53 protein-coding genes, 2 tRNA genes and 1 pseudogene (1 of these 56 running past the window's edge) are annotated in these 56,534 nt (G+C 63.5%); 34 read left to right on the top strand and 22 right to left on the bottom strand.

What is annotated here, in order from left to right; all coding sequences use genetic code 11:
* The 8 genes and pseudogenes from glyA to thiL all read left to right on the top strand — a co-directional run.
* Positions 1-1,285, top strand: partial view of a serine hydroxymethyltransferase gene (glyA, locus tag ACN0X7_RS15475; RefSeq protein ID WP_417518861.1) — the 3' portion only. 14 nt of this gene lie to the left of the window's left edge; 1,285 of the gene's 1,299 nt are visible here — the last part of the coding sequence; its start codon lies beyond the left edge, outside the window; its stop codon occupies positions 1,283-1,285.
* Between the two features lie 32 nt (positions 1,286-1,317).
* A complete protein-coding gene (gene nrdR / locus ACN0X7_RS15470) occupies positions 1,318-1,785 on the top strand; it encodes a transcriptional regulator NrdR (protein WP_417518859.1) in 468 nt (155 codons plus the stop codon).
* Positions 1,786-1,801: 16 nt separating this feature from the next.
* Positions 1,802-2,831: pseudogene (ribD, locus tag ACN0X7_RS15465) on the top strand (bifunctional diaminohydroxyphosphoribosylaminopyrimidine deaminase/5-amino-6-(5-phosphoribosylamino)uracil reductase RibD).
* Positions 2,832-2,840: 9 nt separating this feature from the next.
* On the top strand, positions 2,841-3,437 hold the full coding sequence (locus tag ACN0X7_RS15460) for a riboflavin synthase (RefSeq protein ID WP_417518857.1): 597 nt from the start codon (positions 2,841-2,843) through the stop codon (positions 3,435-3,437).
* Position 3,438: 1 nt separating this feature from the next.
* Positions 3,439-4,554: a 3,4-dihydroxy-2-butanone-4-phosphate synthase gene (gene ribB / locus ACN0X7_RS15455; protein ID WP_417518855.1), complete on the top strand. Its 1,116-nt coding sequence runs from the start codon at positions 3,439-3,441 to the stop codon at positions 4,552-4,554.
* A gap of 3 nt (positions 4,555-4,557) precedes the next feature.
* A complete protein-coding gene (locus ACN0X7_RS15450; protein WP_417518853.1) occupies positions 4,558-5,010 on the top strand; it encodes a 6,7-dimethyl-8-ribityllumazine synthase in 453 nt (150 codons plus the stop codon).
* A complete protein-coding gene (gene nusB, locus ACN0X7_RS15445) occupies positions 5,007-5,504 on the top strand; it encodes a transcription antitermination factor NusB (RefSeq protein WP_417518851.1) in 498 nt (165 codons plus the stop codon). Before ACN0X7_RS15450 ends, nusB begins: the two co-directional genes overlap by 4 nt.
* A complete protein-coding gene (gene thiL, locus ACN0X7_RS15440) occupies positions 5,501-6,454 on the top strand; it encodes a thiamine-phosphate kinase (RefSeq protein WP_417518849.1) in 954 nt (317 codons plus the stop codon). The genes nusB and thiL overlap by 4 nt, the downstream gene beginning before the upstream one ends.
* On the opposite strand, the gene ACN0X7_RS15435 is transcribed toward thiL, so the two are convergent.
* The 6 genes from ACN0X7_RS15435 to ACN0X7_RS15410 form a co-directional block, all read right to left on the bottom strand.
* The gene (locus ACN0X7_RS15435) at positions 6,445-7,356 is read right to left on the bottom strand and encodes an HpcH/HpaI aldolase/citrate lyase family protein (RefSeq protein ID WP_417518848.1); all 912 of its coding nucleotides are present in this window, start codon (positions 7,354-7,356) and stop codon (positions 6,445-6,447) included. The two genes, thiL and ACN0X7_RS15435, sit on opposite strands and share 10 nt — an antisense overlap.
* A complete protein-coding gene (locus tag ACN0X7_RS15430) occupies positions 7,353-7,811 on the bottom strand; it encodes a MaoC family dehydratase (protein ID WP_417518846.1) in 459 nt (152 codons plus the stop codon). Before ACN0X7_RS15430 ends, ACN0X7_RS15435 begins: the two co-directional genes overlap by 4 nt.
* A 22-nt stretch (positions 7,812-7,833) precedes the next feature.
* Positions 7,834-9,039, bottom strand: a complete 1,206-nt coding sequence (locus ACN0X7_RS15425) for a CaiB/BaiF CoA transferase family protein (RefSeq protein WP_417518844.1) — start codon at positions 9,037-9,039, stop codon at positions 7,834-7,836.
* 9 nt (positions 9,040-9,048) lie between these two features.
* Positions 9,049-10,215, bottom strand: coding sequence for an acyl-CoA dehydrogenase family protein (locus ACN0X7_RS15420; RefSeq protein WP_417518842.1), 1,167 nt, complete (start codon positions 10,213-10,215; stop codon positions 9,049-9,051).
* Between the two features lie 171 nt (positions 10,216-10,386).
* Entirely contained in the window at positions 10,387-11,175 is a 789-nt protein-coding gene (locus tag ACN0X7_RS15415) for an enoyl-CoA hydratase-related protein (protein ID WP_417518840.1), read from the bottom strand.
* A 26-nt stretch (positions 11,176-11,201) separates the two neighbouring features.
* On the bottom strand, positions 11,202-11,948 hold the full coding sequence (locus ACN0X7_RS15410; RefSeq protein ID WP_417518838.1) for an SDR family oxidoreductase: 747 nt from the start codon (positions 11,946-11,948) through the stop codon (positions 11,202-11,204).
* A gap of 92 nt (positions 11,949-12,040) precedes the next feature.
* Between ACN0X7_RS15410 and ACN0X7_RS15405 the strand changes: the two genes are divergently transcribed.
* The 9 genes from ACN0X7_RS15405 (at position 12,041) to ACN0X7_RS15365 (ending at position 17,527) form a co-directional block, all read left to right on the top strand.
* A complete protein-coding gene (locus tag ACN0X7_RS15405) occupies positions 12,041-12,808 on the top strand; it encodes a glucose 1-dehydrogenase (RefSeq protein ID WP_417518836.1) in 768 nt (255 codons plus the stop codon).
* A 52-nt stretch (positions 12,809-12,860) separates the two neighbouring features.
* On the top strand, positions 12,861-13,463 hold the full coding sequence (locus ACN0X7_RS15400; protein ID WP_417518834.1) for an HD domain-containing protein: 603 nt from the start codon (positions 12,861-12,863) through the stop codon (positions 13,461-13,463).
* Positions 13,464-13,568: 105 nt separating this feature from the next.
* A tRNA-Gly gene (locus ACN0X7_RS15395) sits at positions 13,569-13,643 on the top strand.
* Positions 13,644-13,796: 153 nt separating this feature from the next.
* On the top strand, positions 13,797-14,525 hold the full coding sequence (locus ACN0X7_RS15390) for a type IV pilin protein (protein WP_417518833.1): 729 nt from the start codon (positions 13,797-13,799) through the stop codon (positions 14,523-14,525).
* Positions 14,509-15,186 carry a type IV pilus modification PilV family protein gene (locus ACN0X7_RS15385; protein WP_417518831.1) on the top strand — a complete coding sequence of 226 codons (678 nt, stop codon included), beginning with the start codon at positions 14,509-14,511 and terminating at the stop codon, positions 15,184-15,186. Before ACN0X7_RS15390 ends, ACN0X7_RS15385 begins: the two co-directional genes overlap by 17 nt.
* Positions 15,183-15,779 carry a PilW family protein gene (locus ACN0X7_RS15380; protein WP_417518829.1) on the top strand — a complete coding sequence of 199 codons (597 nt, stop codon included), beginning with the start codon at positions 15,183-15,185 and terminating at the stop codon, positions 15,777-15,779. Before ACN0X7_RS15385 ends, ACN0X7_RS15380 begins: the two co-directional genes overlap by 4 nt.
* Position 15,780: 1 nt before the next feature.
* The gene (locus ACN0X7_RS15375; RefSeq protein WP_417518827.1) at positions 15,781-16,386 is read left to right on the top strand and encodes a hypothetical protein; all 606 of its coding nucleotides are present in this window, start codon (positions 15,781-15,783) and stop codon (positions 16,384-16,386) included.
* A gap of 8 nt (positions 16,387-16,394) precedes the next feature.
* On the top strand, positions 16,395-16,724 hold the full coding sequence (locus ACN0X7_RS15370; RefSeq protein WP_417518825.1) for a PilZ domain-containing protein: 330 nt from the start codon (positions 16,395-16,397) through the stop codon (positions 16,722-16,724).
* Positions 16,721-17,527 (top strand): prepilin peptidase, encoded by an 807-nt coding sequence (locus ACN0X7_RS15365; protein ID WP_417518823.1) that lies wholly within the window; start codon positions 16,721-16,723, stop codon positions 17,525-17,527. Before ACN0X7_RS15370 ends, ACN0X7_RS15365 begins: the two co-directional genes overlap by 4 nt.
* Here ACN0X7_RS15365 and ACN0X7_RS15360 read toward each other — a convergent pair.
* The 11 genes from ACN0X7_RS15360 to ACN0X7_RS15310 all read right to left on the bottom strand — a co-directional run bounded on the left by ACN0X7_RS15360 (position 17,521) and on the right by ACN0X7_RS15310 (position 31,185).
* On the bottom strand, positions 17,521-18,267 hold the full coding sequence (locus ACN0X7_RS15360) for a hypothetical protein (RefSeq protein WP_417518821.1): 747 nt from the start codon (positions 18,265-18,267) through the stop codon (positions 17,521-17,523). The two genes, ACN0X7_RS15365 and ACN0X7_RS15360, sit on opposite strands and share 7 nt — an antisense overlap.
* 2 nt (positions 18,268-18,269) lie before the next feature.
* Positions 18,270-18,710 (bottom strand): hypothetical protein, encoded by a 441-nt coding sequence (locus ACN0X7_RS15355; RefSeq protein ID WP_417518819.1) that lies wholly within the window; start codon positions 18,708-18,710, stop codon positions 18,270-18,272.
* Positions 18,707-20,377 (bottom strand): secretin N-terminal domain-containing protein, encoded by a 1,671-nt coding sequence (locus tag ACN0X7_RS15350; RefSeq protein WP_417518817.1) that lies wholly within the window; start codon positions 20,375-20,377, stop codon positions 18,707-18,709. Before ACN0X7_RS15350 ends, ACN0X7_RS15355 begins: the two co-directional genes overlap by 4 nt.
* Before the next feature lie 346 nt (positions 20,378-20,723).
* Positions 20,724-21,470, bottom strand: coding sequence for a PP2C family protein-serine/threonine phosphatase (locus ACN0X7_RS15345; protein WP_417518815.1), 747 nt, complete (start codon positions 21,468-21,470; stop codon positions 20,724-20,726).
* 10 nt (positions 21,471-21,480) lie between these two features.
* Complete coding sequence (locus ACN0X7_RS15340; RefSeq protein WP_417518813.1) at positions 21,481-22,749, bottom strand: ATP-binding protein; 1,269 nt, start codon at positions 22,747-22,749, stop codon at positions 21,481-21,483.
* A gap of 112 nt (positions 22,750-22,861) precedes the next feature.
* A complete protein-coding gene (locus ACN0X7_RS15335) occupies positions 22,862-23,713 on the bottom strand; it encodes a hypothetical protein (RefSeq protein WP_417518811.1) in 852 nt (283 codons plus the stop codon).
* Complete coding sequence (locus ACN0X7_RS15330; protein ID WP_417518809.1) at positions 23,710-25,653, bottom strand: hypothetical protein; 1,944 nt, start codon at positions 25,651-25,653, stop codon at positions 23,710-23,712. The genes ACN0X7_RS15335 and ACN0X7_RS15330 overlap by 4 nt, the downstream gene beginning before the upstream one ends.
* Before the next feature lie 34 nt (positions 25,654-25,687).
* Positions 25,688-26,728, bottom strand: a complete 1,041-nt coding sequence (locus ACN0X7_RS15325) for a type II secretion system F family protein (RefSeq protein WP_417518807.1) — start codon at positions 26,726-26,728, stop codon at positions 25,688-25,690.
* On the bottom strand, positions 26,728-28,938 hold the full coding sequence (locus ACN0X7_RS15320; protein WP_417518805.1) for a GspE/PulE family protein: 2,211 nt from the start codon (positions 28,936-28,938) through the stop codon (positions 26,728-26,730). The genes ACN0X7_RS15325 and ACN0X7_RS15320 overlap by 1 nt, the downstream gene beginning before the upstream one ends.
* The gene (locus ACN0X7_RS15315) at positions 28,931-30,577 is read right to left on the bottom strand and encodes a bifunctional serine/threonine-protein kinase/formylglycine-generating enzyme family protein (protein ID WP_417518803.1); all 1,647 of its coding nucleotides are present in this window, start codon (positions 30,575-30,577) and stop codon (positions 28,931-28,933) included. The genes ACN0X7_RS15320 and ACN0X7_RS15315 overlap by 8 nt, the downstream gene beginning before the upstream one ends.
* Positions 30,578-30,591: 14 nt before the next feature.
* Positions 30,592-31,185, bottom strand: coding sequence for a type II secretion system protein (locus ACN0X7_RS15310; RefSeq protein WP_417518801.1), 594 nt, complete (start codon positions 31,183-31,185; stop codon positions 30,592-30,594).
* 328 nt (positions 31,186-31,513) lie between these two features.
* Here ACN0X7_RS15310 and ACN0X7_RS15305 point away from each other — a divergent pair, with 328 nt between their 5' ends.
* The 8 genes from ACN0X7_RS15305 (at position 31,514) to ACN0X7_RS15270 (ending at position 44,853) form a co-directional block, all read left to right on the top strand.
* The gene (locus tag ACN0X7_RS15305; protein ID WP_417518799.1) at positions 31,514-31,651 is read left to right on the top strand and encodes a hypothetical protein; all 138 of its coding nucleotides are present in this window, start codon (positions 31,514-31,516) and stop codon (positions 31,649-31,651) included.
* Positions 31,652-32,419: 768 nt separating this feature from the next.
* The gene (locus ACN0X7_RS15300) at positions 32,420-33,826 is read left to right on the top strand and encodes a 3' terminal RNA ribose 2'-O-methyltransferase Hen1 (protein WP_417518797.1); all 1,407 of its coding nucleotides are present in this window, start codon (positions 32,420-32,422) and stop codon (positions 33,824-33,826) included.
* Complete coding sequence (locus ACN0X7_RS15295; protein ID WP_417518795.1) at positions 33,823-36,381, top strand: polynucleotide kinase-phosphatase; 2,559 nt, start codon at positions 33,823-33,825, stop codon at positions 36,379-36,381. Before ACN0X7_RS15300 ends, ACN0X7_RS15295 begins: the two co-directional genes overlap by 4 nt.
* 235 nt (positions 36,382-36,616) lie before the next feature.
* Entirely contained in the window at positions 36,617-38,422 is a 1,806-nt protein-coding gene (gene recQ / locus ACN0X7_RS15290; protein WP_417518793.1) for a DNA helicase RecQ, read from the top strand.
* Positions 38,423-38,693: 271 nt separating this feature from the next.
* A complete protein-coding gene (locus tag ACN0X7_RS15285; RefSeq protein WP_417518791.1) occupies positions 38,694-39,338 on the top strand; it encodes an ImuA family protein in 645 nt (214 codons plus the stop codon).
* Positions 39,301-40,785 carry a Y-family DNA polymerase gene (locus ACN0X7_RS15280; protein ID WP_417518998.1) on the top strand — a complete coding sequence of 495 codons (1,485 nt, stop codon included), beginning with the start codon at positions 39,301-39,303 and terminating at the stop codon, positions 40,783-40,785. The genes ACN0X7_RS15285 and ACN0X7_RS15280 overlap by 38 nt, the downstream gene beginning before the upstream one ends.
* 6 nt (positions 40,786-40,791) lie before the next feature.
* Positions 40,792-44,118, top strand: coding sequence for an error-prone DNA polymerase (locus ACN0X7_RS15275; RefSeq protein ID WP_417518789.1), 3,327 nt, complete (start codon positions 40,792-40,794; stop codon positions 44,116-44,118).
* A 45-nt stretch (positions 44,119-44,163) separates the two neighbouring features.
* Positions 44,164-44,853 (top strand): DUF2161 domain-containing phosphodiesterase, encoded by a 690-nt coding sequence (locus ACN0X7_RS15270; protein ID WP_417518787.1) that lies wholly within the window; start codon positions 44,164-44,166, stop codon positions 44,851-44,853.
* 27 nt (positions 44,854-44,880) lie between these two features.
* On the opposite strand, the gene ACN0X7_RS15265 is transcribed toward ACN0X7_RS15270, so the two are convergent.
* Together ACN0X7_RS15265 and ACN0X7_RS15260 are read right to left on the bottom strand one after the other, a co-directional pair.
* On the bottom strand, positions 44,881-45,450 hold the full coding sequence (locus ACN0X7_RS15265; protein ID WP_417518785.1) for a helix-turn-helix domain-containing protein: 570 nt from the start codon (positions 45,448-45,450) through the stop codon (positions 44,881-44,883).
* A gap of 8 nt (positions 45,451-45,458) precedes the next feature.
* Entirely contained in the window at positions 45,459-46,097 is a 639-nt protein-coding gene (locus ACN0X7_RS15260) for a DJ-1/PfpI family protein (RefSeq protein WP_417518783.1), read from the bottom strand.
* 122 nt (positions 46,098-46,219) lie between these two features.
* Here ACN0X7_RS15260 and ACN0X7_RS15255 point away from each other — a divergent pair, with 122 nt between their 5' ends.
* Together ACN0X7_RS15255 and ACN0X7_RS15250 are read left to right on the top strand one after the other, a co-directional pair.
* Entirely contained in the window at positions 46,220-46,651 is a 432-nt protein-coding gene (locus ACN0X7_RS15255; protein WP_417518781.1) for a cupin domain-containing protein, read from the top strand.
* Between the two features lie 75 nt (positions 46,652-46,726).
* Positions 46,727-47,524, top strand: a complete 798-nt coding sequence (locus ACN0X7_RS15250; RefSeq protein ID WP_417518779.1) for a cupin domain-containing protein — start codon at positions 46,727-46,729, stop codon at positions 47,522-47,524.
* A gap of 8 nt (positions 47,525-47,532) precedes the next feature.
* Here ACN0X7_RS15250 and ACN0X7_RS15245 read toward each other — a convergent pair whose 3' ends face one another.
* Positions 47,533-48,003: a hypothetical protein gene (locus tag ACN0X7_RS15245; RefSeq protein WP_417518777.1), complete on the bottom strand. Its 471-nt coding sequence runs from the start codon at positions 48,001-48,003 to the stop codon at positions 47,533-47,535.
* A gap of 85 nt (positions 48,004-48,088) precedes the next feature.
* Between ACN0X7_RS15245 and ACN0X7_RS15240 the strand changes: the two genes are divergently transcribed.
* Complete coding sequence (locus ACN0X7_RS15240) at positions 48,089-49,306, top strand: PLP-dependent aminotransferase family protein (protein ID WP_417518775.1); 1,218 nt, start codon at positions 48,089-48,091, stop codon at positions 49,304-49,306.
* 400 nt (positions 49,307-49,706) lie between these two features.
* Here ACN0X7_RS15240 and ACN0X7_RS15235 read toward each other — a convergent pair whose 3' ends face one another.
* Entirely contained in the window at positions 49,707-51,164 is a 1,458-nt protein-coding gene (locus ACN0X7_RS15235) for a hydroxymethylglutaryl-CoA synthase family protein (protein ID WP_417518773.1), read from the bottom strand.
* A 200-nt stretch (positions 51,165-51,364) separates the two neighbouring features.
* On the opposite strand from ACN0X7_RS15235, the gene ACN0X7_RS15230 reads away from it, so the two are divergent.
* Positions 51,365-51,440, top strand: a tRNA-Glu gene (locus ACN0X7_RS15230).
* An 87-nt stretch (positions 51,441-51,527) separates the two neighbouring features.
* On the top strand, positions 51,528-52,445 hold the full coding sequence (locus tag ACN0X7_RS15225) for a DMT family transporter (RefSeq protein WP_417518771.1): 918 nt from the start codon (positions 51,528-51,530) through the stop codon (positions 52,443-52,445).
* Between the two features lie 31 nt (positions 52,446-52,476).
* Here ACN0X7_RS15225 and ACN0X7_RS15220 read toward each other — a convergent pair whose 3' ends face one another.
* Positions 52,477-53,136, bottom strand: a complete 660-nt coding sequence (locus ACN0X7_RS15220; protein ID WP_417518769.1) for an alternative oxidase — start codon at positions 53,134-53,136, stop codon at positions 52,477-52,479.
* 225 nt (positions 53,137-53,361) lie between these two features.
* Between ACN0X7_RS15220 and ACN0X7_RS15215 the strand changes: the two genes are divergently transcribed.
* The 4 genes from ACN0X7_RS15215 (at position 53,362) to ACN0X7_RS15200 (ending at position 56,424) form a co-directional block, all read left to right on the top strand.
* Positions 53,362-53,604 carry a hypothetical protein gene (locus ACN0X7_RS15215; protein WP_417518767.1) on the top strand — a complete coding sequence of 81 codons (243 nt, stop codon included), beginning with the start codon at positions 53,362-53,364 and terminating at the stop codon, positions 53,602-53,604.
* 196 nt (positions 53,605-53,800) lie between these two features.
* Positions 53,801-54,550 carry an electron transfer flavoprotein subunit beta/FixA family protein gene (locus tag ACN0X7_RS15210; protein WP_417518765.1) on the top strand — a complete coding sequence of 250 codons (750 nt, stop codon included), beginning with the start codon at positions 53,801-53,803 and terminating at the stop codon, positions 54,548-54,550.
* On the top strand, positions 54,550-55,479 hold the full coding sequence (locus ACN0X7_RS15205; protein WP_417518763.1) for an electron transfer flavoprotein subunit alpha/FixB family protein: 930 nt from the start codon (positions 54,550-54,552) through the stop codon (positions 55,477-55,479). Before ACN0X7_RS15210 ends, ACN0X7_RS15205 begins: the two co-directional genes overlap by 1 nt.
* 57 nt (positions 55,480-55,536) lie before the next feature.
* Positions 55,537-56,424, top strand: coding sequence for a 3-hydroxybutyryl-CoA dehydrogenase (locus ACN0X7_RS15200; protein ID WP_417518761.1), 888 nt, complete (start codon positions 55,537-55,539; stop codon positions 56,422-56,424).
* The last annotated feature ends 110 nt before the right edge of the window (positions 56,425-56,534 follow it).

Below are 56,534 nucleotides of genomic sequence, written 5' to 3'. Positions count from 1 at the left end.
CTACGCAGCCGCTGATTTCTGGAACAAGGATCTGCAGCGCGACGATCCCGAACTGTTCGAGTCGTTCGGGCTGGAGATGGACCGTCAGCAGAACCAGATCGAACTCATCGCATCCGAGAATATCGCCAGTCCCGCGGTCATCCGGGCGATGGCCACCGTCTTCAACAACAAGTATGCCGAGGGCTATCCGGGCCGCCGCTATTACGGTGGTTGCGAGTTTGTCGACATCGCCGAGAAGCTGGCGATCGAGCGGGCCTGCAAGCTGTTCGACTGCAGCTTTGCCAACGTGCAGCCGCATTCGGGCGCGCAGGCCAACCAGGCGGTCTTCATGGCGCTGCTGAAACCGGGCGACACCATCATGGGCATGTCGCTGGACGCGGGCGGGCACCTGACCCACGGCGCGCCGCCCAACCAGTCCGGCAAATGGTTCAATGCCATCCAGTACGGCGTCCGGCGCGACGATGCGCTGATCGACTTCGATCAGGTCGAATCGCTGGCGCGTGAACACAGGCCGAAGCTGATCGTGGCAGGCGGGTCCGCCTATCCGCGCGTCATCGACTTCCAGAAGTTCCGCGATATCGCCGACGAGGTCGGTGCGATCCTGATGGTCGATATGGCCCACTTCGCCGGTCTGGTGGCAGCCGGCATTCACCCGAATCCGCTGGAATGGGCCGACGTGGTGACCTCGACCACGCACAAGACGCTGCGTTGCTCGCGCGGCGGCCTGATCCTCAGCCGCGATGACGCGTTGGGCAAGAAGATCAATTCCGCCGTCTTCCCCGGGCTGCAGGGCGGTCCGCTGATGCACGCCATCGCTGGCAAGGCCGCCGGTTTCGGCGAGGCGCTGAAGCCTGAGTTCAAGGCCTACAGCAAACAGGTTGTCGCCAATGCCGCGGCGCTTGCCGGGTCGCTGATGGAGCGGGGCTTCGACATCGTCTCCGGCGGCACGGACACGCACCTGATGCTGGTCGACCTGCGTTCGAAGGGCGTGACGGGCAAGGATGCCGAACACACGCTGGAAAACGCCCACATGACCTGCAACAAGAACGGCGTGCCGTTCGATCCCGAGAAGCCGACGATCACGTCCGGCGTCCGGCTGGGCACGCCTGCGGGTACGACGCGCGGTTTCAGGGAAGCCGAGTTCCGGCAGGTCGGCAACCTGATCGCCGACGTCCTGGAGGCCTATGCCAAATCGAACGGCGACAATTCGCATGCCGAAGCCGTCGCGCGGGAAAAGGTCGTCGAACTATGCGGGCGTTTCCCGATCTACACTCAGGGCATATGATCGACGACTGCTGAGTCGCGAGGGGGAACCAGATGCGCTGTCCGTACTGCCATAACGCCGATACCCAGGTGAAGGATTCGCGGCCGACCGAAGACAATACCGCGATCCGGCGACGGCGCTTCTGTCCCAACTGCGGTGGCCGCTTCACCACGTTCGAGCGCATTCAGCTGCGCGAACTGACCGTGGTGAAGAAGAACGGCCAGCGCGTGCCCTTCGACCGGGACAAGATCGCCCGCTCCATCGATATCGCCATCCGCAAGCGCCCCGTCGACCCGGAGCGGGTGGACCGCATGATCAACGCGATTGTCCGCCAACTCGAAAGCTCGGGCGAATCCGAGATTCCGTCGCAGACGGTCGGCGAACTGATCATGCGCGCGCTCGCGAATATCGATCAGGTCGCCTACGTCCGCTTCGCCTCGGTCTACCGGAATTTCCGCGAGGCGGCGGATTTCGAGGATTTCATCGGACGCGAACTGGGCCGGACCGACGACGACGACTGACACAGACCGGCGCCACATGCGCCACGCGCTGGCCCTTGCACGGCGGGGCCTTGGCCGGGTCGCGCCGAATCCGGCGGTCGGCTGCGTGATCGTCCGCAATGGACTGATTGTCGGACGCGGCTGGACATGGCCGGGCGGACGTCCCCACGCGGAAACGGTCGCGCTGGCGCAGGCCGGCGCCCAGGCGCGCGGTGCCACCGCCTACGTGACCCTGGAACCCTGCAGCCATCACGGTGAAACCGGACCCTGTGCCGACGCGCTGATCCAGGCCGGTGTGGCTCGGGTCGTCGTCGCGCTCACCGACCCCGATCCGCGTGTCAGCGGACGAGGGCTGGCGATGCTGCGGGAGGCCGGTATCGAGGTTCGCGAGGACATCTGTACCGGTGAAGCGCGCGAGCTGAATCAGGGATTTCTGTTGAACCGCACCATCGGACGCCCGCTGGTGACGCTGAAGCTCGCGACCACGCTGGATGGCCGGATCGCGACGCGGACACGTGAATCGCAATGGATCACCGGACCGGCGGCACGGCGCGCAGGGCACATGCTGCGGGCCACGCACGATGCGATTCTGATCGGATCCGGCACGGCGCGCGCCGGTCCGGGTGGGGCTGGACAGCCGCCTGTCCCTGCCTCTGACCGGGAATCTGGTACGGACGGCATCCGATGTACCGCTGCTGGTCTTCTGTGCTCCGCAGCATGATCAGACGCGGGTCCAGGCGCTGACCGATGCGGGCGCGGGCGTTTTCGAAACCGAACCTGACGGCAGCGGTCTGCCTTCGGTGACGCGGGTGCTCGAAGCGCTCGCGGCCTCCGGAATCACCCGTCTGCTGGTGGAAGGAGGCGCGTTGGTGGCCGCCGCGCTGATCCGGGCGAATCTGGTCGATCGCATCTCTCTTTACCGCTCGGGCAGGGTGATCGGCGGTGACGGGCTGCCCGCCATCGGCGGTTTCGGGCTGGAGGTCCTATCGGATGCCCCTGCCTTCACGCATACCGGCAGCCGCATTTTGGGCGACGATGTGCTGGAAACATATCGCCGCGCGGATTAAAAGAACCGCATGTTCACTGGCATCATCACTGACATCGGTCGTATCCGCTCCATCGAGCCGCGCGGCGACCTGCGGCTGGTCATCGAAACCGCCTACGAAACCGCCTCCATCGACATGGGCGCGTCGATTGCCTGTCATGGCGTGTGTCTGACCGTGGTCGACAAGGGACCGGGGTGGTTCGCGGTCGATGTCAGCCAGGAAACCCTCGACCGGACGGCCATCGGCAGCCTGGGTGAGGGGGCGGCCATCAATCTGGAACGATCGCTGCGCGTCGGTGACGAACTGGGCGGTCACATCGTGACCGGTCACGTCGATGGCCTGTCGAGAATCCTGAAGATCGAACCCGTGGGCGACAGCCGGCGCTTTGTCTTCGCCTTGCCCGAAGATCTGGCGCAGTTCGTGGCCGAGAAGGGATCCGTGACCCTGAACGGTGCGTCGCTGACCGTGAACGGCGTGAGCGATGACAGCTTCGAGATCAACATCATTCCGCATACGCAGGAACGCACGACATTCGGTCGTCTGGCCGAAGGCGATCCCGTGAACATGGAAATCGACATTCTGGCGCGCTATGTCGCGCGTCTAGCTGACACCAAAGCCAAGGCCTGAAATGAGCTCTGAATTCACGCAGTACCTGTCCTCCATCGAGGACGTGGTCGAGGACGCCCGCAACGGCCGCATGGTCATTCTGGTCGATGACGAGGATCGCGAGAACGAGGGCGATCTGGTCATTCCCGCCCAGTTCGCAACGCCCGAAGCCGTCAACTTCATGGCCAAGTACGGGCGCGGACTGATCTGCCTGTCGATGAGCGAACAGCGCGTCGCACATCTGGGGCTGGATCTGATGTCCAAGGACAACCGGACCCGCCATCACACGGCATTCACGGTCTCGATCGAGGCACGCGAAGGCGTCTCGACCGGCATCTCGGCGCATGATCGCGCGCTGACCATCCAGACCGCCATCGACCCCGACAAGGGGCCGGCCGACATCGTCACGCCGGGCCATGTCTTCCCGCTGGTCGCCAAGAGCGGGGGTGTTCTGCAGCGGGCCGGACATACCGAGGCCGCGGTCGATATCGCGCGGATGGCCGGCCTGCGCGAGGCGGGCGTGATCTGCGAGATCATGAACGACGACGGCACCATGGCGCGGATGCCCGACCTGATCCGGTTCGCGCAGTACCATAATCTCAAGATCGCGACGATTGCCGACCTGATCGCCTATCGCCGGCGCTCCGACAAGCTGGTGTCGCGCAGCCACGAGACCGTGCTGGACAGCGAGTTCGGCGGGGCCTTCCAGATGATCGTCTTCGATTCACAGGTGTCGTATGCGGAATCGATCGCCCTGGTGAAGGGCGACATTTCCGGCGATGATCCCGTGCTGGTCCGCATGCATGGCTATGATCCGAACCCGGACCTGTTCGGCGAGACCGGCGGCAAGGCCGGCCGTCTCGAACTGGCCATGCGCGAGATCGCGGACGAGGGCAGGGGCGTTCTGGTCTTCCTGCGGGAATCCCGGCACATGCGCATTTCCGAGTTCCTGCAGGCGCAGGAGAGCCAGGACAAGGCCAAGCTGGCGGATCTGCGCGACTATGGCATCGGTGCGCAGATCCTGAGCGATCTGGGCGTCAGCAAGATGGTCCTGCTGACCAACTCGCCGAAGCATGTGATCGGGCTGGAAGGCTACAATCTCGAAATCGTCGGTACACGCGAACTGAAGGGGAGATAGGCTATGGCCGGACCGCATGTGCTGATTGTCGAGGCACCCTATTACGAGACGATTTCCGACGGGCTGGCGCGTGGCGCGCTGCAGGCGCTGACGGTTGCCGAAGCGACCTACGAACGGATCAGCGTGCCGGGCGCGCTGGAAATTCCGGGGGCGATCGCGATGGCCGAGAACGCCGTGATCGAAGGCAAGAGAAACTACGACGGCTATGTGGCGCTGGGCTGTGTCATCCGCGGCGAGACCACGCACTACGATCTGGTTTCCGAGGAGTCCGCCCGCGCGCTGATGGACCTGACCGTCTATGACGGTGTCGCCATCGGCAATGGCATCATCACCGTCGAGAACGAGGAGCAGGCCTGGTCCCGGGCCGATCCGAACGACAAGAACAAGGGTGGCGGTGCGGCCGAGGCGGCCTTGCGCATGATCGAGCTGCGCCGGCAGTTTGCGGGCAACGCATGAGCCGACGCCGGTCATCGTCCGGTGCGGGGCAGGCCCGCAGGCAGCGCAGCACCGCGCGGATGCACGCCGTGCAGGCCGTCTATCAGCTGGAGATCAACGAGGGTCGCGTCGATGACCTGATCGCCGAGTTCCAGGCGCATCGGCTGGGACATGATCTGGACGGGGAGCCGGTGATCAGCGCCGACCGGGAGTTCTTCAGCGATCTGGTCGCCGGTTGCCACCAGCGGCGCCAGGAGCTGGATCAGCTGGTCGAAAGCAGCCTGAGCCTGGATTATGCCATCGACCGGCTGGAGATGCTGTTGCGCGCGTTGCTGCGGGTTGCCGCCTACGAACTGCTGGCCCGGATCGATGTGCCCGCCCGCGTGGTGATCGACGAATATGTCGACCTGTCCCATGCGTTCTTCAACGGTGCCGAACCTTCGCTGGCCAATGCGGTGCTGGACCGGATCGCCCGCAAGGTGCGTGCGGACGAACTGTCGAAAAAGGTGCGATGAGCGGCTTCGGCGAGTTCGAGTTCATCGCCGATCTGCTTGCGCCGCTCGCCGGAGATACGGCCTTCAACCTGACCGATGACGCCGCCTTGCTGCCGCGTCTCGGCCACGGCGAGGCCTGGACCGTCACCAAGGATGCGATGGTCGAGGGCGTGCATTTCCTGCCCGACGATCCCGCCGACCTGATCGCCCGCAAGCTGTTGCGCGTGAACCTGTCGGACCTTGCGGCGATGGGCGCGCGGCCTGCCGGTTACATGCTGTCGCTGTCGCTGGACCGGACGAAGGGAAGGGACTGGCTCGCGTCCTTCTGCGCCGGTCTGGCCGAGGACCAGCGGACCTTCGTCATCAGCCTCTTCGGCGGCGACACGACATCGACGCCCGGTCCGGCGAGCTTCTCGCTCACGGCCTTCGGTGCTGTCAGAAGGGGCGCAGAGTTGCGCCGGAACGGGGCGCAGCCGGGGGACCGCGTGTTTGTCTCGGGGACGCTTGGCGATGCGGCGCTCGGACTGCGCGTCCTCCAGCAGCAAGCCGTCGTTTCCGATCAGGACGCGGACTATCTGGGCGGACGCTATCGGTTGCCGCAGCCCCGTGTCGCATTGGGGCAGGCGCTGGTCGGGCGGGCATCGGCCTGTCTCGACGTTTCCGACGGGCTGCTGGCCGACCTGGGCCATATCGCGAAGCATTCGGCTGTCGGGATCGAGATCGATCTGGCTGCCGTACCCGTCTCCGATGCCACGCGCCGTCTGATCGGTGCCGACCCGGACCTGGCGCACATCGCGCTGAACGGCGGCGACGACTATGAACTCGCCTTCACGCTGCCGGCAGGTGCCGGTCTGCCGGAGGCGGCGGTTCAGGTCACGCAGATCGGGCGCGTCATCGACGGTGCGGGCGTCAAGGTCATGCGGGACGGCCAACCGGTCACGGTCAACCGCCCCGGCTGGCGTCACTTCTGAGCCGCGAGTTCGGCCATGGCGAGCACGTTGCGCGCCTGTTTCAGATGCGGCATGTCCAGCATCATGCCGTCCATGCCCACCGTTCCCAGTCCCGGATTCTGCTCGAACACGTCGACCACACGCTGTGCGTGGGCGATGTCTTCCGCCGTCGGCGTGAACGCATCGTTGATCACCTCCGACTGGGCGGGATGAATCGCGATCTTGCCGATGAAACCCGACCGCAGATCGTAGAGGCATTCGTCGCGCAATCCGTCCAGATCGCGGAAGTCCGGATAGACGACGCCGACCGGCTGGGCACCGATGGCCCGCGCGGTGGACAGGCACAGGGTGCGGGCCAACTGGAACGGCGCGTCATACTCGCCGGTCTTCGGATGCCGGTTGGTGCTTGCCCCCAGCGCAGCTGAAAGGTCCTCGCCGCCCCAGGTCAGCGCTGAGAGGCGCGGGCTGACATTGTCCAGATAGGTGTGGAAGGTGGTCAGCGAGGCGGCCGTCTCGGTTGCCACGCAGCAGATCCTGGTCGATCCGGCCTCGATCCCTTCACGCACCTCCAGAATATCCAGCATGGTCGACAGCGTGTTCACATCCACCGCCGAATAGACCTTGGGCAATACGATTCCGTCCGGCGCGCCGGGCATCACCGCAGCCAGATCGGGCAGCGAAAGGGGCGTGTCCAGCGGGTTGATCCGGACGTACAGCCGTTGCCGTTCACGGTCGGTGTGAGACTTCAGGAATTCCTGCGTCATCTCGCGGGCGATATCCTGACGGTCGTCGGAGACCGAATCCTCAAGGTCCAGAATCAGCGCGTCAGCCGGGTTCTGCGGCCCCTTGACCTGCTTGCGCTCGCTGTCGCCGGGCACGAACATCCATGACCGGATGATCTCCGGCTTCTTGTCCGCGCTCATGCTTCTGCGGGCCGCTTGCGCATGAAGCCGGTGCGGACGCAGTAGGCGACTTCCTTGCCATGCTGGTTGTAGCCATAGTGCTCGAACTCGACCATGCCCGCATCGGGCCGCGACTTGCTTTCGCGCTTCGCGCGGATCTTGGTGACGCAGGTGATGGTGTCGCCGTGGAAGACCGGGTTCGCGAAGCGGCAGTCGGTCATGCCCAGATTGGCGATGGTGGTGCCCAGCGTCGTGTCGCCGACCGAGACACCGATCACCAGGCCCAGCGTGAACAGGCTGTTGACCAGCCGCCCGCCGAATTCGGTGTTCTTGGCGAACTCCTCGTCCAGATGCAGCGGCTGCGGATTGTGGGTCATCGCACAGAACATCAGGTTGTCCGTTTCGGTGACCGTGCGGGTCAGCGCGTGCTTGAACTCCATCCCCACTTCGAATTCTTCGTAATACAGTCCGGCCATTTCTCTCTCCCCAGATTGGCTGTCATGCGGGGCGGGCGGTCGCGCCGCTCGCCAGCATTCGGTTGATCGTCTCTTCGTCGTACCCGATTTCGTTCAGGATTTCGACGCTGTGTTCGCCCAGGCGCGGCGCATGGCGGGTCGGTGCGGGCTGGGTCGCGGACCATGTGCTGGGTACGGCCATGTCGCGGATCGTGCCTTCGCTCGGGTGCTCGCTCACCTGGAAGAAGCCGGTCGCCGCCAGGTGCGGGTCGGCCAGCAGGTCGTCCAGGCTGTTCATCGGCATGACAGGAATGTCCGCGTCGTCCAGCACTTTCTGCCACGCCGCCGTCGTGCGTGTCTTCAGAAGGGCAGCGAGGTCAGCGTAGATGCTCGCGATGTTCTCGTTGCGCGCCGTCATTCCGGCGAAGCGCGGGTCGGCGTCATGTTCGGCCTCGCGCCCGATGGCCCGGAAGAAGGAACGCCACTGCCTGTCGGTATAGATCAGCACACAGATATGGCCGTCGCTGGTCGCATACGGACGCCGGTCGGGCGCGAACAGCCGCTTGTAACCCGGCGGGCCGAGCGGTGGCTCGAACGCCATGCCGCCCAGATGTTCGCCCAGCATGAAGCTCGTCATCATCTCGAACATGGGTATGTCGATGCGCTGACCCTCGCCCGTTCGAGACTGATGGAACAGCGCGGCGTTGATCTGTCCCACCGCCCACAGCGCGACGCCGCGATCCACGATGGCTGCCGGGACGTAGGTCGGCTCCTGCCCGTAGACCTCCATCGTGACGCGCGGAATGCCGATGGCGCCCTGGATCAGATCATCGAACGCCGGTCTGTCCGCGTAGGGGCCGTCCTGCCCGTATCCGAACAGGCCCGCATAGATGATGCGCGGATTGATGTCGGCCACGGTCCGATACCCCAGGCCGAGACGTTCCATCACGACAGGCCGGCGGTTGTAGAGCAGCACATCGGCATCTTTCAGCAACGCCTTCATGGCGGCCAGCCCGTCCGGCTGTTTCAGGTCCAGCACGATGCTCCGCTTCGACCGGTTCACCGACAGGAAGATGTGACCCATGCCGGGATTGCGCAACGGGCCGATCCCGCGCACCGGGTCGCCGTCCGGGGCTTCGACCTTGACGATGTCCGCGCCCAGATCGCCCAGAATCTGTGTCGCGTACGGGGCCATCAGCAGGTTCGACAGATCGACGATGCGCACACCGTCGAGCGGTTTGGCTGTCATCGTGCGGCCTCAGTAACTCTTGGGCAGGCCGAGGACCCGCTCGGCGATGTAACACAGGATCAGGTGGGGCGTGATCGGGGCGATGCGGTGGATCAGGCATTCCCTCAAGTAGCGCTCGACGTGGTATTCCTTTGCATATCCCATCCCGCCGTGGGTCATCACGGCGTTGGTGCAGGCCTTGAACGCGGCTTCGCCCGCCAGGTATTTCGCGGCGTTCGCCATCGCGCCCGCATCCTCTCCGCGGTCATAGAGCTGCGCCGCACGGAACGCCATCAGGTTCGCGGCCTCCAGTTCGGCCCAGCTCTCGGCCAGCGGGTGCTGGATCGCCTGGTTCATGCCGATCGGTCGCCCGAAGACGACGCGTTCGTTCGCGTAGTCGGTGGCCCGCTTGATCGCCGCACGGCCCAGGCCCACCAGCCCGGCCGCGATCAGGATTCGCTCGGGGTTGATGCCGTCCAGCAGATAGCGGAAGCCCTTGCCTTCTTCGCCGATGCGGTTCTCCACCGGAATTTCCAGATTGTCGAAGAAGACCGAGTTCGAATCCACGCACTTGCGGCCCATCTTCGGAATGCGCTGGATCTCGACATGATCCCGATCCAGATCGGCGAAGAACAGGCTCAGCCCGTCCATCGGCCTTTCGGTCTCGCTTTCGTCGGCGGTGCGGGCGATCAGCAGGATCTTGTTGGCGACCTGCGCGGTCGAGGTCCAGATCTTCTGGCCGTTGACGATGTAGCGGTCGCCCTTGCGCACGGCGCGGGTCTTCAGGCGCGTGGTGTCCAGGCCGGTGTTCGGTTCGGTCACGCCGAAGCAGGCGATGTCCTCGCGCCGCATGACGGGCGGCAGCATCCGGCGTTTCTGCTCCTCGGTGCCGTAGCGCACGACCGGGTTCAGGCCGAAGACCGTGATGCTGACCGATGACACGCCCCCGTTGCCCGCGCCGGACTGGCTGATGGCCTGCATCATCATGGCCGCTTCGGTGATGCCCAGACCGGCGCCGCCGTATTCCTCGGGCATGGCGATGCCCATGAAGCCCTGGTTGGCAATGGCGCGACAGAAGTCTTCGGGGAACACCCCGTCGTCGTCCCGTGCCAGCCAGTACTCATCGCCGAAATCGGCGCACACGCGTTCAACCGTGTCGCGGATCTGAAGCTGTTCCTCGGTGAAATCGATGGACATGGAAGACCCCTCTTCGCTTTCTCAGCCGGTCACCCCGGCTGTATGCCGGGGTCCGGAGCGGTTTCGCCGCCAGTTTTCTAGTTTGACCGGATGCCGGGACGGGCCCGGCATGACCTTCCGCCCGGATCCCAGAGTGCCGCGTCGCGTCATCGGGGATGACCACGATGGAGGTCACTTGTAGTGCTTGCGGAAATCCGGCTTGCGCTTTTCGTTCAGGGCGGAGACGCCTTCCTTGGATTCGTCGGTGTCGTAGTAGAGGCGCAGTGCCTGGAAGGCGAGGCCGCCGATGCCCTTGATGTTCTCGGAGTCGGCGTTGAACGAGGTCTTGGCGAGCGCGATGGCGGTCGGGCTCTTCTCGTTGATCTCGTCACACCATTGCCGAACCTCGGCGTCCAGATCGGCTTCGGGCACGACCTTGTTGACCAGACCCATGTCGCAGGCTTCCTGCGCGGAGTAGCGGCGGCACAGGTACCAGATTTCGCGCGCCTTCTTCTCGCCGACGCAGCGCGCCAGCAGCGCGGTGCCATAGCCCGGATCGACCGAGCCCATCTTCGGTCCGACCTGGCCGAAGATCGCCGTGTCGGCCGCCAGTGTAAGATCGCACAATGTCGCCAGCACGTTGCCGCCGCCGATGGCATAGCCGCGCACCTTGGCGATGACCGGTTTCGGCATGTCGCGGATCGCGGCGTGAAGCTGTTCGACCGGCATGCCGACCGTGCCGCGCACACCGCCCTGATACTGGCCGTCGTGGTTCTTCTGGTCGCCACCGGTGCAGAACGCCTTGTCGCCCGCGCCCGTCAGCACGATGGAGCCGATGCTCTTGTCGTAGCCGGCGTCGTACAGCGCCTCGATCAGTTCGACGACGGTATTGTAGCGGAAGGCGTTGTAGACATCGGGCCGGTTGATGGTGATCGTCGCGGTGTTATCCGTGACGTCATAGATGATATCCTTGAATTCCATGGGTTTTTCCTTGTGTGTGATGGCTGTCAGCCGTTCATGGTGAGTCCGCCGGAGACGCTGATCACCTGTCCGGTGATAAAGGCGGCGTCGTCCGACAGCAGGAAGGCGATCATGCCCGGATAATCTTCCGGTTGGCCGAGACGGCGCAGCGGGATCGAGCGTTCCAGCGCGGTCTTGATCTTGCCGTCGGGGTCGAAACCGTCGAACAGCGGCGTCTGGGTCGGACCGGGGCAGACGGTGTTGCAGGTGATCTGCTGCCGGGCGTGCTCGCGGGCCAGGGTCTTCATGAAGGCGATCACCCCGCCCTTGCAATAGGAATAGACGCCTTCGCCGGTCGAGCCGACACGGCCCGCATCCGAGGCGACCGAGACGATCCGGCCGGCACCCCGTTCGGCCATCTTCGACAGAACGGCGTGGGTCACGTTCACCGGCCCGAACAGGTTGATGTCGACGATCTTCTTCCAGAGTTCCGGATCGGATTTCAGGAAGGGCACCATCTTGTCCCAGCCGGCGTTGTTCACCAGTCCGCCGACCGGTCCGAGGTCGTTCTCGACCTGATCGACCGCCGCAACGACCGCACCGTGATTCACGATATCGAGCGCATAGCCCCTGGCGCCATTACCGATCTCGCCGGCAGCAGCCCTGGCCCCGTCGCCGTTCAGGTCGAGGATCGCCACCTTCGCGCCTTCCTCGGCCAGCCGTCCGGAGACGGCCCGGCCAATGCCGCTGGCGCCTCCCGTCACGATGACAACCTTGTCCTTCAGACCACGCATGGCTCACCCTCCCCCGATAACATCTGTTTCTGTCTCACAGATTTGATACGCTAGCTTACCAATCGGGGATGGAAAGCAAAGGGGAGGAAATCATGAGTGGTATGCTGGAGGGACGTTCGATCCTTGTCACCGGTGCGGCGGGCGGCATCGGGCAGGCGGCGGCAGTGCTGTTCGCAAAGGAAGGCGCGCGCGTGATCGCGGCCGATCTGAATCCCGACGGGCTGGCGGAAACCGCCCGGATCGCGTCAGACGCCGGACAGGCCATCGAAACCATCGAAGCCAATGTCGGCAGCGAGGATGACGCCAACCGGCTGGTCAGCGAAACCATCAAGCGCCACGGCATGATCGACGGCGCGTTCAACAATGCGGGCATCGAAGGCGACTGGGCGCGGACCGACGAATCCACGCTGGAGAATTTCAATCGTGTGGTCGGCGTGAACCAGACCGGTGTCTACCTGTGCATGCGTGCCGAAATCCAGGCGATGCTGAAGGCGGGCGCGAAGGGGTCCATCGTCAACACCGCTTCCATCGCCGGCATCGCGGGTGCCATGTACATGCCCGCCTACATCGCGTCCAAGCACGCCGTCGTCGGTCTGACCAAGGCCGCCGCCATGGAATTCGCGCGCAAGGACATTCGCGTCAACGCCGTCTGTCCGGGGCCGATCAAGACACGCATGCTGGATACGCTGATGGGGCATCACCCGAAGGCGATGGACGCCACCAGCGATTCAACGGCCATGAAGCGTCTCGGCGAACCGCAGGAGATCGCCGAGGCGGCCTGCTGGCTGCTGTCGGACCGCTCGTCCTACGTGACCGGCGTTGCGCTGCCGGTCGATGGCGGCATGGTCGCGGGACCGTAGGGGTTCGCGCGCGCGAAGACAGCACAACAGGGAAATCGGGAAGGGACGGGACATGGCAGACAATCATCATGCGGCGGGCGATCAGGCGCAGTTTCATCACATGCGGGACGGCACGCTGGACGACTGGCAGATCATCGCCCGGCACAACAAGCCGTTCTCACAGGGGTTGGCGGACCGGCTGCTGACGCATCTGCAGCTGCTGAAGGGGGATTTCGGCGGCTTTGCCGTGGACCGGCTGGAACACAGCCTGCAGACCGCGACGAAGGCGCACCAGGCGGGGGAGGACGAGGAATATGTCGTCTGCGCCCTGCTGCACGACATCGGCGACATGCTGGCCAGCTACAATCACGCGGACCTGGCGGCGACGATCCTGCATCCCTTCGTGTCGGAGGAAAACCACTGGATGGTCGAGAAGCACGGCATCTTCCAGGGCTATTACTTCTTTCACCACCTGGGCCTGGACCGCGACATGCGCGAACAGTTCCGCGGTCACCCGGCGTTCCAGCGTACGGCAGACTTCTGCGAGAAGTACGATGCCGCCGCGTTCGACCCGAACTTCGAGTCCATGCCGCTGGAGGCTTTCCGCCCGATGGTTGCGCGTGTCGTGGCCAAACCGAAGCGGTCGATCTACAAGGCTGCCGTCGAGGCCATGTAGCCGGATCGGGGCGAGGGCCGGCGGGGATTGAAATTTTTTCCGTCTCCAGTGGCGACAAGCCCCTTGCCAGCCCGGGGGATTTGTCCTAAATCCACGGCCTCACGAGCGGGCGTAGCTCAGGGGTAGAGCATAACCTTGCCAAGGTTAGGGTCGGGCGTTCGAATCGCCTCGCCCGCTCCAGTGAATTCAGTGGCTTAGGCCGCGTGCGGTTTCAGGTCCAGGTTACAATCGTAACCGGACCTGGTCGCCGCAAGCGATGTTATCTTGCCGAGCTGACGCTTTCTTTTTTCGACACCTGTCCCTGCCGTCTGGAAGTAGGTCGCTTTTTTTTGCATGGACCGCGTCGGCGGCACATGCAGATCCGCGCGGGTTAACGCTTCCGCAAGCCCGTTGTGTTCCCATCATTCGATGTATCTTTCGCGCTCTGAAATCCGGACCCGTTCTCGGCAATCTGGTTTCACTCTGGTGGAACTGATGGTCAGCCTGTCCATCGTTGCGATCCTGATGGCGATCGGCATCCCGCATTTCCGCGCGCATATTCTGGAAAGCCGCCTGGACAGCGCGCTGCCGCAACTGGCGCAGATTCAGGCCCGCCAGCGCATCCATTTCATCGAGAACGGCGAATATTGCTGCGGGGCCGGCACGACCAGCGAGGACGATCTGGACGCGGGCCTGGGGCTGCGCGTGGAGGAGAACGGCGATTTCTGCTTCGTGTTCGTCTGCACGGACACAAATCTCTGCGCCTCGACCGTGGCCGGCGGGTTCATCTCGCCGACAGAAGCCGGAGACCCCACTCCCGAATTCGAGGTCTGGGCCATCCTGCGCGAAACCACGGGCGTGATTACCGGCCCGAACAGCGTTACCTGCACGCCGCATACATCGAAGCGCCCACCCGAAGGATGGGTCGAGGCCGCCGCGTCGGGCGAACCGGGACGGCAGGGGCTGGCCGTGGTGCTGCGATATCCCTCGCCGGTCAACGGCGTCGACACGGCCACCAGCGCGCGTGGCATCAGACATGTCTGGAATGGGGGGATCAGTCTGACCGATGCGATGCTGCCCTGACCAGATTCGCGGTTTCACCCTGATCGAGGTGATGGCGGCGGGCGTGATCCTTTCGGTGCTCGTGCTCGGCCTGACGCAGGTGTGGGCCGCTGTTGCCGAACGCTCCATCGATACGACCGTCCGACAGAAGGCCGTGTTCGTTCTGAATGGCGAGATGGAAAGACTGTCCGCGCTCTACAATCTGACGGCCTTCGGCGACAGCGTGGCACTGGATACCAATGGCTATGGCGCGCCTGCCGGGTTTGCCGATGACCGTGCGGTCTACAGAACCGCGGCCAATGCCTTCATGCCGACCGGCGCCGATGCCTTTGTGACCGACAGTGTCGCCACGTTCGAGGCCGGGCCCGACGCGCTGGTGCTGCTGGACGACAACAGCCCCGACAGCACTGACCGCGCCTATGTCTGGATCGATCGCCAGCGTGGCATTCTGGGGCGTGTGAGCTGGAGCGAACTCGATATTCCAGCCGGAAAACCCAAAGGCGCAACTGCCGGTGGTAGCGGTCTGTGTTTCGACTTCGCGGGCGGCGTGGACGGAGCCAACTGCCGGGAGATCACGCTTTATCTGGACTACCCGTTCCGGCTGGTCGGTGGAACACCGACCTCCAGCGATGACGTGGTGCGAATCCTGCCGCTCAAGACCATCGTGGGACGCTGGCGATGAGCCCTCGAAGGCAACATGGCGGGTTCACCCTGCCGGAGCTTATGATCGCGGGCGCGATCGCGTCGTTCCTGATGCTGGTGACCTGGGAACTGCTGCTGCAGGGCGCTGAGATTCATGCAGAAACGGAAGCCCGCGCGCGGATGAACGATCAGGCGCGCCAGAGTTTCGAGATCCTGACCCATGGCGGCACGGCGTCGGGCGGTGCGACCGGCACCGATGGTACCGGTCAGGTGCGCGGCGTGCGGACAGGTGAGGCGGTGCCTGCGGGACTGCGGACGAATGGGCGCCTGACCCTTTCGGGCAACGGCCTGCAGATCGACGGTGACCGCAGCGCAGATCAGACAATTACATGCATCGCGGCGAACGATCCCCTGCCGGACTGCACGGGAGAAGGAAATGTCCTGACCGTGCGCGGCTGGATCGCCGAAGACCCGACGCTGCAGGCCACGACACGCAGTGTGGCAGGGCGGACCGTCGAAACGGGTCTCGGCCTCGCGGACCCGTTGCATGTCCAGCGCCGCCAGCGCCGACCCGGTGCGGAATCCGAAGACTATCGCACCATCATCACCCGCATGACCGAAGGGGCGAACTGAGATGGAACCGCATGTACGACAGTCGGGTTACGCCATTGCTGCCATCAGCATCATGGGTCTCGCGGCGATGACCAGTGCTGCCATACTTGTGCAGGAGTCCGGCGTTACGGAAGCCGATGCGGTGGAAGAAAACCTGGTCCGCGTGCGTGCCAACTGGGCAGCGCAAGGACACCTGAATTATATTCTCAGCCGGCTTCGCGAGGATGGATCATGCAACAACGATTGCAAGTCATCAGACAACACCCGTGTCTCCAGGACCGATGGTTTTGGCAATGAATTGACCAATGCCAACCAGAACGGTCCGTCGGCAAATGGAAACAGACGCCGCTGGCAATATGCCGAAATCGACGAGAACTATGCGATTGATGTTGCCTTGGAAGCCTTTGATGCTGGTGGAACCAGTGACGGAAAGATCCAGGTTGATACAGTGTTTCTTGGTTCTTCCGTAAGGCTCCAGAATGTTGATCAGGTCCTCACAAGAATGACTGGATTGACCGCCACGATTTGTACTGCATTGACATCTTCAGGTGATACTTGCCCGGTGGCGGTTGCTGACACTGACGTCGGCGGCATTGCCCGCATCGAAGATTTCAGGGTGCTGCGATGAACCATCAGATGCCAGCCGTTCGGCCGAAACCCGATACGCGCGGCGGCGACCGCCGCGCACATACCCGCTATGAGACGTCCGAACCGGTTCTGACCATCATCGGCGATGTCGCGGTGCCGTGCCGGCTCTCCGACATTTCGATGGGCGGCGCGCTTCTGGAGGGCAAGCTGCCGCTGCAGCCCGGCGCCATCTTCGCGCTGTGCGTGCTGGACCTGCCGGAAATCGAGGTGAAGGCCGTTCACTGCGGAGACGGATTCTACGGGGTTCAGTTCACGGACCCCGGCCGGCACCGCCATGCGGTCGGGGTCTGGATCCGCCGCCGGATGAACGGCAAATGACAGACCTGCCGCACCTGGCTGCTCAATGGCCCGCCTTCGGCGTCGGGCTGGGTGGCGTGCTCGGCCTGATGGGCGGCAGTTTCCTGAACGTCGTGATCGGTCGGCTGCCGCCCATCGCGCTTGACGAAACGCGTTCCGATGAATGGCCGCGCGTCCTGATAACGCCTGGTTCCCGCTGTCCGGCCTGCGGTCATGCGATCCGCGCCCGGCACAATATCCCGCTGGCCGGATACCTGATGCTGCGCGGGCGTTGCCGCGACTGCGGCGCGCGCATCTCCCTGCGGTATCCGCTGATCGAACTGGCCGGCGGCATCCTGGGTGCCGCGGCCGTGCTGGCGATGGGGTTTACCTGGGCCGCGCTGGGTGTCGGTATTCTGCTGCTGGCGCTTCTGGCCCTGAGCGCCATCGATCTGGATCACCAGATACTGCCGGACCAGATCGTGCTGCCGATGCTGTGGACTGGCCTGCTGTTCAACGCCTTCTCGGTTCTGACGTCACCGGCCGACGCCATTGTCGGCGCCGCCGTGGGTTTCGGTGCGCTGACCGCAATCCGTTCGGGCTATCGCGCGCTGCGCGGGGTTGAGGGCATGGGACGCGGCGATGCGAAGCTGGCCGCCATGATTGGCGCGTGGCTGGGCCTGGACGCCGTGCTGACCACGCTGTTACTGGCATTTCTGGCGGGGACCATGGTTGCCCTGGCGGCGATTGCGCTGAAACGGATGCGCACGGATCAGCGCATGCCGTTCGGACCGGCGCTGGCCGCCGGTGCCTTCGTGGCGGCGATGGGGATCAGCTTCTACTGATCCGCTGCTGCCGCATCGCCGGTCGCAGTGTCCGGATCCAGTTCCGAAACCTGTGTTCCCGCCGGCTGGAAATCGATCAGAACCCGTGAGCCGAGCCCCTGGTCGCCATAGCGGTATTCCATGCGCACATAGTTGCGCGCGGCAGGCGCATACCACCATCGCTCGAACCCGGTCCAGCCGGTCACCGCGTTACGGGTGCGCATTACGACGATATAGGTGTCGAACGCGCCCGCAGGCACGGAGATCCGTTCCTGGCCCTCCAGCATCCATGAGGTGACATGCACGCGCGTGACGTTGTTGGCCGTGTATTCCCGCGTGAATACCAGAGGTTCATTCGCGCTGAGACTCATGCCCGCGTCCGCGGGGATCGAGCGGTAGACGATCTCGCGATAGGCGGTCGCAGACTGGGCCGCTTCGCGCAGAAACCCGCGACGGCTGATCCACTGGGTCGGATCGTCGAGACGGCGCAGCAGCGTCACGCCACCGCCTGCGTCCTCGACCTGCAACCCGTAGCCGTCATTGTAGCGCCAGCGGTCTCCGATCTGCCAGCGCGGGGCGCTGACCGACAGCATTGCCGCTGCCTTCTGCGCCGGCGACGCGCTGTCGTGCTGCCGGGAAACGGACTGTGGCGTTGCCGTCGCCGTCACTGGTGCTTCCGACGTGCCGTATCGCGCACTCTGGCAGGCACCAGTGGCAAGCAGCAGGCCAACGGCCAGCAGCCGGTATCGGTTCGCGACCATGATCATTCCACCCATGTCGTTCTTATTGTTCGTCCCGCCGGATCCAGTTCCCGTTCGAGCAGGATTGCCGGAAGCCATCGGTCTTCGATCACCTCGGGCCGCGTCAGGACCCGGATCAGGAAATGCCCGTTCTGCTTCTGCCAGCCGGACAGGATCAGCCGCCGATCGTTGAGCCAGGCCGCCGTGCCGGCCGCACTGGCGAAGCTGGCCGGCTGCTGTGATCGGGTGTCGAAGGAGAGGAATCTCTCGCGCACCACCAGTTCATTCTTCTGAGCAGAAACGATGTCCTCGGCGGCGTCCGCGATATCAGAACGCAGGCCGTTGACATGGATCAGGTGATACCAGGCCGGACCTGCAACCACCGCCAGCAGGCACAGCACCCCGCCCATCCAGGCGAACGTGGTCAGCAGCCGTGCCAGTGTTGCCTTGCGAAGCTGACTCATTCGTCTTCTTCCAGCAGCCGGATCGCGTTCGGAAAGGGCTTGCCGGTCTGATTCATCAGGTCGCTGGACGCGCCCGCCAGCCGCTTGCGCTGCTGCTGGATATAGGCCGGGGTGCCGATCCGCTCGGCAATATCGCGAACGAACGGGATGTCTTCCTCGATGATCCTCGGCGTGATGAAGAAAATGGTTTCGGAGACGTTGTTGGTCGACTGCTCGTTGCTGAACAGAAATCCGAGAAGCGGGACGTCCTTCAGTCCGGGTACGCCCGCATCGCGTTCCAGCCGGTCATCGTCGAACAGCCCACCGACCACGTAGGTGCCGCCGTTGGGTACCAGAACTTCCGTCTGGACTTCCTGACTGCGCACATCGATCTGGCCGAAAACGCCCGCACCGGGTGCGGAATTGACCGCGTTGATGCTCAGGCGGATCAGGTTGCGCTGGTCATCGACGGTCGAGGGCACCACCGAAGGCGTGATTTCCAATGTCAGGCCGGTCTGGATCTCGGCCAGTCCCTGCCCGTTGTCGCCACCCGTATCCACCTGAACGAACAGATCCTGTGCGCGCGTGATGCGGGCGGTGATGTTGTCCAGGGTCACGAGACGGGGGGCGGAAAGAACCTGCGCCTTGTTCTCTTCCTCCAGCGCGTTCAGTTGAAGCTGCAGGATGTTGCCCGCACCGCTGATGACGAACGACGCGAGCGTAGTATTTGCCGCTGCTGCCACCGGCAACAGGGAAAGAGCGTTCAGGCCGTTGGAGTCGAAGCCATTGCCCTGATTGCCGACCTGACCGCCGTTCGTGCCTGTATCGATTGCGCCACTGCGATTGCCGCCCGCCTGACCGGTCAGCGACCCGCGGATCGCGACTCCCAGTTCTTCGGCGACGCCAACCTGCGCGGTCGCGATAATCACCTCGATCTCGATCATCTTCAGCGGCTGATCCAGTTCCAGAACGACCTTCTCGACACTGGCGATGGCTTTTGGGGTACCGCGAACGATCACGGAGTTCGTGCGGGGGTCTATGGATACCTGCGGTCGGATGATCTCCTGCATCCGGCGATAGAAGGCCTGATCGCTTTCTCCGTTCTGACCGCCGCCGACATCGAATCCGGGCTGGCCGGAACGTGCGACGCTCAGATCTCCCAGCATGGCTTTCAGGGTTTCCTCGATGCCGGGCACAGTGATCGAGCGGCCGTGAAACTGGCGCGTCGTTGCGCCAACCGATGCGAACCGCAGGGGTATGACCTTCACATCTGCCTCGACGGCCTGACGGTACATCTGTTCCTCGATCTCGGCGCGGCGATTGGCAATGCGCTTGGCTTCGAACTCCTCGGCCTGCGCCTGGCGGACCCCGGCAGAATTCTCGACCCGTGCGATCAAGGCGCTGATCTCGGCAATACGGTCCGCTCGACCTTCCACCAGAACGGTCCGGGTGGCCGGATCGTAGTCGATACCGTCCATGCCGATCTTGAACCGCGTCAGCATGCTGCGGATCGCCGGAAAACTGGCATAGCTCAGCGTGATGAATTCACGCCGCGGTGTCAGATCAGTACCGCTTTGATCGGCATAAAGGGTGACTGTTCGGGTGGCGGGATTGTATTCCCAGGCCAGCCCCTGTTCGGTGACGATCTGTTCGAAGGCATGCCGCGGCAGCACCTTGTCGAACTTCAACGATACCTGGCCGGCAACATCGGGTCGGAAAAATGCCGACAGGCCAGCAGTCTGCAGAATACTGCGGAGCACGGCGCGAACATCATCATCTACAGATGTCCGGCTATAGCTGATCTGATCGTTCCAGGGCAGGGCCGCTGTCTGTTGCGCGCCGGTGGGCGATGTCCATAAAAGAAGCAGCAAACTCGCCGTTGCGACGGCGCACCGCTGAGATGCGCGAAAACCACGTAGAAGACTGATCATACTGGGGCCCATGGTTCTGTTTCTCCCGGAATTCTTCTCAGGAACACCGGCTCTCACGCACCGGTACGGTTAACCATGATGAATGCATTTGGTTAAAGCAGGCTTAAGCTTCGGGTGAGACTGTCGCCAGAATTGCTGTCGCGTCGTCCTGGGGGGAGAGGCCCGAGACCAGAGCCTCAATTTCCGGATCGCAGGAATTCTCATCGAAACCACGCTGCGACAGGGCCTCCAGCAATACGTCGTCGCAACCGTCCGAGGCGATCAACAGAGACAATGACCGATCCAGCGGGACCGCGGATATCGATATCTCGGGTGACGGTACCAGGCCGATCGCGCTTCGGATCCGGGCCTTACGCATCGACCGCGCATTGCCGGCGGACGCATGGTCTTTTGTCAGGCGCTTCAGCTTTCCATCTGTGACCAGAAAGACCGCCGAATCGCCAGCATGAAAGACGATGACCCTGTGCTGCGGCCAATCCACCAGAATGCCTGCGACACAACAACCGCCGCGGCGACGCTCGGTGTTCGGCATGCTCAGGCTGCGCGACAGCAGTTTGCCGTTCACGTCGTCCAGAAGCTGCCTGAGAGCGCGTTCCCGATTCTTGCTTTCAACCAGCACGTTGCTGCCGCTGGCGAGAGCGTTGATGCAGGCCTCCGCGGATTCAGCGCCGGCATCGGAACTGCTGATACCGTCCGCGACGACCAGCAGGGGAGGAGCCGTGAGATTGAGATATCGGTCGCCGTTCGCTTTCCGGCGGACGCCCTTGATGGAGAAACCGGAGAACTGCAGGACGTTTCCGGCGATTGCAGTTGCCGAAGATTTCTCAGCTGCGAGACTGCCTGATGGCATGAAGACCATATCAGGATGCCGCCATCAGCGTATTCGAGTTCGATTGATCACCGGTCTCGGAAAGTTCGAACTCGATGCTTGGCACTCCGGCCGTTCCGGGACCGTCACCCAGCAGAATACGCCCCCCATGATCAAGCGGCGCGCTGCTGTTCTGGTGCACGAACTCGGTACCACCGTCATGGCGCACGACATAACAGCCCCGGCGGCTCTGATCGACGAGGTAGAAATGTCCCTGGCTGTGGATGATCCGGGCGTGGGGCCTTGAAATACGGGGGTCCGAAAGCGAGAGATCGCAGATCAGATCGGGCCGACGGGGGTCCGGTCGACCGATCACGAATTCACCGCCGTCCTGATAGATGAGATTCTGGTGTCCATTGTGCGTGACCCGAAGGCACACGGACATATCGACGGAATCGTCGTCATCGTCGAACTGCGTCATGTCATCCTCGGCGTCATTGTGGACAATTCGCCGGGCCGGGAACCTGATTGTCACCGAGGTGCCGACGCCTTCCTCGCTCTGCAGCGAAATCTCGCCATCGTGGTGTTCGACCATCGAACGGGCGATCGCGAGCCCCAGTCCCGCGCCACCATGACTGCGACTCAACGTGCTGGATCCCTGGAAGAAGGGCGCAAACACCTTCTGTATCTTGTCTTCCGCTATGCCAATGCCGTTGTCGGACACGGTCAGCGTCAGGCTGTCGTCGTTCTCGATCCGTGCGGCGATCACGACATGCCCGGACTCCTTGGAATAGCGGATGGCGTTGCTGACGATGTTGATCAGCATCTGCCGCAAGGCTCGCTCGTCGCCGAGGATGTGGCCGAGGCCAGGTGACAATCGGATATCGGTCCGAACGCTGCCCTTCCGGGCGTCCGGGCCCAGGAGGCGCACAACGGAATGGATCAGTTCGACCGGATCGACTTCAACATCCTGGAAATCGATCTTGCCGGACTGCATGCGCGAGACATCCAGAAGGTCATCGACCAGCGAGAGCAGGTGTCTGCCACTGTCGGTGATGTCCTTGAGATAGGTCTTGTACTGATCCGTGCCAACGGGGCCCAGTTGTTCGCTGTGCATCAGTTCGCTGAAACCGATGATCGCGTTCAGGGGTGTGCGCAGTTCGTGACTGAGGGTGGCCAGAAAGGTTGCCTTCGCCGAATCTGCGGCGGCAGCCCGATCGCGTTCGTTCTCAAGCTCCTCGGTGCGGACCTCGAGTTCCGACCGGGACTGCGCCAGTGCCGCTTCAAGCTCAGCAATTTTCTGGTCATCGTCTGTCATCATCGTACCGGACTTTGCCATTTGTTTCCGGACCTGAAGAAGCGGTTTCCCCGGACCGGTATCCAATAGTGGCAGGTAGATGTTAAAATACCTGTAAAACCAGCGATGCCGCCGCTCATCGCTGTGCTCCAGCGCCGTTGTCGCCAGCCTGCTGATTCCTGAACCGCAGAATATAGAGTTCCACTCCGCCGGGATCGTCGCGTCGCAGCAGGATCCGGTCATCCAGGATCGAGGTGATCTCGCGGCCGGAGATTTGATCGCCAATCTGGAAATCCTGATTGTCGATGGTGGCGATGCGCACTTCGCCCAGTTCGGCGATGCCCGAAAGCGTGAGGATATCCGACAAGTCGATTCGATTCTCGCCATTCGCTGTATTGGCGTCGAGCCGCTGAAAGGGATTGCGCCGTCCGGCAGAGCCGATCTCGTTCGCCAGTTCGGCCAGCCGTGGAATCTTGAGGGTACGCGCATTGTTGCTGGGCAGCAGCTGAATCTGGAAGAGGGCTTCCGGATCTTCGCTCGGCGCATTCTCGATCCTGGCGCCGAAGGCCACCAGTTCGACATCCAGTTCTTCCAGTGCCGCGATGAATCCCTCGAAATCATGGTAGTTGGCCTTGATATCCACCAGAAACAGGTCTTCCTGATCCTGGTGTGGGCGGATGCTCTGAATGGGGACGTCGTGTTCCATCGCGATCCGGCCAATGCGATCGATGAAGACGGGCGTGGAGGTCAGCCGCGGCTGGCTTTCCTGCGCCGCGATCTGCTCGGTGGCATCCTTGAGACGTATCGCGACCCGGTCCGTATCCTGCAGCAGGTGCGCGCGCACCACTGCGGCCGATGCTGACAGGTTTCCGTGAATCACCATCATGTTCACGACCCAAGCGATACCGAACGCCGCCGCAAGAAACAGAAGCGAACGGACCAGCGGTGACAGAGGCGGCATCTCAAGTGTCTGGCCGAACAGTTTCATCGGGACTGTTCCTGACCGCGCGGGCCCAGGTTCAGGATGTTCTCCTGGACTTCGTTGCGACTGTCTGTCGTTCGCCTCAGTCCGTCCAGCGCTCCGTCATTTTCGCCGCTCGCCATCGCCTCGGCCGCCTGCTTGCGCTTGTTCCTGTCGTACCATGCGTGCAGTTCAAAGGTCACCTGACCCGTATCTGTCGGCTCCATCCCTTCGAAGGTGATCTGGCGGAAATCACTCATGAAGCGAGGATCGGCTTCAAGACGTTGAATGAAAGTCGCCACCTCGGACAGATGTTCGCGATCATCCAGCATCGTGCGGCCACGAATCAGAAGCTTCGTCGTAATGACGTCGGTCGCACCGACGCTGCGTTCGTCCTGAATGATTGTCGTGTCCGTCAGCCATAATCCCGATGGGATTGCCTCGGAGATGGCTAGAAACTTCTCGGTCCAGAGAATCTTGTTGGTCACCTGATCGCGGGTCCGCAGATCACGTTCATGACTGGCGAGCAATGCATCGAGTTGCGTCCGCAGAGAGGTTGTCCTGTCCGCTGTCGCAATCAGCGCATTGGAGTTGCGCCGCGTATCGGCCAGAAGCGGTGAGAGCAGCATGTCATTGATCAGGAAGACACCCAGAAGCGCGCCGACAATGGCTGCGCCGACCGAAGCGCGGCGGTTCCGCTTCTGAATATCCGGTTCGGGTTTCGCACCGCGTTTGCGTTGTCCACCGTTCTTGTCTTTCCGGCCAGGCTCTACCGCCGGTTTCGCCTGCGGCGTTGCGGTCCGCACATCTTCGTCAGGCACGAAGGCGTCGTCCTGAAACCGGTAATGAGTCTTGCCGTGCACGATCAGCGAATCTTTTGTGCCGCGCAGCAAGTTCAAGGGTGCCTTCAGCCCCGGCGCATGCGCGACTGAGACCGGCGTTTCAAAGGCGATACCGATCTGACCTGAAAGCCAGTTCCGGAGGCCGCGCATCTCGTCAACGCTGCCGGAAAGTGCAAGGGCGGAGGGGGGGTCGGCCAGCCTGTTTTCCGCAAAATCGTCGATCGTCTGGATGATGTCGCGGACCAGATTTGCGGCCACCGAGACCAGGGCGCGATCCGAACGGCTCATCCGCGTCGAGGTCTCGTCACCTTTCAGGTCAAGATGGGAGATCAGATCGCGGTCAGCCAGCATCGCCAGTGCCTCGTCGTCAGACAGGGACTGCGCTTCAGCAAGCTTGGATGCGAAATGAAGCGTGCCGATGGGCAAGACGCGCTGTACGATTGCCCCGGAGGCGCCTTCTGCCAGAATGATCTGGGTATGGCGTGAGCCGATTTCGAGCGAACCCGTTGTGCACTCGGGTTGTCCTGTCGCACGGCTGATGACATCTACCGCCACGGGCGCGATCGAGCGTATCCGAATGGCCAGGTCGCCCGCTGCGCTGAGATAATCGCGTATGCGGTCCAACGGCACCGCAGCGATCACCTTGCGTTCCATTTGACCCGGATGGTCCGGACCGAACGCGCAGACATCAAAAGCGGATTCATCCCGGCCGAGCACTTCTCTCGCAAGTTTGGCGGCGCTTTCCCGATCGCTCATTCCCGCCCGGATCAGCCGGTTGTCCAGAACTTCGATCTGTGGATCGCTGACGGCAAGATCTATCCATTTGAGCCGTCGGCGTTCTTCCGGCTCAATCGCCGCAAAGGCAGCCTCGACCTGTCTCAGTAGTTCTCCCTTGTTGCGATAGCCGGGAGGCAATACGACTCGGTCCGATGCCTCACGGTCCGTCCGATCGGCCTGATCGGAAAGCACGGAGAGCCGCCAGCCCCCCGCATCCACGCTGATCTGCGCTCCCCTTGTCAGAGCGTCACTTTCAGAGTCCGTGGAAATACCCTTGCTTACGTTCTTGCGGCCGCGCTGCAGCAGCGACGTCACGCGGGGCTTAACAATGTCGGCAATCCGGCTCATGCGTAATGGTTTAGGCCTGTATGGTTAATGTCGACTAAACATTCCCCGACAGTTCGAAAACCGGCAGGAATGCCGCCACCATCATGCCCGCGATGCCGACGCCGACGACGGCGGTCAGCAACGGGTTCAGCATGGTCGTGATACCGGTCAGCCGCTGCAGCAGGATCGTGTCGAAATACTCCGATGCCGAGATCAGCAACTCGTCCAGTGTTCCGGCTTCTTCGCCGGTTGCGATCATCTGCACGACGACATCACCGAAGATATCCTCACCCCGGAAAGCCTGGGCAAGCGAACTGCCGGCCTCGACCCGGTTGGCGACGTCGTGCACCGATTCCGAGACATATGTGTTGGAAGCGGCATCTGCCGAAGTACGCAGGGCCTCAACAGCCGGAATGCCGTAGCGCAACTGCACACCGAATGTCCGACAGAAACGGGAAAACGCCGAAAGCCGCCAGACCTCTCCGATCAGCGGGATTTTCAGCTTCCATTCGTCCCACAGCATGCGGCCGGAGTCCGAGGCGATCCACGTCACCAGCATGACAATGCCGCCGACAGCCGCGATCAGCAGCAATGGCCAGTTTTCGATATAGGCATCGCCCAGGTCCATCATCAGCTGTGTCGGTGCCGGAAGTTCGCGTCCCAGCGTCGAGAACATCTGGCCGAAGCGCGGCAGGATGACGAAGGTCATCATGTGAAAGACCATGATGAACACGCCCGTCACGAACAACGGATAGGTCAGTGCCGCTCGAACCTTCTTGGAGACGGTATCCTTCTGCTCCAGATAGTTGGAAAGCTGCTGCAGGGCGTCGGCCAGACGCCCTGAATTCAGCCCTGATCGGACCACACTGACATACAGGCGGCCAAAGACCTTGGGGTGTTCGGACATGGAATCGGCCATGTCGACACCGGCGCGCACATCTTGTGTGACGGATTCCAGTACATCGCGAAGTCGGCCGCGCGGCAGTTCCCGGGCCAGATTGGCCAGGGCCACAGTCAGGTGCAGACGTCCGTTGATCATCGCCGAGAACTGGCGGGTAAAGATGTAGAGGTTGGAGAGCTTGACGGTGTTCAGCATCAGCTGTCACCCAGCACTCGGATTACTTCGGAGAAGGAGGTGCGTCCCTCTTCGACCAGGTAAATGGCATTCTCCATCATGGACATCATGCCGGCATCGCGCGCGACCCCCCGGAACCGCGACAGATCGAAATGATCTGAAAGAATTTCTTCGCGCAGTTCGTCGGTCATGGCGAACAGTTCGTGCACCGCCTGCCGGCCCGCATAGCCCGTATGCCGACAGTGCGAACACCCGGTGGTGGCCGAATAGGGCAGATCAGGCTCGATCCGGATTCCCAGACGATGGAGCTTTTCGGCGGAAACGCCCTCGGCCCGCAGGCCCGCAAGAATCTCCTGACCGTCCAGCGTTGTGACGCAATGTTCGCAGTGTACCCGGACCAGCCGCTGGGCGATAACCAGTGACAGGGCGTTGGCAATCAGAAACGGCTCCACATTCATGTCGAGAAGCCGGTTCACAACGCCCGCCGCATCGTTGGCATGGATCGTCGAGAAGACGAGATGGCCGGTAAGTGATGCCTGCACCGCCAAATGAGCTGTTTCGCGGTCACGGCACTCGCCCACCATGATCACGTCCGGATCCTGCCGCAGAATGGTCCGCAGGCCATTGGCGAAGGTCATGCCGATGGTATCGTTGACCTGGGTCTGGTGCACGCCTTTCAGGCGGTACTCGACCGGATCCTCGATGGTGACGACGTTGCGCGCCACACGGTCGATTGAGGAAAGGCAGGAATAGAGTGTCGTAGTCTTGCCCGACCCGGTCGGCCCGGAAAGCATGATCATCCCGTAGGGTGCGTTAATGCGGTCGAGTAGCAGCCGCAGGTCATGGTCCGTCAGGCCGAGACTTTCCGGACGCGGCCGCAGTGCCGATTCATCGAGAAGGCGCATTACGATCTTTTCGCCGGTCACCGTCGGCAAGGTGGACACGCGAATGTCCACGGGCTGGTCACGTATCGCGACACTGATGCGGCCATCCTGGGGCAGGCGGCGCTCGGCGACATCCAGATTGGACAGCACCTTGATGCGTGCGATCACCGTGGCCTGCATTTCGCGCGGCAGGCGCAGTTCCTCATGCAGCACGCCGTCGACGCGGTTGCGCACGATAAGGTTTTCGCCAGTAGGTTCGATGTGGACGTCCGAGGCCCCGAACTCATGTGCCTTGTGCAGGATATAGTCGACCACGACGGGGATATCCCAGCCCTCGATATTCTCGGCGCGCGTTTCTTCGGCCGCCCAGGAAATATCAATGGGGACGAACATGGTGCCATGATCGTCGCTGTCAGATCCGAGCGAGCGATAGCGCCCGAGTCCGTCCAGCAGCACATCTGGCAAGACCGGTATGGCGACAACCTGGTCCCTGCCCGAACGGCGCTGAATCCAGTCGCGCACGGCGACATCGAACGGATCGACGGTGGCATATCGGAACACACCATCTTCCGGGCTGCTGAGCGGCAGTACCTCGAAGCGGTCCGCAAGACTGGCCGAAAGCCACTGCGCATGCTCCAGGATCGGAAACAATGTCGACTTGTCCGCGATCAGGTCCTGACCGCAGCGCCGTGCAACGGCACGATAGACTTCCGCAAGATCTCCGGCCATCCGGTCGCGTGCCAGCATGCGCAGGAAGCTGACACCTGCTTCGCGGGCTTTCAGGGCGACGGAGACGGCACGACGCTCCTGCATCCTGCCATCGCGCACCAGATCACGGGCGAAACCGCGCAACACGTTACTCTGGGCCTTTGGATCCGGCGCGACGGGCGGGCCGCCCGCCGGATGGTCTTCGTCATCCAACGTTTTTTTATCCGGTTCGGAAGGAAAGAGAACGGTCTCGGCATTCTCCTCGCCGGATTCGGTCAGGAACTTCAGGGCCTGACCACTTCGTCGCGCTGCGGCCTGTTCCAGAAGTTTGCGGACGACGGGATTGTCATTTTCGTGTGCAGGGGATGTGACCAGGTCGAGTGGCGATGTCAGCGCCTCGATCGCTGCATCCGGGAGGGTTTCGTCCGGCTGGGTCTCCTCGATGGCTTCGTATGGTGTTCCCGGTTCGTCGGACACCGGGTTTTCATCGTCCTGGCCGGGGGCAACCGCATCAGGACCATCCAGGGTGGTCTGATGCGTCGCGGCGATCTCGTCAGCCGCGTCCATGACCGTTTCGTCGTCCCAGCCCGAAGCTGTCGAATCGGCTTCGGTCATGTTCTTGCGTGGTGAGTCAGCCATTGTCGAACGCCACACGAAACCCGAGATCGTTGCGCCGAGACGACTGATCGACCCCGTCCCGGAATGCGCATCGGCACAGATGCGCCATGCCCTCGTGACCGCCACCCCGGATGGCTCGTTTCTGATCCGTTGTGTCATCATGGCAGGGATCTTCACAGCCTTCCCGCAATTGCCGGTAGGCCTGTTCCGAATACCCGTCCTGGCACCATTCGGCGACATTGCCGGCCATGTCCCAGAAGCCCAGGCGGTTCCGCCCCTCGGGATAGGCCTTGACAGGTGTCGTCGCGCCGACCGCCTCATCGAAATTGGCGAATGCGGGCCCCGGTGGCTGATCGCCCCAAGGGTATTCGACAGCCTTTGCGCCGGCCTTGGCGGCCACTTCCCACTCGGCTTCTGTCGGCAATCGTCCTCCCGTCCACGTGCAGAAAGCACGGGCTTCGTTCCAGTCGACCATCACGACAGGGTGGTCAGACTGCCCGAATACCGGGTCATCGATCAGGGGCGGTGGTTTTGCGCCGGTGTCGCGCACAAAGGCGAGATACTGGGCGTTTGTGACCGGAGTTTCGGTCAGGCGATAGGAAGAGAGCTTGATACGGCGCATCGGCTTCTCGGCTGCGTGCCGGACGTTGGGCGGCGAACCGATCAGGTATTCGCCCTCCGGGACCGTGATATCGGTTAGTTGATCGTTCTGTCCGTCCCGCACCCGGTCGCCGGTGCGATCGGCGATGATGGCATGCAGCGAACGGACGATCTCGGTCGCGCTTTGTGGCCTTTTGTCAGGGTCAATGCTCAACAGCCGCATGATCAGCCGGTCGAGTCCTGCAGAAACAACGTCCGATAGCTTGCCGGGCGACTGCAGGTCCACGCCGATCCAGTCGGTCCGTGTGATCTTGCTGGGCCGGGCGCGGCCCAGCGGATGCTGACCTGTCAATAGTTCGTAGGCGATGACCCCGAACGAGAAGAGATCGCTTCGGACATCGACGAAGCCGTCAAACTGTTCTGGAGCCATATAACGCGGCGTGCCGCCTTTCAGGCCGGTGCCTTCGTCCTTGTCCAACAGCGAAAGGCCGAAGTCCAGAATCAGCGGTCGGTTGATATCGCCATTCATCAGAAAGATGTTCGCCGGTTTCAAGTCCCGGTGAACGATGCGTCGGTGGGCCACCGAAAGCGCGTCCGCTATCTGCAGCAAAAGGCCAAGCCGATCGTCGAATGTCTCGATCTGCCGATCGCGGTTCGCGGCGATCCAGTCGCTGAGTTCCTCACCTTCCAGCAGATCCATGACGACGCCGAATCCTTCCGGCCCGTCGTATATGTCGTGTACTGGGCAGATCGCCGTGTGCCGCAAGGCACGGGAGACCAGCACCTCCCTGAGCATCAGCTTGCGATTGCGTTCCGACTGCTGCTGGTCACTGCGCAGAAGCTTGATCGCCAGATCGATTCCCAGAAGCGCATCGTGGACCCGAAAGACATCAGCCGAGCCGCCGCGACCGATGTGTTCCCAGTTTCGGAACCTCGATCCTGGCGTATCGAGGCGTGCACTGGAAGCCGGAAACGTCGCATCGGGTCGCTGCGAAGAGGCGGAGACCGACGCGGAAGAAGGATTCTTCTGCGCCGGCTCCGATTGTCCCGCCAGTGTCATCTTTCAGCCGGGCCTTAGCCGCAGCTGTCGCAGGTCGCCTGCACCGCACCGGTTGCAGCGCAGTAACCGCCGGCCGTCAGGTTGGTGAAGTCGGTTTCGCCGTTCACGTACGGTGCCCGGTTCAGATTGCTGTCCCAGCCCGTGGCCGTCGTCTTGACGTTTGTGTATGCGATCTTGCCGCCGGTGACGCCGGAACTGGCGCGCCCGCTTGCCGTGATGCAGACGACAACCTCACCTTCCAGGGGCGTGCCTGTGCCGCCGACCGTCGCGTCAATCGTGTAATCGAAATTGCCATCCGGGTTCAGCACCAGAAAGGGAATGATCGTTGTCAGTTCGGTCGTGCCGGAGCTATCAGGTGTCAGTTCGGTACCGTCGATGTCGGCGACCACATCAGCCGCGCTCTTGAGCTGCGAATCCTCGTAGGTCTTGATACCCGCTGCGATGCGACCTGCGGCCTGACTGACCTCTGCGGTCTCACTTGCGCGCACATAGGCGAATACACGGGGAATGCCGATCGCGGCCAGAATCCCGATAATGGACACCACCACCATCAATTCGACCAGCGTGAAGCCAGCCTGTCGTTTCTTGCTGTTGCGCTGTGCGGTCATTTTCTGCTCCTCAACACGGTACCGGACGTTGGGCGGCCTTCATGATCAGGCAGCCCAGAGTTCATTGCTTCGTGCACGAGAGAGTGACAGCGAAGTATGAAAAAGTTGTAAAACCGTGTTTTCGGGCGTCGCGGTCGATGCGATTTCCGTCGTGCGTATCCTGTCAACGCGAGCCCGATCTGATCGCCGGTTGAGCGACTTCCGAGCGAACGAGAAATTCCTTCATTCCGGGAATGCTATCGTGCTTAGCTCCCTTTTTTTCAGTGCCATTTCTGATCAGAGTCTCGGGCACAGGCGGACGCGTCTTCAGCGGTTGATGAGGGCGAGCATGATTGCGAAACAGGCGCTTTTGCAGGAGTTCATTGACGAAGCAGATCGACTTTATCCTGAAGTCACTGTGCACACTCTCACTTGGGGCGAGATTGACCTGGAACGTCCCGATGAAGTTGCTCCAGAAAACCCATAATGACCCATTATCGTTTCAATCAGGATTGAAGGGTAAGTTTAGCCAGTCACCGTTAACGATTGCCTCCCAACATAGACGTCCAGACCATCGACCTTACTCAAGGTGGCTTGCTCAACACCACGCCGATCAACACCACCAGGATGCAAAGATCGATCCCGATCTCATAGAACGGCCACCCGACGATGTGGTGGGGTTTCTTGAACTGCATCATTAGGCATCGTACATGCGACCACGTCATCAAGTTCAACGGGGAGCCGATCTCGTCGGTGAAGACGTCACTCTCGAAGGCTGCTGGCCGGGCCGGTCTCGGAAAGCTCGGAACGCATGTCTTCAGACATACGGCGGCGACCTGGGCCAAGATGCGCGGGGAGAGCGATGAGAGGATCGCGACGATGATCGGCGCCAGTGTGAGGATGGTGCGAGAAGTCTACGGCCACCATGACCCCGAATACCTGAGGACGACTGTAACCTCTGGCCTGGTTACAGCTGTAACCGTGAAACGATCAAAGCCGCACTAACAGGCCCGGTATCGGCGCAAGGCCTACAACTAAGTGCTTGTAAATACTTGAGAACACAACCTTGCCAAGGTTAGGGTCGGGCGTTCGAATCGCCTCGCCCGCTCCAGTTTTCTCGGGATCAGACATACCCTCTCAACGGTTGCCGTTGGGCTGATCCTGCGCCGCCACGCAGCTCCGTCGTCTGCTGCGACCGGCGTAATTCCTTCTTTGTTCTTGTTTTCGCAGAGCCGGTCCTATATGGCACGGCGGCATGTTTCTGAGCATTTCGACAACGCATCGACCGGCCACAGACCTGGGATTCCTGCTGCGCAAGAATCCCGCGAACGTGCATCGTGCGGAACTGAGCTTCGGGCAGTCGATCATCTTCTATCCGGAAGCGCGGGAAGACCATTGCGAAGCGGTGCTGATGCTGGATATCGATCCGATCCAGCTTGTGCGCGGGCGTCGGAACAGCCGTGGTGCGGCGTTGCTGGATCATTATGTCAACGACCGGCCCTATGCGGCCTCGTCCTTTCTGTCGGTGGCGATCGCCCGGACCTTGCGCGACGCCATGGCCGCGCGCGCACCGGAGCGGGAGGCCCTTGCCGACACGCCTATCCCGTTGAAACTGACGGTGGTTCCGCTGCCGTGCAGGGGCGGGGATGCGATCGTCCGACGCCTTTTCGAGCCATTGGGATATGAGGTCGAAGCGGAAGCGGCGCTGCTGGATTCCGAACATCCGGAATGGGGGGACAGCAGGTACCGCACGGTGCGGTTGAGCGGAACTGTCCGGCTGTCCGACGCGCTGACCCATCTCTATGTGCTGATCCCGGTCCTCGACAATGCGAAGCACTACTGGATCGGCGATGACGAGGTCGGGAAACTGATCGCCAGGGGCGGCGCATGGCTGCAGGGCCATCCGGAGCGCGATCTGATTGCCGGGCGCTATCTTCATCGTCGGCGGTACGTGAACGAGGCCCTGTCGCTGCTCGATGAAAAGTTCGGCACCCACGAGGACGGGGATGAAGATGGCACCGTTGGCGATGAGGAGACGCTGGAGAAGCCCCTGAGGCTCAATGACGAACGGTATGAAGCCGTCACCGCCGCATTGCTGAAGCTGGGCGTCACCCGGGTCTGCGATCTGGGATGCGGGGAAGGCAACCTGCTCGGCCGCCTCATGCGCCAGAAACAGTTTCAGCGCATCGTCGGCTTCGATGTCTCCAGTATGGAGCTGGAGAAGGCGGAGCGGCGGCTGAAGCTGGATCGCATGTCGGAAAGCCAGCGCGCGCGGATCGGCCTGTTCCGCGGGTCGCTGGTCTATGAGGACACGCGTCTGGAAGGTTATGACGCCATCACCCTGATCGAGGTGATCGAGCATATCGATCCCGAACGGCTGGATGCCGTCGAGCGGGTGGTTTTCGAACGTGCCCGCCCGGGTGCCGTGATCGTCTCGACACCCAACGCCGAATATAATGCGCTGTTCGACAATCTTGCGCCCGGCGCGATGCGTCATGCCGATCACAGGTTCGAATGGACACGCGCCGGGTTCGAGGACTGGGTCGAGGGCGTGTGCGCGCGGCGGGGATACACCGCGTTCTACGAAGGCATCGGCGCGGCCCACGCCGACCATGGTCATCCGACGCAGATGGCGGTTTTCCAGAAGGGGGCAGCCGGATGAGCGCCCCGATTGAAATCTCCATCCCGGAATATTGCCTGGTCCTGCTGATCGGACCGTCGGGAGCGGGCAAATCCACTTTCGCCCGCCGTCATTTCAAGGCCACGGAAATCGTTTCCTCGGACCATTATCGCGGTGTGGTCGCCGATGATGAAACGGATCAGTCGGCGACGAAGGATGCGTTCGATCTGGTCGAATATGTCACCGGGAAGCGGCTGGCCGCACGCCGCCTGACCGTGATCGACGCCACGAACGTGAAGCCGGAAGACCGGGCGCGCTTCGTCGCCCTTGCCCGGAAGTATCACGCGCTGGTCGTCGGCCTGGTCTTCGCCATCGATGAGAAGATCTGCACCGAGCGGAATGCCGAACGTCCCGACCGGCGGTTCGGGGCGCAGGTCGTGCGCAATCACGTACGCGCGCTGAAACGCGGCTTGAAAAGCCTGCAGAAGCGCGAAGGCGTGCGCATGACGCACATCTTCAGCAGCCCGGAAGAGATGGATGCGCTGAAGAGTATCGAACGCACGCCGCTCTGGCCGGACAAGCGTCACGAATCAGGACCGTTCGACATCATTGGCGACATTCACGGGTGCGCCGCCGAGCTGGAAAGCCTGTTGCGGAAGCTTGGATACGGGCTGGAAACGGACGGTGTGCCGGGGTTGCGCGGCTATCGCGTGACACCGCCCGAAGGTCGCCGCGCGGTCTTCGTCGGTGATCTGGTGGACCGGGGACCGCGCTCGCCCGATGTCCTGCGGCTGGTCAAGGGCATGGTCGATGCCGGTACGGCGTTCTGCGTGATCGGGAACCATGAAAACAAGCTGATCCGGAAGCTCAAGGGCAAGAACGTCAAGCTGACCCACGGGCTTGCCGAGACGGTCGAGCAGTTCGAAGCGCAGCCGGAAGGCTTCGCCGCAGAGATGTGCGACTGGATGGACGGGCTGATCAGCCACTATGTGTTCGACCGGGGCGATCTGTGCGTTGCCCATGCGGGCCTGCGCGAGGACATGCAGAACCGGGCCAGCGGACAGGTGCGCAGCTTTGCCATGTATGGCGATACGACGGGCGAGATCGACGCGTTCGGTCTGCCGGTTCGTGCCGACTGGGCCGCCGGCTATCGGGGGCAGGCGAAGGTCGTCTACGGCCATACGCCGACCCCTGACGCGGAATGGATCAACGGCACGATCTGCATCGACACCGGCTGTGTCTTTGGCGGCAGGCTGACGGCATTGCGCTGGCCGGAACTGGAACTGGTCGACGTACCCGCCGAACAGGTCTGGTGCGAACCGGTCAGGCCGCTGGTCGCGCCGGAACCGGCAGGCGATCCCACAGCGATCCGGCTGGATGACGTGCAGGGCAAACGCGCGATCGAGACAGGCGGCAATGGCCGGGTGATGATCTCGGAGGCGCAGGCCGCGGGGGCGCTGGAAACGATGAGCCGTTTCGCCGTCGATCCGCGCTGGCTGATCTACCTTCCGCCGACCATGTCGCCGGTGGAAACCAGCGCGCAGGAGGGCTGGCTGGAGCGGCCGGAAGAGGCTTTTGCCTTCTATCGCGCCCGCAATGTCGCCGAGGTCGTCTGCGAAGAAAAACACATGGGTTCCCGTGCGGTCGCCATCATCTGCCGCGACGCCGAGGTTGCGGAAAAGCGCTTCCGGTCGAGCGGGCGGACGGGGGTGATCCATACGCGGACGGGGCGTTCGTTTTTCCCTGCCAACCGCGAGGCGGCGGTGCTTGAACGGCTGCGGACCGCCATCACCCAGGCGGGCTGGTGGGACCGTTTCGACACCGGCTGGGTCTGCCTGGACATGGAGATCATGCCCTGGTCAGCCAAGGCGCAGAGCCTGATCACAGAACAGTATGCGCCGGTCGGCAGCGCGGCCCAGATAGCAACGTCCGTCGCCGAGGCGGCTCTGGCGCGGGCGGTCGCGCGCGGTGTCGAGGTGGGCGAGGAGCATGCGAAGGTCCGGGCCCGGCGGGAAGCCGCCAGCGCGTTCGCCGATGCCTACCGGACCTACGTCTGGCCGGTTGACGGGGTGGATGACCTGAAGCTGGCGCCGTTTCACCTTCTGGCCACTGAAGGGCACGTTCATACCGACCGGCCCCATCGCTGGCACATGGAAACGCTCGCGGAACTCGCGGCAACGGGGGATCCGATCCTGATCGCCACCCCCTGGCGCGCGGTCGATCTGAATGATGACGCGGCCATCGGATCAGCCTGCGCGTGGTGGGACGGTCTGACGGCAAAGGGCGGTGAGGGCATGGTGGTGAAGCCTGCCAGCTTCGTCGCGCGGGGCAACAAGGGGCTTGTCCAGCCTGCCGTCAAGGTGCGCGGCAGGGAATACCTCAGGATCATCTACGGTCCGGACTATGACGCCGCCCATCATCTGGCACGGCTGAAACAGCGCGGTCTGGGGCGGAAGCGGTCGCTCGCACTGCGCGAGTTCGCCCTGGGCCTGGAATCGCTTCAGCGCTTCGTGAACCACACACCGCTGGCGAAGGTGCATGAGTGTGTGTTCGGCGTGCTGGCGCTGGAGACGGAACCGGTCGATCCGCGCCTCTGAGCCTTTACTCCGGCGAAACGTCACCGACGGGGCAGGCCTTCCGCGTTGTCCGGCACAGCGGTGCGATATCGAAACGAGGCGGCGCGCCCGCGCCGACGCTTTTCCCGCAGGTGGAAGCGTGACGCCTGGATGTGCGGAACTTCCGGCTGAAACTTCTGGCTTCGGAGAGGGGAGCAGTCGTATGCGATAGGGTATGCACTCAGCCGATTCCCCATCAGAAAGCAGCCGCCCGATCATGGCCGATCCGCTCATCGCCGCGAAGAAGGAATTGAAACGGGCGTTCGGTTTCGATGACTTCCGGCCCGGACAGTCGCAGGTCGTGGAAGCGTTGCTGTCGGGCCGCGATGCGCTCGCGGTCATGCCGACGGGGGCCGGCAAATCGCTGTGTTACCAGATTCCGGCGCTGCTGATGGACGGGCTGACCGTGGTCGTCTCGCCGCTGGTCGCGCTGATGGAGGATCAGGTCGCCGCCCTCAGGCTGAGCGGAATCGCGGCGGAGACCATCAATTCCGGCCGGGACCGCGAGACCAATGTTGCCGCCTGGCAACGGGTTGCGGCAGGTGAGACACAGTTGCTCTACCTGTCGCCCGAACGATTGATGACCCAGCGGATGATCGCTGCCCTGCGCCGTCTTGCGCCGGCCATGTTTGCGGTGGACGAGGCCCACTGCATTTCCCGCTGGGGATCGGCGTTCCGACCGGAGTACGAACAACTGGGGGCGCTGCGCGCGGCGTTTCCCGAGGCACGGCTGGCAGCATTCACGGCAACGGCGGACTCGACGACCCGTGAGGATATCGCGGCCAAGCTGTTCGGCACACGGCCCGAAATCTTCGTGGCCGGTTTCGATCGGCCGAACATCACGCTTCGGGCGCAGGCGCGCACCCGCTGGCAGGATCAGCTGGCCGACTTTCTGGACACGCGGCGCGATCAGTCGGGCATCGTCTATGCGCTGTCGCGCAAGAACGTCGATCAGGTGGCGGCTTTCCTGACCGGGCAGGGCTTCAGCGCGCTGCCCTATCACGCGGGCATGGACGCGGGACAGCGGGCGCTGCATCAGGATCGTTTCATGACCGAAGATGCCGTCATCATGGTCGCGACGATCGCGTTCGGCATGGGCATCGACAAGCCCGACATCCGTTATGTCGTGCATACGCATCTGCCGTCGAACATCGAAGCCTACTATCAGGAAATCGGGCGCGCGGGCCGGGACGGTGCGCCGTCGGAAACGCTGCTGCTCTACGGTCTCGACGACATACGTTTGCGCCGCCGCTTCATCGACGACGATGCCTCCGATGCGGCCACCAAGCGACGCGAGCACAAGCGACTGGACACGCTGGTCGCCTATGCCGAAGCCTCGTCCTGCCGGCGTGTCATGCTGCTGGGCTATTTTGGCGATACCACGGGACCGTGCGGCAATTGCGACATCTGCCTGGACCCGCCGGTGATGGTCGATGCGTCCGATCAGGCGCGTCTGGCCCTGTCCGCCATCGAGGCGACGGGCCAGCGTTTCGGGGCCGTGCACATTGCCGATGTGCTTCGCGGGTCCGAAAACCAGCGCGTGATGGACCTGGGCCACGACCGGTTGCCGATGCATGGCAGGGGCAGCGATCGTGCCAAGCCGTGGTGGCAGGCCTTTCTGCGCCAGCTTGTCTCGGCAGGGCATGTTTCTGTCGATATCGAGGGATTCGGCGGGCTGCAGATTACTGCGAGCGGTCAGAAAATCCTGCAGGGTGGTGCCGGTTTCGAATGCCGCGAGATCGTGACGAAGAAACCGAAGTCCGCGACGCGTTCCGGCGGTGCCGCGGCACAGACGCTGGCACCCGAGAACGAGGATCTGATGGCGCGCCTGAAGGCGCATCGTCTGGAACTGGCCCGCGCGCAGTCGGTGCCGCCCTACGTGATCTTCCATGACCGCACGCTGCTGGCGATGGCCGAGCAGAAGCCGACGGATGCCGAAGGGTTCCTCGACCTCCCCGGCGTCGGCAAGTCCAAGGCCGAACGGTTCGCGGAAAGCTTTCTCGCCGTGCTTCGGAACGGCTGAGCACCCTGTTCGCAGGTGTGCGGTGCCTGTGTCGATCCACATCCCGTCATTTGTTCACAATCCGGCTGCCGTTCGACTCTCCCATTGACTCTCCCGTGCGGTCCTGACTTATATGAGAATATAAATAGAACAAATAGGGTAAATATGGAACATGCGCCCTGAGAGATCACATCATCCAAGGCTCGTTTCGGTAAAGAAACAGGCGAATCTTGCCGGTTCGGAGACGCCGGACCTGTCGCGCCTGCCGCATTGTCCGGCGGGTAATCCGCAGTTGGCGGAACTGTTCGCGCAGTCGCAGGACGCCAGCGCCATCGGCTTTGCGCTGGGACAGATACCTGCGGGCAAGCCCGTGTTCTGGGTGCAGGACCGTCTCTCCGCACTGGAGATGGGGCGTCCCTACGGGCTGGCGCTGAAACGCTTCGGTGTCGATCCGGAACAGTTGGTGCTGGTCTGTGCGCGGGATGCGAAGGATGTCCTCTGGTCGATGGAAGAGGCGCTGAAATGCACGGTGCTGGGGGCCGTGATCGGCGAGGTCTGGGGCGATCCCAAAGTCTGCGACTTCACGGCCAGCAAGCGGCTCGCGGTCCGGGCCGAGAAGGCGGGCACGCACGCCTTCCTGATCCGGTTCGGGGCGTCGGAGTCGCTGTCGGCGGCACGCAGGCGCTGGCGGGTCTCGTCGCTGGCATCGTCAACCCATCCGCATGATCCGCGCGCGCCGGGCAAGGCCCGATGGCGCGCTGAACTGTTTCGCGCCCGGGACACGCGTCCGGGCATATGGGAGGCCGGTTATGACGCAACGGCGCATCGTCTCGATCTTTCTGCCCCACTTCCCGATCCAGCGCTGGCGGCACCGTCGGCATGGCGCGCAGGCGGCAGAGATGCAGGCCACAGAAGGGCCGCTGGTTCTCGCGCGTGAAGGCCAGCACGGCCCCGTCCTGCACGATGTGAACGCGGCGGCGGCGAAACTTGGCATGAAGCGCGGCGCGCGGGTGACCGACATGAAGACGCTGGTGCCGGACCTGCTGGTGCTCGATGCGGACGAGGCAGCCGATGCCGCCGATCTCAAGCGTCTGGCCGCGTGGTGCCGGCGCTGGTGCCCCTGGACCCGGACGGATGGTGCCGACGGGCTGTTGCTCGACACCACCGGATCCGACCATCTGTGGGGCGGGGAGGCGGCCATGCTGGCCGACATGCGGGATGCCTTCGCCGGGGCCGGGCTGACCGCGCATCTGGCCATTGCCCCGACGATTGGCGCGGCCTGGGGCCTGTCGCGCTACGGACGGGCACCGACGGTCATCTGCATGCCGGAGACGTTGTCCGACACGCTGGCATCGTTGCCGGTGGCCGCGCTCCGGCTGGATCATGACACGGCGCTGCTGCTGCACCGGCTGGGCCTGAAGACGGTGGGATCGCTGGCCGGGATCTCGCGGCTGGCGCTGGCGCGGCGGTTCCAGCGCGAGAAAGCCGATTCCGCCAACCCGTTGCGCAAGCTGGACCTGGCGGTCGGGCGCATCGCCGAACCGCTGACGGCGAAGATGCCGGAACAGCCCCTGCGCACCGTGCGCCGCTTCGCCGAACCGGTGGCCGAACTGCAGAGCGTCGTCTTCGTGCTGGAGCAGTTACTGGAGGAGCTTTGCCTGCTGATGGCGGAGAAGGGAGCGGGCGCGCGGCGTCTCTGCCTGACCGGATACCGCACCGATGGCGGCCACTCGGAGGCGGCGGTCTCGATCAGCCGCGCCAGCCGCGACCCGGCGCATCTGGCAAAGCTGTTCGAATACAGGCTGGACCGCCTGGAGTGCGGCTTCGGTTTCGATGCGCTGGTGCTGGAGGCTTCGTTCTTTGATGAACAGTCCGCTGCCCAGCAGGATCTGGCAGGCAATGTTCACGAAGGGCTGGAATTCACCCGGCTGATCGACCGGCTGGTGGCGCGCATGGGGCCCGATGCCGTGATGCGGCTGGCACCTCAGGGAAGCCATCTGCCCGAACGGGCCGAGGCGATTGTGCCCGCCGGAGACGTACCGGCAAGACATGATGACCCGCCGGATCCGGCCCTGCCGCGGCCCCTGCGCCTGCTGCAGCGCCCGGAGGAAACGCAGGTGCTGTATGCGGTCCCCGACGGCCCGCCTGCACAGTTCGTCTGGCGCAAGCAGGTCCACCGCATTGTCCGCAGCGAGGGACCGGAGCGGATCGCGCCCGAATGGTGGCGGGAGAAATCGACCGTGCGCCTGCGCGACTATTACCGGATCGAGGACAGCCGGGGCAGCCGCTACTGGATCTTTCGCGAGGGCCTGCATGGCGACACGCGCGGCGGCAGCGAGGACGAGAACCCGCCGCGCTGGTACGTGCACGGCATCGATGCGTGACAGACCATGCCCGACGCGCCGCTGACCCCTGAACGCCGCAGGATCGAGAACCCGGAGGATTTCCGCGCCAACCCGCGCAGCGCCTTTGTCGAACTGGGGCTGGTCACCAATTTCTCGTTCCTGCGCGGGGCCTCCGACCCGGTCGAGCTTGTGACGGCAGCGCATGTGCTGGGCTATGACGCGATCGGCATTGCCGACCGCAACAGCATGGCCGGTGTCGTGCGCCTGCACGCCGAGGCGCACAAGGCCAGGCTGCGGCCCGTCATCGGCTGCCGCCTCGATTTTCTGGATGCGCCGTCCCTGCTGGCCTACCCGAAGACGCGGCTGGGGTACGGCCAGCTCTGCAGCCTGCTGTCGGCGGGCAAGATGCAGAGCGCCGAAGGCAAATGGCAGCGAAAAGGCATCTGCGACCTGACCCTGCAGATGGCGGTGGATCGGCTGGGGACGGCAGACGATCTCGCACTGATCGCCCTGCCGCAGGACGATCCCGACCGTTTCGAGGCCGATCTGCCGCACCTGCTGGACGCTCTGCCCGCCCTGACCCATGTCGCGGCCAGCTATCTCTATCGCGGGGATGATCGCGCCCGGATCAACCGCCTGGACCGTCTGGCGCAGGCGCACGGGCTGCGGCTGGTGGCGAGCAACGATGTGCACTATCACGTCGCCGCCCGGCGTCCGCTGCAGGACGTGATGGTCTGTATCCGGGAGAAGGTGAAGATCTTCGAGGCCGGCCACCGGCTGAACCCCAACGCCGAGCGGCACCTGAAAGGCCCCGACGAGATGATCCGCCTGTTCGCGGACTGGCCCGACGCCATCGCCCAGAGCCGGATCATCGCCGATGCCTGTACCTTCTCCCTGTCCGAACTGCGCTACGAATATCCGGAAGAGACCGTGCCCGGCGGGCGGACGGCGGATGAATATCTGGCGGAACTGACCTGGAAGGGCGCGGCAAGGCGATACCCCAATGGCATTCCGGACGGCGTCCGGGCGACGCTGGAGAAAGAACTGGCGCTGATGGCGAAGATGGATATCGCGCGCTACTTCCTGACCATCCATGACGTCGTGCAGTACGCGCGGGGCGAAGGTATCCTCTGTCAGGGCCGGGGATCGGCGGCCAACAGCGCGGTCTGTTACTGCATCGGCATCACTGCGGTCGATCCGGCCCAGCACGACCTGCTGTTCGAACGCTTCATCTCCGAAGAGCGCAAGGAACCGCCCGACATCGACATCGATTTCGAGCATGAGCGCCGCGAGGAGGTCATCCAGCACATCTACGACCGCTATGGCCGCGAACGGGCGGGGCTGTGCGCGACCGTGATCCACTACCGCCCGCGCATGGCGATCCGCGAGGTTGGCAAGGTGATGGGCCTGTCCGAAGACATCACCAGCGCGCTGGCAAAGACCGTCTGGGGCAGCTGGGGATCGTCGGGGGACGATCTGAAGACCGAACAGGCCGGGCTGGACATGTCGGACCCGCATCTGAAACGCACCATCGCGCTGGCGGACCAGTTGATCGGAATGCCCCGGCACCTGTCGCAGCATGTGGGGGGCTTCATCCTGACCCAGAACCCGCTGACCGAGACCGTGCCCATCGGCAATGGCGCGATGGCCGACCGCAGCTTCATCGAATGGGACAAGGACGATATCGACGAACTGGGCATCCTGAAGGTCGATGTGCTGGCGCTGGGGATGCTGACCTGCATCCGGAAATGTTTCGACATGATCGCGGCGCATTATGACCGGCCCTTCACGCTGGCGACCGTGCCGCAGGAAGATCCGGCGGTCTACGACATGCTGTGCGCGGGCGATTCCGTCGGCGTGTTTCAGGTCGAAAGCCGGGCGCAGATGAACATGCTGCCACGCCTGAGGCCGCGCAGGTTCTACGATCTGGTGATCGAGGTCGCGATCGTGCGTCCCGGCCCCATCCAGGGCGACATGGTGCATCCCTATCTGCGCCGTCGGCAGGGCAAGGAACCGGTGGAATATCCGGCCCCCGGTCCTGAACACGATCCGGACGAGTTGAAGAACATCCTGCAGCGGACGCTGGGCGTGCCGATCTTTCAGGAACAGGCGATGAAGCTGGCCATGGTTGCGGCGAAATTCTCGCCCGTCGAGGCTAACCAACTGCGCAAGGCCATGGCGACCTTCCGCTCGCGTGGCATGGTCAGTGCGCACAAGGAAAAGATGGTCAGCCGAATGGTCGAACGCGGCTACGATCCGGAATTCGCCGCGCGCTGTTTCAGCCAGATCGAGGGCTTCGGCGAATACGGCTTCCCCGAGAGCCACGCTGCCAGTTTCGCCCTGCTGGTCTATGTCTCAAGCTGGATGAAATGCCACTATCCGGCGGCCTTCGCGGCGGCGCTGCTGAATTCCCAGCCCATGGGGTTCTACGCCCCGGCGCAGATCGTGCGCGATGCCCGCGACCATGGCGTCACCGTGCTGCCGGCGGATGTGAACTACAGCGACTGGGACAATATTCTGGAACCCTGCGGGACCGATGCGTCGGGGAATATGGCATATGCGCTGCGCCTCGGGTTCAGACAGATCGACGGACTGTCCAGCGAGGATGGCGGGAGGCTGCTGGCGCATCGCGGCACGCCCTATGCGGAGGTGGTCGAACTGCGCGAACGGGCAGGTGTTTCGGCGCGCGGGGTGCAGATCCTGGCTGCGGCCGATGCCTTCCGCTCGCTCGGACGGGACCGGCGCGGGGCGCTGTGGGATGCCCGCGCGGTGAAGAACGGCCCGGACCTGCCGCTGTTCACCTATGACGCGCAGAAGGACGAAGGCGCCGACGTGCCGGTGCTGCTGCCCGCGATGCCATTGTCGGAACATGTCGTTGCCGACTATCAGACCACGCGCCTGTCGCTGAAGGCGCACCCGATGAGCTTCCTGCGGGCGAGCTATACGGCACAGCGCTTCACGCCGGCGGCGGACCTGTGGCAGATGCGGTCGGGCCAGACCGTCTCGGTCGCCGGGATCGTGCTGATCCGTCAGCGCCCCGGCAGCGCCAGGGGCGTCGTCTTCATCACGCTGGAGGACGAGACCGGCGTCGCCAACGTGGTCAACTGGCCCGACGTGATGGCGCAGCATCGCAAGGTGATCATGGGCGCGCGGCTGCTGGCGGTGCACGGGTATGTGCAGAAAGAGGACAATGTCCTGCATGTCGTGGCGCGTCGCCTGACCGACGAGACGGCACGGCTGGACGACCTGTCCGCCGATCCGCTGCAACCGCCCCTCGCGCGCGCCGATCATGTGGTCAGTCCGCTGCCCTCGCACGGCGGCCGTCATCCGCGCAACGTGCGCGTGATCCCGAAAAGCCGCGACTTCCACTGAGGGCCGGCATTGAACTGCCCGCCGACAAGTGGAACCCTGTCACGCATGCGCGAATCAGATCTCTACGAACCGGTGAAAGCCTATCTGGAGGCGCAGGGCTATGAGGTCAAAGCCGAAATCGGCGACTGCGACCTGATGGCCGTGCGCGGGGACGAACCGCCTGTTGTCGTCGAACTGAAACTGACATTCTCACTGACGCTGGTGATGCAGGGCGTGCAGCGCCAGAGCCTGTTCGATCATGTCTATCTGGCCGTCCCGGTATCCTCGGAGAGGGGCTGGAAACTGCGCTATCGCGACATCATCAGGCTTTGCCGCCGTCTGGGACTGGGACTGCTGGCCGTGCGGACCGGGCAGAATCCCGGTGTCGAGGCGCATCTGGATCCAGGTCCCTATGAACCGCGAAGGAACAGCCGACGCGCAGGGCGGCTGCTGAGGGAATTCGAACGCCGCGTCGGTGATCCCAATGTGGGTGGCGTGACCGGGGTCAGGCGCATGACCGCCTATCGCCAGGACGCGCTGCGCTGTGCGATCTGCCTGAGTGAGAACGGCCCGACCAAGGCCTCCATCGTCGCTTCGGCGACAGGTGTGACGCGGGCGGCGACCCTGATGCGCGCCGATCACTATGGCTGGTTCGAAAGGATCGCGCGGGGGATCTATGCTCTTACTCCGCAGGGTGCCGGAGCGCTGAAGGATCTCGCCGCAACTGTGGAGGTGCTGCGTCCTTCTGGCGAGTGAGACAGGCCACCATCCGTACGTGTTTATCTAGTCCCGATGGTGGATCACCACCAGCGCCTGCGCCTCTCCACCGACCGAGCGTCCGCGGTGCCGCAGGTCGGATTCGAAGTAGATGCAGTCGCCCTCGGACAGCAGGACCGTCCGGTCCTCGATCTCGAACTCGACCGTGCCGGACAGGATGAAGATCATCTCTTCGCCTTCGTGTTCGAAATGCACATCGCTCTCGATCGTCGGAGGGAATGTGAAGATGAAGGGGGACATCGCCTTGTCGGACTTGCGATGGGCGATGGCCTGATAGTCATACCCGAAATTCGAACCGCCGCGCACGACCGGCTGGCGTTCGTCCGCCCTGACGATCGAGACCCGGCCTTCCAGCGGGCCGTCGGAAGGGTCGCTCTGAAAGAACCAGGCGATGTCGCAGCCGAGTGCGCCGGAGATGCTCGACAGGGTCGCGACCGGCGGAAGCTTTCGTGCGTTCTCGATCTTGGACAGATAGCCCTTGGTCAGCCCCGTGCGCGTGGCGAGGGCCTCCAGGGTCATCTCGCGGGTCTTGCGCATCTCGCGCACACGCCGCCCGATCCGGTCTTCCGCTGTCATCCGGCCGGTCAGGCAGGATGCTTCAGCGTCGGCAGCGCCCGGGCGTTCGCGCGCATGGCCGTGTCGTACTCGATGACCTTCGCCACATCATCGCGCACGCCATCGTCGTACAGGCGCGCCAGCAGGTGCAGGCTGAGGTCGATGGCCAGAGAGACGCCGCCGCCGGTCATCACATGCCCGCAGTCGACGATCAGGGCCTCGGTCGGTGTGATCCCGGCATGGTCGCGTCCCATGATCTGCAGCGGCGGTGTCTCGTCGCCGATGCCGGCCCGGCGGGTGGTCGCGGGCAGGCCGTCCAGCAGATCCGTCGCGGCCAGGATCAGGCCGCCGGTGCAGACCGATGCGATGATGCCCTGTGGCGCACGGTCCCGGATGAACTCCAGAACCGCAGGCCGCGTCCGCTGCTCGACCCAGCCCGGCCCGCCGCAGACGATCAGCGCATCCGCCGCCGGACAGCCTGCAAATGTGTGATCCGGCAGCATCCGCAGACCGCTGGACAGGGTGACCGTAGCCTCCGTCTCGGCCACCGTGAAGAACGCCAGATCGGGCACCACGCGGCGCGCCATCGAGAAGACGCCATAGGTGCCGCCGATGTCGATGGGCTCGACGCCGTCATAGACGAAGATTGCGATGCGCCTGCCAGCCATGACGGGGCTCCCTTTCCGTGTGTGCTGTGCCGATGGTGACACGTTCCTTGACTTGGTGGGAAACTTTTTGTCGAATGTTTCCCGAGTGGTTTTCAAGTTTCATCAAGCCGGGAGGCACCTCGATGTCCGCACCTGTCACGGCCAGCAAGGCCAAGAAGTCGAAGATCGAACCGACCATCGGGGGCTCCACCTATGTGAACCCCGCCGACATGGAATGGGGACCGAGCCAGTTCGAGGGCATCCAGATCAAGGTGCTGTACGAGAACAAGGAAGCGGGCGAGATGACCTGCCTGCTGAAATGGGAACCGGGCGCGACGCTGCCGTTCCACAAGCACCCGGAAATCGAACAGTCCTTCGTGCTCGAAGGCTCGTTCTACGACCATGACGGCATCTGCAAGGCAGGCGAATATGTCTGGCGCAAGCCGGGCTCGTTTCACGAAACCCACTCGGACGAGGGCGCGGTTCTGCTGGCGATCTACCGCAAGCCGAACATCTTCAAGAACACCGCCGGTTTCTACGCGGAAAACGAAGGCAAGGGTTTCGAGGAGTCATAGGCGCACGACCCGGTTCTTGCGTTCCTGCGCCTTCCGTTGCGACACTGCGGATGAAATCAGAGCCGGGAGGGCGCGATGGCCGACACGACCAACACGAAGCGCAGGACGCCGGGCGTCTACGCCTACGCGGGTGCCGACCTCGACTGGGTCGATTCCAACAAGCCGGGGACGCAGCTCGCCGGTGTCCGCATGGACAAGGAAGCCGGTCTGTTCCTCGGCTATCTGTCGTTCGAGCGGTTTGCCCAGACGGGGCTGCATCATCATCTGGGGCCGGCGTCCTCGTACGTGATGCAGGGTGCGCTGACCGACTATCAGGGACCGACGGTTGCCGGACAGTGCGGCATCAACCTGAAGGGCGCCACCCACAACGCCATCGCCTATGAACCCAGCCTGCTCTGCGCCCGGCTGGACGCCCCCGTGATCTATCTGGATGCGGAAGAAGCGGATGAAGGCGTGCCCGTGCACACCGGTGCGGTGTCGGGCGAGATCACCAACCCGAACCCCGAAGCGATGCCCGAGGTTCATGTGACCGTTGCCGACGTGCCCTGGCTCGCCACCGCGGCGGCGGGCGTCGTGCGGCGCAATCTCTGGAACTATGACACCACCGGCATGGACCGGCGGCTGCGCCAGATCCAGATGCTGCCGGGCACCTCGCTGCCTCCGCTGAAACTGGGCGGGCTGACGGACATCTTCCTGATGTCGGGCGACCTGAATGTCTCCGGCGAGATCGGCCGCAACGGCGATTTCTTTGTGCTGGAAGCCGGCACCACCGTCGAGATCGGCACCCGCTACGGCGCACTGATGTTCGTCTGGGCCGAGGGGCCGGGGGCATGGGTGGACGACGAGACGAAGCCGGACCTGTGGGGGTTCTAGGGCCCTTCTCAGCCTTTTTCAGGGTCGGGCATCGCATCTGCGCATCTGCTGAAATGCGCCATCGCGGATAGCGCGTCGTCCTCAAGGCAGGGTTCGACCCGCGCCTTCGCGGTTTCGCACCATGCCTTGACCTGATCGTCGGTGTCCCGGATTTCGGCGCTGAGGTTCAGGATACGGATGCGGTTGGTGCCGACATCTGATCCGAGCTTTTTCGCCGATTCATATGTCGCGATCAGATCGTCCCGTCCGGCGGGTGCCGGATCGGCCTGCCTCAACGCAGCCAGGTTCCGATCCTCCAGGGGCACCCGGAACCAGAGCGCATCCAGGCCGCCGCGCTCGGCATAGTACGACGTGCAGGCGCGATAGAGGCCGTAGGTGTAACCGACGGTGCGCACGTCTTCCGACAGCGATTCGGCGACCGCGGGTCCGGCGACCAGGCAGGTCAGCCCGATGATCATGATTTTCCGCGTCGAAAGCATGGGTCCTCCGGGTTCGTCGAGCTTGAGCCCTGCCACGGGCCTGTGCGAGTCTGTGTGAGATAGGGGTTCATGGGGTGGTTCTGCAATGGCATTCGATTTCTCATCCGTCGCCCGCGAAGGGCTGCCGGCACCGTCAGGGCGCTTTACCGGGCATCCGCCGTTCCTGTTCGTCGGCGGTAACAACGCCGAGGAGATGGTGCCGGTCGACGACCTGCGTGCCGCCGCCGATGCGGTGCTGGCGCGGGAGGGCGCGAGCATGGGCATGTACAATGTACATTCGGGTCCGCAGGGGCACCGGGGTCTGCGCGATTTCCTGTCGGGCAAGCTGAAGCGCTATGCGGGGATAGACTGCCCGGCGGACGACATCATTCTGACGTCGGGGTCGCTGCAGGCGATGGACCTGATCAACGAGGTGCTGCTGGCCCCCGGCGATACCGTGCTGATCGAGGCCTCGAACTATGGCGGTGTCTATCCGCGGCTGGCGAAATGCGGCGTCCACGCGGTGTCCGTCGCCGTCGATGCGGACGGCATGAACATGGATGCGCTGGAGACGGAACTGGCGCGTCTTCAGGCCGAGGCGGTCCGCCCGAAATACATCTACACCATCCCGACCGTGCACAATCCGACCGGCACCATCCTGCCGCGCGCGCGTCGCGAACGGCTGCTGGAACTGGCCCGCGCCCATGACGTGCCGGTGTTCGAGGACGAATGCTATGCCGACCTGGTCTGGACCGGCGAGCGTCCGCCCGCGCTGATGGCGCTGGACCGGGATGCAAGGGTCATCCACATCGGCACCTTCTCCAAGACCATCGCACCGGCGCTGCGCGTCGGCTACATCGCCGCGCCGTGGGACATGCTTTCGCGTATCCTGTCGGTGAAGGCGGACGCCGGATCGGGCGCGCTGGAGCAGATGGTGCTGGCCGAATACTGCCCCCGCCATTTCGACGCGCACCTGAAGCGCCTGAACGCCCATCTGGAAGCCAAGCTGGACAATCTGACGGCCGCGCTGGACGAGTGTTTCGGGACCAGCGTTCACTACACGCGTCCGCCGGGCGGCATCTTCCTGTGGGTGCGCATGCCCGATGGCGTCGATACCGACCGCCTGAACCAGGTTGCGCTGGCCGAGGGCATCGCCATCAATCCGGGCAGCGAATGGTCCCGCGAAGAGGGACGGAAGCAATGGATCCGCATCTGCTTCGCCCACCCGCCACAGGACGTCATGCGCGATGGCATCGCGAGACTGGCCCAGGTCTGCCACGCAGAATTCGGCGTGCCGGAGGTGAGTGGAAACAGGCATCTGTAGGCCCTTTACCGGGTCCTTGCGGCTCGCTTCGGTTCAATCCGGCGGTCTTGGCGCAGTGGAGACGCCGCGCTGGGTTCCGGGATCGAGTCCCGGAACAGGGAAGAGTGTGCGGATGCGTTCATGCCAAACCACCACGCGCAGCGGGATCCCCGGTCAAGCCGGGGACAGGCTTGATCAAAGTTTATCCCGCACCCCGATGCGGGGGTGCCCAGTGCAGCGTTCGCATCGGCACAGACTGCGACGTGTTTCACCATCCGCCGGGTTCCGGGATCAAGCCCGTCCCCGGCCTGACCGGGGATCCCGGAACACGGGGGAGTTCGCGGCAAGGTTTGCGCAACCATGAAAAAGGGCGCGCCGGTTGTCCGGAGCGCCCTTTCCCGATCTCGACTGCAAGTCGTCGTCAGACCTTGCGGTGGTCCGGCGCGGCCTTCCAGAAGTACTTCTTGAAGCCGCGGCGCTCGTCCTCGACCTTCACGCGGAAGACCATGCGCAGCGGCATGCCGACCTCGACGCCGCCCTTGTCGACGTCGGTCAGGTCGGCCATCAGCCGCCCGCCGGCCTCGAAAGTGACCATGCCGAAATGGGTCGGCGGGTCCGGCGAGTAGGTCAGGCCGTCCGCCGTCCATGACTGCACGGTGCAGGGCACGTCGGCGAAGCGGAAATCTTCCTGGCTGTGCCATTCGCCGCAGTTCGGGTTCACGCAGATATGGGCCTTGGGATACTGGACCGTCCCGCACTTGGTGCACTTGCCGCCGACGAAGCCCAGGACCTTGTCGCGGTTGCGGTACAGGGTGGTCAGCGCGGTCTGCGCGTCGACCTCGGCGCGAATGCCCTTGTCGCGTTCGATCAGTTCGTTGAAGGCGAGGTAGCGGTTGTAGTTGCTCTCTTCCTTCTTGCGGGCCAGGAAGCCCTCGACGCCGCCCAGCGAGGGCTTGAAGCCGGAAATCGCATCCGTCGCGCGGAACAGCATCAGGTCACAGCCCTGACCCCAGCCGATGACCAGAATGGTCTGGCCCGGCTTGGCCGCCTGCAGCGCACGGGACAGCATGATCAGCGCGTGGGCCGCGCCCGCCTCGCCCATGATGGCGTGCATGTTGTCCTGCACGGCCTCGTCCTTGATCCCGGCACCCTTGGCGATCTTCTGCGGCACGCCACGGATCAGGGCGGGCATGACCATCATGTCGATGTCATCGCCGGAGACACCGGTCTTCTTGAACAGCGCCTCGATCGCCGGCGGCACGATCTTGAAATAGCCCTCGTCGCGGATCCAGCGTTCTTCCCAGTTGTAGTCGAAGCTGCGGTTCTGGCCGCGATAGTGATCGACGAAATCGGTCGACATCTGATGGCTGCCCAGGAACTCGGCGATGACATTGTCATTGCCCAGCACGAAGGAGGCCGCGCCGTCGCCCATCTGCAGTTCCTGCGCGCCCGACGATGCGGTCTCACGATGATCGGCGGCGAGATAGAGGATCTGGCCATCCCGGCCTTCGATGTTCTCAAGTGCCTCGATCATGCCCGAGGTGCCGGCCCGCATGGACGACGTCAGATCGACCGTCCGCAGATCCTCGCCCAGTTGCAGCGCGGTGGCCGCGACGGTCGCGTTCTGGCGGTCGGCGAAGGGCATGGTCGTGGACGCGAAATGGATCGCGCGGATGTTCGACGGCGGTGTCTCGCCCAGGCAGTCGCGCCCCGCCTCGACCGCCATGGTCAGGCTGTCCTCGTCCCAGTTGCACATGGACCGCTCGCCCTTGGCCAGTCCGGCCAGTCCTGGATTGAACCAGCCATTCGCCTCGACCACAGCCTTGCGCTGCAGCCTGAGACGCGGCACGTAGCCGCCAAATCGGGTAATGCCCGCCATTTCGCTCTCCCGGTAATTCTCCCCGTGCGCACCTGACGGCGCGCTTGGGACCAATAAAGCCCAAGCCCCGTTGCGCCGCAAGGGGGCGGGGGTTGCATAAGACAGGCATCGGCCTGCTGTCTGGCACATGACCCGTACAGCCGCACGCTTGACGCTGCCGCCCGCGGACGCTAGAACGCGCGCCTTGCCAAATGGTCACTGCCCCGTTCGTCTAGTGGCCTAGGACGCTGGCCTCTCACGCCGGAAACAGGGGTTCGAGTCCCCTACGGGGTACCATTTGCGACAACCTCCCTCCTTGATCGTTCCGGATTCCGGGGCTGTTGCCGTGATCGCGCCCTGGTGCGCACATGCAGGATCTGAACCTTGTCCACAGGCGCTTCACAGCCGTCGAGACTGCCGCTGCGCGGACTGCTGTTCGGGCTGGTCGCGCTGGTCGGCTGGACGGCCTATGTGATCATCGCGCGGCACGGCGCGCTTGTCGGATTTTCACCGCTCGATCTCGCGGTTGCCCGCCTGGTGCCGGCCGGTCTGATCTTCCTGCCCTACCTGCTGTATTTCGGCTGGCGCGACCTCGGCGGGATCGGCTGGGGCAGAGGGGTTGTGCTTGCCGTGGTCGGCGGCCCGGCCTTCGGGTTCCTGATGGCGGGCGGTTTCACGCTGGCCCCCGTGACGCACGGCGCCGTCATCGGACCTGCGACGCTGACACTGGGAGCGACGCTGCTGTCGGTCGTCTTCCTGGGCGAGCGCCCTGGCCGGCGGCGCATCGTCGGCCTGATCGCCATCATTGCCGGTATTCTGATGGTCGGCAGCGGCGCTCTGGACAGCGCGATCACGGGACGGATCCTGCTGGGCGACCTGTTGCTGATCGCCGCCAACTTCAGTTTCGCCGTGTTCACCATCCTGCTGCGCGTATGGCAGGTGCCGCCGCTGAGAGGTGCGGCGGTGGTGACGGTGCTGTCGATGGCGACGATGCTGCCGGTCTATCTGCTGATCGGCGACGTCGATCGCATCGCCCTGATCGGCTGGGACGAATTCGCGATCCAGTGGCTGGGACAGGGCGTGTTCGCCGGATGCATCGCAACGGCGGCGTTCATGGCGGCGGTGCAGTTGCTGGGACCGTCGCGCGGCGCGGTATTCCCGTCGGCCATCCCCGCGTCGGCGGTGCTGGTCGGTGCTCCGCTTCTGAACGAAATCCCCGGCGGGATCCAGATATGGGGCGTTGTCGTCGTGACCATCGGACTGGTGCTGGCGGTCGGGCTGCTGGACAGGCGACAGACCTGACCGACGCGGCTGGCGGCAAGTGCGCCGACGTTCAGGTTTCCCTTTTTGTCAGCTGCACATCATCGGAGGTTGCGCCATCGTCGGCGAGTTCGTTCGCAAAAGCGTGGTTCCTGTCGCGATGTCCCGCCTCGTCGGCGCGGACCTCGACGATGACATCGCGCAGCCTGGCGTTGGCGGGCAGGCCCCAGTAGTCGATGGCGATCTCGGGCGCGGGCGGGTTGTCGATGTCTCCGTCGTCGATGCTTTCAAGATATTGCGTGTAGCTGACGACGGCTTCCTCCTCCAGATAGCCGACCACACGGTGCGCGATCTTCGGCGCGAACAGATACAGCCAGAAATAGAGATTGTAGAAGACCGCCTGCGCGACCATCACCAGTATGCGTTCCAGCCGGGTAGGCTGGGCGACCTCGACGAACGTCATGAGGTGCATGCGTTCGTTCTCGGCTTCATCAAGCAGCTCGCGGATCCATCCTTCGTCCCCGCGAATGGTACGCAGCGCCTTCAGATGCTGCAGCAGGCCGCCGACCATGCCGGGCACGGCGGCGACCGTTTCCAGAACGACGGCACGGTGTCCGTACCGCTTGGTGAAAAACCAGTCGGCAAAGATCCGCATGAACTTGACGATGCGCAGGGCCATCCTGTCGCTCAGGTGTTGCGGTTCGAAGTGGAGTTGCTCGACAGGTCTGGTCATCGCGATCTCTCCATATCAGGCTGACGGACCAGTCCGGCGGCGGCACCACGATGCCGCGGCCCTGATCGTCTCCCAGATGGCTTCCCCAGCCCGCGAAGCAAGGAAAACCGCACCGCTTGCGACCCCACGCCGCGATGGGACTCTCCGGCATTTGACATGGCATATGGCTCGTGCGCATCTGCGCTGAGACGCGACAGCCTACAGAGAAGGTTCAGGAGGTAGACCATGACGGACATGCCCAACGATGCCGTGCAGACGCAACTCGCCGGTGCCGCCGAGATCGTGACCCGGCATCTGGACAATGCGCTGGAAGAATGCACCGAGCAGGGAATCGGTCGCGAGGTCTTCTCGGCTGCGGTGATGGCGACCCTGATGCAGGCCATGCAGACCAGTCTTGGCAGTGCCGCCCCGGAAGCCCTGCGCGACATGGTGGCGGTCATGGGCGCAGGAGACGAAACGCCCAACTGACACGGCGTGCACCGGCTGGGCCGCATGTGGCAAAATCACGTATGACGCTTCGTTGACAGCCCCGGACTGCCTATCTAGTGTGCGCTGCACCATTGGCGGTTCTGTCTGTCAGTGGCGATATTTATTACTGGTGCGGGGGTCTTCTGGTCCGTGTGCCTGCCTGTCATACCATCAATAATCCTGGAGATCGCGGGAGATGAAAGTACTCGTCGCTGTCAAACGCGTCGTTGATTACAACGTCAAGGTACGCGTGAAGGCTGATCAGTCCGGCGTTGAACTCGCCAACGTGAAAATGTCGATGAATCCGTTCGACGAAATCGGCGTCGAAGAGGCCGTGCGTCTCAAGGAAGCCGGCACCGCCGACGAGGTCGTGGCCGTTTCCATCGGTGTCCAGCAGTGTCAGGAGACGATCCGCACGGCGCTGGCCATGGGTGCCGACCGCGGGATTCTGGTCAAGACGGACGACGAGGTTCAACCGCTGGCCGTTGCCAAGCTGATGAAGGCCGTCTGCGACGAGGAAAAGCCCGATCTGGTGATCCTGGGCAAGCAGGCTATCGATGACGACAGCAACCAGACGGGCCAGATGCTGGCCGCGCTGCTGGGCTGGAGCCAGGGCACGTTCGCGTCGGAGGTGAAGATCGAGGGCGACAGCGCCCACGTCACCCGTGAGGTCGATGGCGGCCTGCAGACGCTGAAGCTGAAGATGCCGATGGTCGTGACCACGGACCTGCGCCTGAACGAACCGCGTTACGCCAGCCTTCCGAACATCATGAAGGCGAAGAAGAAGCCGATCGATACCAAGACGCCGGAAGATCTGGGCGTCGATATCGCGCCGCGCCTGAAGACACTGAAGGTTTCCGAACCGCCGAAGCGCCAGGGCGGCGTGAAGGTCGAGACTGTCGAGGAACTGGTCGACAAGCTGAAGAACGAAGCGGGAGTGATCTGATGGGTATTCTGGTAATAGCTGAACACGACAATGCCGAGTTGAACCCGGCCACCCTCGCGACCGTCACGGCCGCATCCAAGATGGGTGGCGATGTCACCGTGCTGGTGATCGGTTCCGGTTCGGGAGCGGTCGCCGAAGCCGCCGCCAAGATCGATGGTGTCAGCAAGGTGCTGCATGCCGATGACGCCGGCTACGAGCATGCAACGGCCGAGAATCGCGCCGCGCTGATCGTCAGCCTCGCCGGCGACTACAGTCACATCGTCTCGCCCGCCACGACATCGGGCAAGAACGTGATGCCGCGCGTCGCCGCGCTGCTGGATGTTCAGCAGATTTCCGAGATCACCGACGTCGAAAGCGCCGATACGTTCGTGCGCCCGATCTATGCCGGCAACGCCTTGGCCACGGTCCAGTCCTCGGACGAGACGAAGGTGATCACCGTTCGCCCGACGGCCTTCGACAAGGCGGCGGAAGAAGGCGGCAGCGCCTCGGTCGAGAGCGTTTCCGCCGTCGAGGATCCGGGCCTGTCCGAATTCGTCGAGGAAAAGCTCTCCGAATCGGACCGCCCTGAGCTGGCATCCGCCAAGATCGTCGTCTCCGGCGGTCGCGGCATGCAGAACGGCGAGAACTTCGAGATGCTCTACAAGGTGGCAGACAAGCTGGGTGCCGCCGTCGGCGCTTCGCGCGCGGCCGTCGATGCGGGCTTCGTGGCGAATGACATGCAGGTCGGTCAGACCGGCAAGGTCGTCGCCCCGGAACTCTACATCGCCGTCGGCATTTCGGGTGCGATCCAGCATCTGGCCGGCATGAAGGACAGCAAGGTGATCGTCGCGATCAACAAGGACGAGGAAGCTCCGATTTTCCAGGTTGCCGACTATGGCCTGGTTGCGGATCTCTTCCAGGCGGTACCGGAACTGGAAAGCAAGCTCTGATCGGGAGCTTGCCCATCCGGATCCTGCCAGCAACGTCCATCAGGAGACAGTGAAGACATGAGCGAAACGGGTTCGATCCGCTCGATCGGCGTCATTGGCGCCGGTCAGATGGGCAATGGTATTGCGCACGTCTGCGCTCTGGCCGGGTATGATGTGGTTCTCAACGACATCAGCCAGGAACAGCTGGACAAGGCGCTGGGTGTGATTGAAGGCAACCTGATGCGTCAGGCGGCCCGCAGCAAGATTTCCGACGCCGACTGTGCCGCCACCCTGGCGCGGATCAAGCCGAGCATCGAGATGGCCGACATCGGCCAGACCGATCTGGTGATCGAGGCGGCGACCGAGGACGAAGCCCTGAAGAAGGTGATCTTCCAGTCGCTGACCGAGCACCTGGCCGATCACACGCTGGTTGCGTCCAACACCTCCTCGATCTCGATCACGCGACTGGCGTCGGTGACGGACCGCCCGGAACGGTTCATGGGCATGCACTTCATGAACCCGGTGCCGGTCATGCAGCTTGTCGAACTGATCCGCGGCATCGCGACCGAGGACACCACCTTCAACACCGTGCGCGAAGTGGTGATGAAGCTCGGCAAGACGCCGACGGCCGCGGAAGATTTCCCGGCCTTCATCGTCAACCGGATCCTGCTGCCGATGATCAATGAAGCCGTCTACACGCTCTATGAAGGCGTTGGCTCGGTGGATGCGATCGATACGGCCATGAAGCTGGGTGCGAACCATCGCATGGGGCCGCTGGAACTGGCGGATTTCATCGGGCTGGATACCTGCCTGGCCGTGATGCAGGTGCTCTACGACGGCCTGGCCGATACCAAGTACCGTCCGTGTCCGCTGCTGGTGAAATATGTCGAGGCGGGCTGGCTGGGCCAGAAGGTCAAGCGCGGTTTCTACGACTATCGCGGTGACGCACCGGTGCCCACGCGCTAGGGCGGAAACAGTCTGAATGGAACCATTCAGACAGTTTTCAAGAATGGCAACTACCTGTGCGAGTTGCGTTATTTCGTTTTCATGGTGATTCCATGAAAACGAAAAACGCT

The organism is Minwuia sp., assembly GCF_048263705.1.
Taxonomy (GTDB): domain Bacteria; phylum Pseudomonadota; class Alphaproteobacteria; order Minwuiales; family Minwuiaceae; genus Minwuia.
This window is presented reverse-complemented; position numbering and strand designations above follow the sequence as displayed.

Coding starts and splice junctions, on each gene's coding strand:
- nrdR (WP_417518859.1), top strand. CDS start 1,318: ATGCGCTGTCCGTACTGCCATAACGCCGATACCCAGGTGAAGGATTCG.
- ACN0X7_RS15460 (WP_417518857.1), top strand. CDS start 2,841: ATGTTCACTGGCATCATCACTGACATCGGTCGTATCCGCTCCATCGAG.
- ribB (WP_417518855.1), top strand. CDS start 3,439: ATGAGCTCTGAATTCACGCAGTACCTGTCCTCCATCGAGGACGTGGTC.
- ACN0X7_RS15450 (WP_417518853.1), top strand. CDS start 4,558: ATGGCCGGACCGCATGTGCTGATTGTCGAGGCACCCTATTACGAGACG.
- nusB (WP_417518851.1), top strand. CDS start 5,007: ATGAGCCGACGCCGGTCATCGTCCGGTGCGGGGCAGGCCCGCAGGCAG.
- thiL (WP_417518849.1), top strand. CDS start 5,501: ATGAGCGGCTTCGGCGAGTTCGAGTTCATCGCCGATCTGCTTGCGCCG.
- ACN0X7_RS15435 (WP_417518848.1), bottom strand. CDS start 7,356: ATGAGCGCGGACAAGAAGCCGGAGATCATCCGGTCATGGATGTTCGTG.
- ACN0X7_RS15430 (WP_417518846.1), bottom strand. CDS start 7,811: ATGGCCGGACTGTATTACGAAGAATTCGAAGTGGGGATGGAGTTCAAG.
- ACN0X7_RS15425 (WP_417518844.1), bottom strand. CDS start 9,039: ATGACAGCCAAACCGCTCGACGGTGTGCGCATCGTCGATCTGTCGAAC.
- ACN0X7_RS15420 (WP_417518842.1), bottom strand. CDS start 10,215: ATGTCCATCGATTTCACCGAGGAACAGCTTCAGATCCGCGACACGGTT.
- ACN0X7_RS15415 (WP_417518840.1), bottom strand. CDS start 11,175: ATGGAATTCAAGGATATCATCTATGACGTCACGGATAACACCGCGACG.
- ACN0X7_RS15410 (WP_417518838.1), bottom strand. CDS start 11,948: ATGCGTGGTCTGAAGGACAAGGTTGTCATCGTGACGGGAGGCGCCAGC.
- ACN0X7_RS15405 (WP_417518836.1), top strand. CDS start 12,041: ATGAGTGGTATGCTGGAGGGACGTTCGATCCTTGTCACCGGTGCGGCG.
- ACN0X7_RS15400 (WP_417518834.1), top strand. CDS start 12,861: ATGGCAGACAATCATCATGCGGCGGGCGATCAGGCGCAGTTTCATCAC.
- ACN0X7_RS15390 (WP_417518833.1), top strand. CDS start 13,797: ATGGACCGCGTCGGCGGCACATGCAGATCCGCGCGGGTTAACGCTTCC.
- ACN0X7_RS15385 (WP_417518831.1), top strand. CDS start 14,509: ATGCGATGCTGCCCTGACCAGATTCGCGGTTTCACCCTGATCGAGGTG.
- ACN0X7_RS15380 (WP_417518829.1), top strand. CDS start 15,183: ATGAGCCCTCGAAGGCAACATGGCGGGTTCACCCTGCCGGAGCTTATG.
- ACN0X7_RS15375 (WP_417518827.1), top strand. CDS start 15,781: ATGGAACCGCATGTACGACAGTCGGGTTACGCCATTGCTGCCATCAGC.
- ACN0X7_RS15370 (WP_417518825.1), top strand. CDS start 16,395: ATGCCAGCCGTTCGGCCGAAACCCGATACGCGCGGCGGCGACCGCCGC.
- ACN0X7_RS15365 (WP_417518823.1), top strand. CDS start 16,721: ATGACAGACCTGCCGCACCTGGCTGCTCAATGGCCCGCCTTCGGCGTC.
- ACN0X7_RS15360 (WP_417518821.1), bottom strand. CDS start 18,267: ATGGTCGCGAACCGATACCGGCTGCTGGCCGTTGGCCTGCTGCTTGCC.
- ACN0X7_RS15355 (WP_417518819.1), bottom strand. CDS start 18,710: ATGAGTCAGCTTCGCAAGGCAACACTGGCACGGCTGCTGACCACGTTC.
- ACN0X7_RS15345 (WP_417518815.1), bottom strand. CDS start 21,470: ATGCCATCAGGCAGTCTCGCAGCTGAGAAATCTTCGGCAACTGCAATC.
- ACN0X7_RS15340 (WP_417518813.1), bottom strand. CDS start 22,749: ATGATGACAGACGATGACCAGAAAATTGCTGAGCTTGAAGCGGCACTG.
- ACN0X7_RS15335 (WP_417518811.1), bottom strand. CDS start 23,713: ATGAAACTGTTCGGCCAGACACTTGAGATGCCGCCTCTGTCACCGCTG.
- ACN0X7_RS15330 (WP_417518809.1), bottom strand. CDS start 25,653: ATGAGCCGGATTGCCGACATTGTTAAGCCCCGCGTGACGTCGCTGCTG.
- ACN0X7_RS15325 (WP_417518807.1), bottom strand. CDS start 26,728: ATGCTGAACACCGTCAAGCTCTCCAACCTCTACATCTTTACCCGCCAG.
- ACN0X7_RS15320 (WP_417518805.1), bottom strand. CDS start 28,938: ATGGCTGACTCACCACGCAAGAACATGACCGAAGCCGATTCGACAGCT.
- ACN0X7_RS15315 (WP_417518803.1), bottom strand. CDS start 30,577: ATGACACTGGCGGGACAATCGGAGCCGGCGCAGAAGAATCCTTCTTCC.
- ACN0X7_RS15310 (WP_417518801.1), bottom strand. CDS start 31,185: ATGACCGCACAGCGCAACAGCAAGAAACGACAGGCTGGCTTCACGCTG.
- ACN0X7_RS15305 (WP_417518799.1), top strand. CDS start 31,514: ATGATTGCGAAACAGGCGCTTTTGCAGGAGTTCATTGACGAAGCAGAT.
- ACN0X7_RS15300 (WP_417518797.1), top strand. CDS start 32,420: ATGTTTCTGAGCATTTCGACAACGCATCGACCGGCCACAGACCTGGGA.
- ACN0X7_RS15295 (WP_417518795.1), top strand. CDS start 33,823: ATGAGCGCCCCGATTGAAATCTCCATCCCGGAATATTGCCTGGTCCTG.
- recQ (WP_417518793.1), top strand. CDS start 36,617: ATGGCCGATCCGCTCATCGCCGCGAAGAAGGAATTGAAACGGGCGTTC.
- ACN0X7_RS15280 (WP_417518998.1), top strand. CDS start 39,301: ATGCAGGCCACAGAAGGGCCGCTGGTTCTCGCGCGTGAAGGCCAGCAC.
- ACN0X7_RS15275 (WP_417518789.1), top strand. CDS start 40,792: ATGCCCGACGCGCCGCTGACCCCTGAACGCCGCAGGATCGAGAACCCG.
- ACN0X7_RS15270 (WP_417518787.1), top strand. CDS start 44,164: ATGCGCGAATCAGATCTCTACGAACCGGTGAAAGCCTATCTGGAGGCG.
- ACN0X7_RS15265 (WP_417518785.1), bottom strand. CDS start 45,450: ATGACAGCGGAAGACCGGATCGGGCGGCGTGTGCGCGAGATGCGCAAG.
- ACN0X7_RS15260 (WP_417518783.1), bottom strand. CDS start 46,097: ATGGCTGGCAGGCGCATCGCAATCTTCGTCTATGACGGCGTCGAGCCC.
- ACN0X7_RS15255 (WP_417518781.1), top strand. CDS start 46,220: ATGTCCGCACCTGTCACGGCCAGCAAGGCCAAGAAGTCGAAGATCGAA.
- ACN0X7_RS15250 (WP_417518779.1), top strand. CDS start 46,727: ATGGCCGACACGACCAACACGAAGCGCAGGACGCCGGGCGTCTACGCC.
- ACN0X7_RS15245 (WP_417518777.1), bottom strand. CDS start 48,003: ATGCTTTCGACGCGGAAAATCATGATCATCGGGCTGACCTGCCTGGTC.
- ACN0X7_RS15240 (WP_417518775.1), top strand. CDS start 48,089: ATGGCATTCGATTTCTCATCCGTCGCCCGCGAAGGGCTGCCGGCACCG.
- ACN0X7_RS15235 (WP_417518773.1), bottom strand. CDS start 51,164: ATGGCGGGCATTACCCGATTTGGCGGCTACGTGCCGCGTCTCAGGCTG.
- ACN0X7_RS15220 (WP_417518769.1), bottom strand. CDS start 53,136: ATGACCAGACCTGTCGAGCAACTCCACTTCGAACCGCAACACCTGAGC.
- ACN0X7_RS15215 (WP_417518767.1), top strand. CDS start 53,362: ATGACGGACATGCCCAACGATGCCGTGCAGACGCAACTCGCCGGTGCC.
- ACN0X7_RS15210 (WP_417518765.1), top strand. CDS start 53,801: ATGAAAGTACTCGTCGCTGTCAAACGCGTCGTTGATTACAACGTCAAG.
- ACN0X7_RS15205 (WP_417518763.1), top strand. CDS start 54,550: ATGGGTATTCTGGTAATAGCTGAACACGACAATGCCGAGTTGAACCCG.
- ACN0X7_RS15200 (WP_417518761.1), top strand. CDS start 55,537: ATGAGCGAAACGGGTTCGATCCGCTCGATCGGCGTCATTGGCGCCGGT.